Origin of the sequence: Flavobacterium sp. UMI-01 (assembly GCF_019656315.1) — a bacterium.
In the GTDB taxonomy this organism is placed as follows: domain Bacteria; phylum Bacteroidota; class Bacteroidia; order Flavobacteriales; family Flavobacteriaceae; genus Flavobacterium.
In genome coordinates, this window is sequence record NZ_BPLU01000007.1 from 70,984 (window position 1) to 128,654 (window position 57,671).

Consider the following 57,671-nt stretch of genomic DNA (forward strand, 5'->3'; position numbering starts at 1 on the left):
TACCAAAGCAGAAATTATGGATTTAAGAGATGGTTTTTTCACCCTCAATGACCCTTTTCCAATTCCAAAAATCGCTAAATCAACCGTTTGAAACTATTTTTTTTAATTAAGATTAAAAATAATGGCTTAATAAATTATTCAATCAAAAATATTTTTTAGATTTGCCTAAATTTTAAATTAAACAAAAACTAAAATATAATTGTGAAAAATCTAATTCTAGTCCTTTCTCTATTCATTGGTAGTTTATCTATGGGACAAACTATCTTAAAAGGAACCATTAGTACTGATGGGAATCCATTACCAATGGCAAATGTTGTTCTTAAAAAAATGAATAAAGCGACAATAACTGATGAAAATGGAAAATTCGAGTTTAAAAATTTACCTCTAGGAAATTATGATTTGCATGTTTCCTATACGGGCTTACAATCGGAAAGAGCTAGTATTTCATTATCCGATACAACTATAGTGGTTGTCGATTTTAATTTAAAAGCCAATCATTCACTTGATGAAGTGGTTGTTACAGGCACATTAAAACCCGTAACCCGACTAGAAAGTGCCGTTCCTGTAGAAGTGTATAAACCTAGTTTTTTCAAAAAGAACCCAACAGCCAATGTCTTTGATGCCTTACAAAACGTCAACGGCGTTCGCCCACAACTCAACTGCAACATCTGCAACACTGGCGACATCCATATTAACGGCCTTGAAGGACCTTATACCTTGGTCTTGATTGACGGAATGCCAATTGTAAGTGGCTTATCTACTGTTTATGGATTGTCTGGGATTCCGAATTCATTATTAGAGCGAATCGAAATTGTTAAAGGACCTGCTTCATCGCTATATGGTAGTGAAGCGGTAGGCGGACTGATTAATATTATTACTAAAAAACCCTATAGTGCACCAGTATTTTCAGCCGATTCCTTTGTAACAGATTGGGGAGAATTCAATTTAGATTTGGGTTTTAAAGCAAATGTAGGTAAAACAGCCTCTGTTTTAACGGGTGTCAATTATTTCAATTACAGCAACCCCATTGACAACAACCATGACAATTTCACCGATGTAACCCTACAAGACCGTGTGTCGGTTTTTCAAAAGTGGAATTTTGAGCGAAAAAGCAAGAAACTCTTTTCACTTGCGGGCCGTTATTTTTACGAAGACCGTTGGGGCGGTGAATTGCAATGGGAGAAAAAATACCGAGGCGGTGATGAAGTCTATGGTGAAAGTATCTATACCAAACGATGGGAATTATTAGGCGCTTATGAGTTGCCAACCGTTGAAAAAATGTTATTAAGTTTTTCTTATACTGACCACGATCAAAATTCAGTTTACGGAAACACACCTTACCTAGCACAACAACGCATTGGTTTTGGGCAATTGACTTGGGATAAAAAACTAGGCACCCATGATTTGCTTTTTGGAACAGCCCTTCGTTACCAATATTACAATGACAACACACCTGCCACGATAATTGAAGACATCAATTGGATTCCTAGTCTATTTGTTCAAGACGAAATTACCTTTAGCGACAAACACAAAATCCTTTTAGGAGCCCGATACGATTACAACAAGAACCACGGCAACATTTTTACCCCTAGATTTGCTTACAAATGGAAAGTAAACGACAAGAATATCATTCGTTTTAACACCGGAACGGGTTTCCGAATTGTGAACCTCTTCACCGAAGAACACGCAGCGTTGACTGGCTCAAGAGATGTGATTGTTTTAGAAACCCTAAAACCTGAACGCTCCTATAATGCCAATTTGAATTACTTAAAAAAATTTCACACCAAAAATGGTGCATTCATCGGTATAGAAACAACCGCTTGGTACACCTACTTTACCAATTCTATTTTACCTGATTATGATACGAATCCTAACCAAATCATTTACAAAAATCTAGACGGATATGCCGTAACAACGGGCATTAGTACTAATGTGGATATGATATTTGGAAATGGATTAAAATTGATTGTAGGTGCCACTTTAATGGAAGTTTCTAAAAAAGAAAACAACATAAAAACACAACAGATTCTGACGGAAAAATTCTCAGGAACTTGGGCGATTTCCTACCGTGTGAATCCCTTATTTTTGGATATTGATTACACAGGAAATGTTTATGGACCGATGCGTTTACCATTATTAGGAGATTTAGACCCAAGAAAAGACTATTCGCCTACGTGGAGTATTCAGAACATTCAATTTACCTTTAACAAGTTCAAAAATATAGAAATTTATACAGGGATAAAAAACCTACTGAACTGGACACCTAACAAAGGAAATCCGTTTATTATTGCCCGTGCCAGCGATCCTTTCGACAAAAATGTGCAATATGACACCGAGGGGAATGTACAAGCCTCTGCTGACAATCCTTACGCATTAACCTTTGATCCAAGTTATGTTTACGGGCCTAACCAAGGAATCAGAAGCTTTTTTGGAGTGCGATATACCCTTAAATAATTCTTAAACTAATAAAATCTTTTTGGGCAATTTTCCAAGATATTGCCCAATTAAAAACTCGATTCCAAAAGTTCTTCATTTGTTTTTTCAACCGTCCAAAATCGACCTGAATAGTTAGATTCATTAGTAAGATAAGGCATGTTATTAAAATCACCACCCTGATAAATATCTACAAATTTTGATTCTCTACCTACTACCGTACTAATTTTGAACTGTCCTTTTAACCGTATATTTTCCTCTACTATCCAATCTCTATTTGAAAATTTATCTTTAGGTTGTACAATTAACAACCCTTTGAATATGCCTTCCTCAATAACATCCAGCCACATTTCGATTCCCAAAACCATTGTGCTCAATTTAAAATGAGCTGCTGAACTCCCTTTTACGATACGCCATTGATGTCCATTAAAATCATCTTTTAAAACTAAATGAGGCATAAAACTAAAGCGACCACGATTAAAAACATCCAAGACCATTTTATGGTTTTTATCTAAGGTATAGAGCTGGTAATTGTGTACATCTGCTGTCATGGTATTTACTATTTAGAATTAAATCAAAAAAAAAATAACAATCAAAATTCGGCATTAGAAGGCCATCAACTCCAAAAAATGTCACAAAAGCCATGTTATTTGACACAAGAAACCCAATTCCATGTAAAAGAGTAATTTTACAAAATAGCTACCTATTAAACTATAACAAAACTTTATATGACAAGTCTTAGAGTTATTTTTAAACTTCGTAACTTTGCATAATCAAAACAATTAATACTTTAAAATAAATTAATATGTATCCAGAAGAAATGGTAAAACCAATGCAAGCTGAATTAACAGCAGCAGGTTTTCAAGATTTACATAGCGCATCCGAGGTAAACGATGCGATCAAAGCCGAAGGAACGACTCTAGTAGTTGTAAACTCTGTATGTGGTTGTGCTGCAAGAAATGCACGTCCAGGTGCCAAAATGAGTTTGGAAGGTGCAAAAAAGCCTGACCATTTAATCACCGTATTTGCTGGAGTTGACAAAGAAGCTGTTGATGCTGCTCGTCAGCACATGTTCCCATTCCCTCCATCATCGCCTTCAATGGCTTTGTTCAAAAATGGTGAATTAGTACACATGCTTGAGCGCCATCATATAGAAGGTCGTCCGGCTGAAATGATTGCAGAGAATTTACAAGACGCTTATAATGAGTTTTGTTAATTAACAAAACAACCTAAGGATTAAATTACTTATTATTACAACCGCAGTTTCATGATTTTTTTTAATCTTGAAGCTGCGGTTATTTTTTTGTTCCAAATAAGTTTCAAAGGAAAACTTGGTCGTCTTGCGTTAAAATTTTACATTTGCAAACGAATTCTTCCAATTAGAATTCAAAGCTAACCTCAAGCAGGTAAAGCCAATACAAAATATTTTCTCACTTAAACGTTTATAGCATGCAACTGTACAACACCTTAAGCGCAGAAGAAAGAGCCGAATTGATTGATCAAGCAGGCAAACAACGCCTTACGTTGTCTTTCTATGCGTATGCCAAAATCGAAGATCCAAAAAAATTTCGCGACGACTTATTTCTAGCTTGGGACCAACTGGAAGCCTTGGGTCGAATTTATGTAGCTCATGAAGGAATAAATGCTCAAATGAGTGTTCCTGCCGAAAACTTTGAAGCTTTTAGAGCTTCTTTAGAACCTTATGATTTCATGAGAGGCATTCGCTTAAATGTCGCAGTAGAACATGACGACCACTCCTTTTTAAAATTGACTATAAAAGTTCGTCATAAAATTGTTGCTGACGGTCTTAATGACGAAACTTTTGATGTAACCAACAAAGGAATTCACTTAAAAGCTAAAGAATTCAATGAAATTTTAGAAGACCCCGACACCATTGTAGTCGATTTTAGAAATCATTATGAGAGTGAAGTAGGTCATTTTAAAAATGCCATAACACCTGATGTAGAAACATTTAGAGAAAGTTTACCAATAATCAATGAACAATTAAAAGACTTTAAAGAGACCAAAAAATTGGTAATGTATTGCACCGGTGGTATTCGTTGTGAAAAAGCCTCGGCCTATTACAAACATCAAGGGTTTAAAAACGTTTACCAATTAGAAGGTGGTATCATCAATTATGCTAAACAAATTAAAGAAGAAGGTTTAGAAAGTAAGTTCATTGGTAAAAACTTTGTATTTGACAATCGTCTAGGCGAGAGAATTACGGACGACATTATTGCACAGTGCCATCAATGTGGCAAACCTTGTGATAACCATACGAACTGTGCCAATGACGGCTGCCATCTTTTATTTATCCAATGTGATGAATGCAAAGCCGCTATGGACAATTGTTGTTCCACTGAGTGTCTTGAAATTACGCAATTACCCCTAGTAGAACAAGTTAAACTACGAACTGGAAAACAAGTAGGTAACAAAGTTTTTCGTAAAGGAAAATCCGAAAGTCTAAAATTCAAACATTCTGGAGCGCTCCCAAATTCTGCCTTAGCAACTGCACTAAAAACGGATATTCGACAAAAAATTAAAACTAAAAAAACCTTAGTGGGCAAAGCAGAACATTATTATGTAAAAGCACAAGTAGGTCTTTTTAGTATTGAGAATAAAGAAATCAACATTGGTGACAAAATCCTTATCTCAGGACCCACCACTGGAAATAAAGAATTGGTTTTAGAAAAAATGTTTGTCAATGGCACAGAAGGAAATCAAGCCAAAACAGGAGACAAAATCACTTTTGAAATTCCGTTTAGAGTTCGTTTGTCTGATAAGTTATACAAGATTTTAAAACACTAAATTTAATCATTCAATTAATTAAACTTCTAGTACAAACCATTTGTACTAGAAGTTTTTTGTTTTACATGAAATTGTCTAGTTAATATCTAGTCTTGTTTTATTGTCCAATGTATTTCCTAGCTTATTTTTACAGATAAAACATAAACAACCAACTTGATAAGTTTACAAATTGCATTATGAAAACTATTAATCAAAAACCACTCAGAGTACTCCTCTTTTTATCCGTTACCTTTAATTTTTACGCTCAAGTAAATGTAAAATTAGATTTAAATGTGAAACATAGTGTTGGAGGTATATCTACTTTTGAACGTTGGAAATTTATTACTACACACGCTAATCAATCTGAAGGAGAATGGAATGGAGATAATGTTCTACCCGATTTAAAAAATGATTTTTTAAATGGTAGGGATGTCTATTTAGGAAGAGATACTGGTGGCATCACTTATAATTTAAATCAAGTAAAAGAAGACCCAACAAGACCCGGTTTTGCAGACCCCGCGGATATTAATTCCAAAGGAACAGCTTCAAAAAATAGCTTTGCCGCAAACACCGGTCTTCATCCATATGAGAGTAGAAAAAACTGGATTATTTGCGCACAATTGCATCCTTTTTGGACAGGAGCGGAACAAAAAGCAACAGGGAAAGGTTGGAAATTAGCCAATGCAACTGCTACAGGTGAATATATGGGGCGTTATATTACTGCTTTTCATGGTGGAAATGGACAAAAACTACCCTCTTTTGTCGAAGTAATCAATGAGCCTGATTACGATCTTTTAGGAGGATTGAAAGAATACACAAAATCCATTAATGAAATTGCTGTTTTTCATAATGATGTGGCCGCAGCTATTAGAGCTCAAATTCCGAATATACGAATTGGAGGTTATACTAATGCTTTTCCTGAATTTGAAGTAGGGAATTTTCAAAGATGGATAAACCGTGACAAAATGTTTATGGATGTTGCGGGAGCCAATATGGATTTTTGGTCCATTCATCTTTATGATTTTCCTTCTATTAATGGTGGAAAAAAACAATTGCGTTCCGGTAGCAATATCGAGGCAACTTTTGATATGATGGATCAATACAGCATGATGAAATTTAATAAAACAAAACCTTATGTGATTTCAGAATATGGTGCACAAACCCATGATTATAACAACAGTCAATGGAGTTCTTATAGAGATTGGTTAATTCTTAAAGGCATGAATTCACAATTAATGTCTTTTCTGGAAAGACCAAATACAATTGATATTGCAATTCCTTTTGTGATCACAAAGGCCGAATGGGGATTTAACGCTACAACGGGTGTTCCATATTCACACCGTTTAATGCGAAAAACAAATGAACCTGCGAGTTATACTGGACAATGGACTTATACTGATTTGGTTAAATTTTATGATTTATGGAAAAATGTAAAAGGAACTAGAGTTTATATTAAGCCAGATAATTTAGATGTTTTGACCAATGCCTACATCGATGGAAATAAAGGGTATGTGATTTTGAATAATTTAAACTTCCAACCCACAACTATAAATTTGAATCTCTTTGAATCTAATAATATTACCATCACTAGTATTAATAAGAAGCATTTGACAGTAATTAATAACAATGCTACATTGGAAGAAAGCTTGGTTTCGCTTCCGCTAACTTCAGTAACATTAGGAGCAGAATCTACTATTGTTTTAGAATATACTTTTGCAAATGCAATTGCGATTAACGAAACCGCTGATGAAACAAAATATTTTGCTACTACTTATTTACAGCCTATTGTAGCGAATCAACCTATAATTTTTCAGGTTAATAATATTCAAAAAAACACTTATGGTGATGCGGTTTTAAGAATTGGTTTAGGGAGAGACCATGGACAATCATTAAGTCCTATCGTAAAAGTTAATAACACTAGTATTACAGTTCCTACAAATTTTCGAGGTTACAATCAAGCGCAAAGAGAACGTTTCTTTGGAGTGTTAGAAATTCCTGTTCCTTATAGCTTGTTAACGACTAATAATCAAATTTCGGTTCAATTACCTGATTCTGGTGGACACATCAGTTCTGTAGCTTTACAAGTGTATAATTTTAGTAAAAACATTTTATCCGTAGCATCGAATACGTTCCAAGATGATAAAAAAATTACAGTATATCCAAATCCTGTGAATGAGGAAATTTTGATACAATCTTCATCAGAAAACATTCTCAATGCAACAGCAATGATTTATAGTATTTCTGGACAATTAGTCCATGAATCAACGGTAGATAGTTATGGTAAAATAAATGTCAGCAAACTTTCAAAAGGAATTTACACCCTTCGACTCTTGAAAGGGAATAAAAAAATAGATACGGTAAAATTTTCAAAAAAATAAATAGGCATAAAAATGAGAAGCAACCATATAAGTGCGTTTCTAGCATTACTTATTTTAATAGCGTGTAGCAGTAATGACAATGCTGGCGAAACACCCATACCTCCTATTTTAACCGATTCTCCAAAAGAAGTGCCTCTGGCATATTTACCAAGTGCTGGAACTGGAAAAACTTGGAAATTGCAACCCAATCTTTCCAGTGAATTTAACTATCCAGAAGGTAAAGTTGCAATAGAATTCAAAAATAATTGGCATGATCAATTTTTCAATGGTTGGACTGGACCAGGAAAAACACGTTATACATCGGAACAATCTACCATTACAAATGGGCAATTAATTTATAAAGCCAAAGTGGTTGGCAATACTATTCAAACAGGGTGTATATCTACTAAAGCTAAGGGTGTGTATCCACTTTATATGGAAGTACGAGTAAAGATTAGTGAATCCGTTTTAGCTTCAGCTGTATGGATGCTAAGTGACGATTCAACCGAAGAGATTGATAATCTTGAGGCTTTTGGAGACAAAACAAACAACTATTTCTCAAAAAGGCTACACCTGAGTCATCATGTATTTATTCGTAATCCCTTCCAAGACTACCAACCCGAAGGAGAAGCTACTTGGTACACTGATACAAAAACATTCTGGGCAGACGACTTCCATGATTATGGAGTGTTATGGGAAGACCCATGGACATTATCTTATTATATTGATAAAAAACTAGTGCGTAAAACTCCAAAAGCAGAAATAGATCCTAAAAATTATACTAACGGCAACGGTTTAACCAAACCAATGCATATGATTATAAGTGCTGCAGCTCAACCATGGAGAGAGTCAAATAGTGGTATTAATTTCCTAACAGATCCCTCTGTACTTAGCGATTTACGTTCTACTATGCGTATCGATTGGATTAGAGTTTATAAGCCTGAATAATAGCTCATTTACAGTAAAAATAATATTACGAAGATAGAATCTAAAGATTATTGAAAAAGATAACACTTTTGATGATTTCATCTAGTTTCTATCTAGTCCTAAAAACTTAATTATCAGAACGTTTTAGATATTTTTGATTCAATTATTAACAGAAAAACAAAAAAATTATGAAAAAAATTACTTTATTATTTTTACTTGTAAGTGCAATAACTTTTGCACAAGACGTAGCTCCAACATTTAGCTGGACAAACAAAGATTCGTATAAACTGGGAGTAGAAACAAACCTTACCTTTACACCAGGTCAAACTTACACAATAACTCAGACTTATTCGCTTGGAAGTACTGCAGGGAATCCAAACACTCGTTTTTTTGTATTAATGGCGTTGCAAAGTACTCCAAATGTAGTTACGGATCCATTAGCACCTGTTACTTGGACTAATGTGGCTACGGGTGATGGTTCTGGTACAATTTATCCAGCTGCTGGAACGCTAAACGCAGGAACTTACACGCATACTTTTACTTACAAAATACCTTCTGGAGCAGCTTTGAGTTCGGCTTCACCAGGTTTAACTTATAGAATGTTGTTTTATTTAGCATACTATAAAGGAGGCGATACCTCTATGCCTGTCTACGGCGGAACTAATGCCAGTGATTCTCAAATCGTAAAATTAAGAAGCGCCGCAGAAATAAGTACACTCGGAACGGCAGATTTCAGCAAACTAAAACTAACATCATTCTATCCAAACCCTGTAAAAGATGTAATCACCATTGGAAGTGATGTAGAAACTAAAACATATAAAGTATTAAGCTTGACTGGAGCCGTTTTAAAAGAGGTGCCTGCAACAGGAACATTAAATGTTTCAGATTTGGCTTCTGGAACTTATATTCTAGTAACTGATATTGGTACCGCCAAAATAATCAAAGAATAACCCTTTTCAGTTTTAAATTATATCTTATCATGAGGCTATCCAAAAAGTATGGATAGCTTTTTTTTTGTTGTAAAGAAACCTAATATCATATATGGAATTAAAACTAATGTTAGCTACTTCAATAGTAATGTAATTTACTTTAAATTAAGAATTAACTATCTCTGCCGTAGTTTTTAAGAATGAATAAAAAAATATTCCTTGTTTAAGTATTAAGACAAACAATCAATTCTAGTATAGTAATACTTAGTCTAACTCACAATCAAACATTAAAACATACTTTATTATAACAGACATTGTTAATAATGTCTACTACCATCAGGTTTTGTAATTGTTATAACTCAAACATTTTACAATTGTTAAAAAAGTAAAAACTCCTAATTCATCCTTTGATATTTAAGTCTTTGACAAACATTTAACTACATCTGATACTAAAAAAAATTCTGATAAAAAATTTTCAGACAAGATTAATTATAGACAAATAAACTTCTTAACTAGAAAAAAAATATTAAAAATTAAATTTTCAATTAATTTTGTTTATATTTGAAACTAGTTTCTTATCTGAACAAATTTTAGTAAACAAAAATCATGAAATCTATTTATTAATTAACAACAAACAAAAAAATTATGAAAAAAGTTATTTTAATGCTTACAGTCTTATTTGCAACAGCAGTAGCAACAGCACAAACGTCAACTTTAAAGATTGTAAAAATCAACAACATGATTCCAGGTGAATTTAAAAAAACACACCCAGTACTTAAACAAGGTGAAACATTAATGCTGACAGTTAGTTTTTCTAACATCCTTAAAGATCGAAAAGACACCCGTGTAAGAGCAAGAATTTTAAATGATTTTGCATTAATTGATGGTTCGACAGAGGCATTTAAACAAGTTAGCACATCTTCAGAAACCCAAACTATTGATATTCCATTAGTAGTTCCAAATGTTAGCGAAGAGATTAAGACAGCACGAATTCAAGTATTAGGACTTGGTATTAAACCAGATGGAAGTCAAGATAATATTTACGGATATACTCCGCCTTTTGAAATAAAATAAAACTATAAACACCTTATTAGTATAGAATAATAAGGTGTTTTTTTAAATCAATAAACTTTAATAACTAAAATATCATGAAAAAAATTACGCTTTTATTACTAGTATTATTCGGTTTTACAGCAATTGTAAATGCGCAAACGCAATCCTCAATAGTTGTTACCAAAATTAATGGTCAAACTGCGGCCGACTTTAAAGCAGCTCATCCTAATCTTATTGAAGGGGAAGTTATCACTTTGACCGTTGAATACAAAAACATTTTGGCCAATCCAGCAGAAACAGCAACCTATCCTAATCCAAGGTTAAGAGCAAGAGTTTTGAATGATTACGCTACAATAGCAGGAGCTGTTGAAGGAACGGTGAACGTAACTACAAGCACAAACGTACAAACTATTGACATAAGTTTTACAATTCCAGATGTAGCTAATAATATCCCTACAGCAAGACTTCAAGCACTTGCCTATGGAGTAAAAACGGATCTGACTAATGGGAATGTTTTTGGATATGCATCACAAACATTCACGCTAAACAACCTGACCACATTATCTACTGAAAACTTTAATAAAAATGAATTAAAGTCTTCTTTTTACAATCCATCTTTTGATACTATCATAATTGGTGATCATGTTGAAGGAAAATATTCCATATATGACTTGTCTGGCAAAATCGTTCTTAACGGAACGATAAGTTCAGAAATAAATGTAAGTTCATTAGCGTCAGGTTTATATATTTTATCGACAAACAAAGGTGTATTAAAATTCGGAAAATAAAGAAATAAAAAAAACATTAATAAATAGATTTAATGAGGGGCTGACATTATTTGTGCAGCCCCTTTTTTTAGCTAAAAATTAAGACGAATCCCTCATTTTTAGAATTGCAACTTACACTTAAAAAATACTATCTTTACCGATTCAACGTTTTAAGAACTTAAGTTGTGTCAATCACAACACTACATATAAAATTATGGCATGTACAAGTTGTTCAACTTCTGATGGTGGTGCACCTAAGGGTTGTAAAAATAATGGGACTTGCGGCACCGATAGCTGCAACAAATTAACGGTCTTTGATTGGCTTTCCAATATGAGTTTACCTACTGGTGAAGCTCCTTTTGACTGTGTTGAAGTTCGTTTTAAAAATGGAAGAAAAGAATTTTTTAGAAATACCGAAAAATTAACATTAAGCATAGGAGATATTGTAGCCACTGTGGCTTCTCCTGGGCATGACATTGGAATTGTAACCTTAACAGGGGAATTAGTTCGTATCCAAATGAAGAAAAAGGGTGTCAATCCTAACAGCAATGATATCCCAAAAATTTACCGAAAAGCATCTCAAAAAGACATTGATATTTGGTCCGCTGCGCGTGATAGAGAAGAGCCCATGAAAGTGCGTGCACGTGAATTAGCGATTCAGCACAAACTGGAAATGAAAATTTCTGACATTGAATTTCAAGGCGATGGCTCCAAAGCAACTTTTTACTACACTGCCAATGATCGTGTAGATTTTAGACTTTTAATCAAAGATTTTGCAAAGGAATTCAGTACCAGAGTCGAAATGAAGCAAGTAGGTTTCCGTCAGGAAGCAGCCCGTTTGGGAGGAATCGGTTCGTGCGGTAGAGAACTTTGTTGTTCAACTTGGCTTACTGACTTTAGAAGTGTAAATACCTCAGCAGCTCGTTACCAACAATTATCTTTAAATCCACAAAAACTAGCTGGTCAATGTGGAAAATTAAAATGTTGTTTGAATTACGAATTAGACACCTACATGGATGCATTAAAAGGTTTTCCTGATTTTGACACCAAGTTAGTAACCGAAAAAGGAGAAGCTGTCTGTCAAAAACAAGATATTTTTAAAGGGTTGATGTGGTTTGCCTATACAAATAATTTTGCCAATTGGCATGTTTTGAAAATTGATAAGGTTCAAGAAATTATTGCCGAAAACAAACAAAAAAAGAAAGTATCAGCTCTAGAAGATTATGCACTTGAAATCGTTCAGGAAAGAGAAAAAGATTTCAATAACGCTATGGGACAAGAGAGTTTAACGCGTTTTGACCAACCAAAGAAAAAGAAAAAACCAAACAGAAAACCAAAAGTTTCTGCTGAAAAAGCGAATCCTGAAAAACAAGCAAAACCAACTAGCGAGAACAAAACAAACAATCCCAAACCAGCAGGCAACAAAGGAAGAAGCAACAATAAGAGAAACTCAAATCAAAAAAACGGTCCTAAAGGCGAAAACAATCCGAATCCACAACCTAGAAAACCTATAATTATTACCAAAAATGAGAATAAAAAGTAGTTTTTTCATTCTTCTTATGGCGGTTCTTTTTTGTTCTTGTGACGAAAGAAGAGTGTTTGATCAATACCAGTCTATAGGGAGTGCATGGCACAAAGACAGCATTATATCGTTCCATTTGCCCGTATTGGATTCTACAAAAAAATATGATGTTTTTATTAATCTAAGAGCCAATAACAACTACCCTTACAACAATCTTTTTTTGATTGTTACGTTAGAAAAACCTAATGGTTATACAAAAGTGGACACCTTAGAATATGAAATGGCAGCTCCTGATGGCACTTTACTTGGAGAAGGATTTACAGATCTTAAAGAGAGTAAATTATTTTATAAAGAAGATGTTCGATTTAGAGGAAAATATACCGTAAACATCAAACAAGCGGTAAGAGAATCAGGAAAAGTCCCTGGAGTTACAGAACTACAAGGCATCACAGATATTGGAATACGAATAGAAAAAAAAGAATAGATAGTAACGTTTATGGCTACAAACAAAAACAATCCAAGCAATTCCGATTTTAAAAAGTACACCCAAGCTTTTTGGAAATTTTTCTTTTATGGACTAGGCGGTATCGCCGTTTTTTTCCTGCTAGCTTCTTGGGGAATTTTTGGCGCAATGCCTTCTTTTGAAGATTTAGAAAATCCCGATTCCAATTTGGCCACTGAAATCATCTCCTCAGATGGTGTTGTAATTGGAAAATATTTTCAAACCAATAGGTCCCAATTAAAATATTCCGACTTACCCAAAAACTTAGTGAACGCACTTGTTGCCACTGAGGACGAGCGTTTTTATGAGCATTCAGGAATTGATGCTAGAGGAACGCTGAGAGCCATTTTTAGCTTGGGAACTAGTGGAGGTGCAAGTACATTGACACAACAATTAGCCAAACAATTATTTCATGGGGAAGGTTCTAAGTTTCTCCCTTTTAGAATTGTTCAAAAAGTCAAAGAGTGGATTATTGCCATTCGCCTAGAAAGACAATACACTAAGAACGAAATTCTAGCAATGTATTGTAACGTTTATGATTTTGGAAACTTTGCGGTAGGTGTGAGCTCAGCAGCTCAAACTTATTTTTCAAAAACACCTAAACAATTAACCATTGATGAATCAGCAATGCTGGTAGGAATGTTTAAAAACTCTAGCCTTTATAACCCTAAAAAAAACATTCAAGGTGTAAAGAACAGAAGAAATGTGGTTCTAGCACAAATGGCTAAAAAACACATGATTTCGGAAGCACAAAAACTTAAATTACAAGCCTTACCCATCAAGCTTAATTTCAAATTAGAAAGTCATCGTGAAGGATCGGCTACTTATTTCAGAGAATACCTTCGTGAATACATGAAAAAATGGGTCGAAGAGAATAAAAAACCAGACGGAACAGATTATGACATTTATAAAGATGGTTTAAAAATATACACAACCATCGATTCTCGCATGCAATTACATGCCGAAGAAGCCGTTGAAAAACACATGGCTAATTTGCAAGAAGAATTTTTTATTCAATCAAAAGGGAATAAAAATGCTCCTTTTGTCAACATAACTCAAGCCGAAACGAATCGCATCTTAAAACAAGCGATGAAGGCTTCCAACCGATGGTATGTACTAAAATCATTAGAAAAAAGCGACGAAGAAATCGAAGCTTCTTTTCATGAAAAAACCAAGATGAAAGTTTTTACCTGGAAAGGAGAAAAAGACACCATCATGACTCCGTTAGATTCCATCCGTTATTACAAACACTTTTTACAAGCTGGATTAATGGCTATGGACCCGCAAACAGGAAATATCAAAGCTTGGGTAGGTGGTATAAATTACAAGTATTTCCAATACGACCACGTAGGACAAGGTGCAAGACAAGTAGGTTCTACTTTCAAACCTTTCGTTTATGCTACTGCCATCGAACAATTAAACATGTCTCCTTGTGATTCTATCATCGATGCTCCCTTTACTATTCCTGTAGGCCGTCATCATGTAACCGAAACTTGGACTCCACGAAATTCTGACAACAAGTACCGCGGTATGGTTACCCTAAAAAAAGCACTAGCAAGCTCCATCAATACCGTTTCGGCAAAATTAATGGATAAAGTAGGGCCAGAAGCCGTAGTGGAATTGACCCATAAATTGGGTGTAAAAACAAAAATTCCTTTGCAACCCTCAATTGCATTAGGTGCCGTTGATATCACCGTTCAAGAAATGGTGGCAGCCTATAGCACCTTTGCCAATCAAGGAGTGTACAACAAACCTCAATTTTTAAATCGTATTGAAGATAAAAGTGGTGTGGTAATTTACGAACCCATCCCTGAATCACATGATGTACTAAACAAAGACATCGCCTTTGCAGTCATCAAATTATTAGAAGGTGTAACTGAAGGAGGTTCCGGTTCGAGATTAAGAACAGAGTACGGTGGAAGTGGCGACAATCGATGGACGGGGTATCCTTATAAATTTACAAATCCTATCGCTGGTAAAACAGGAACTACGCAAAACCAATCTGATGGTTGGTTTATGGGTATGGTACCTAATCTAGTAACAGGTGTGTGGGTAGGATGCGAAGACCGTTCCGCTCGTTTTAAAAGCATCACTTACGGACAAGGAGCTACTGCTGCCCTACCTGTTTGGGGTTATTTCATGAAATTGTGTTATGAAGACCCTGAGTTGAAAGTTTCCAAAGAACCATTTGAACGTCCACGAAACTTATCTATAAAAGTAGATTGTTATACCGCTCCAAAAGTAAAAGACTCTACAGCAACTCAACAAAATACAGAAGAATTTTCATTTTAAAAACTTACTTCTTAGCCTCCTTTTTCGGGAGGCTTTTTTTATGCAAATAACAACCTCTTTTTGAGTCCCATTTTTATTTCAGCATACCATATTGAATTTGAAAATAAAACCTTATTTTTAGGTATAAAATCAAACCCATTATAAGTATGATTTCCAAGAAAGTAAATACAGTACAAGAAGCTATTTCAGGGATGCATGACGGCATGACACTTTTATTAGGCGGTTTTGGACTCTGTGGTATTCCCGAAAACACTATTGCTGCATTAGCCAAAGGCGGTTACAAAGAATTAACTTGTGTCTCTAATAATGCCGGAGTGGATGATTTTGGGCTTGGATTGCTTTTGCAAAAAAAGCAAATCAAAAAAATGATTTCGTCCTATGTAGGCGAAAATCATGAGTTTGAACGCCAGATGCTGTCGGGCGAACTTGAAGTCGAACTCATTCCGCAAGGTACATTGGCAGAGCGTTGCCGTGCGGCTCAGGTAGGAATTCCCGCTTTCTACACACCCGCAGGTTATGGAACCGAAGTAGCACAAGGCAAGGAAACCCGAGAATTTAACGGCAAAATGTATGTCTTAGAACAGGCTTTTGAAGCTGATTTTGCCATTGTAAAAGCTTGGAAAGGCGACACAGCAGGCAACCTCATCTTTAAAGGAACCGCACGAAATTTCAATCCTGTGATGGCGGGTGCAGCCAAGGTTACCATCGCCGAAGTCGAAGAACTGGTAGAAGCAGGCACACTTGACCCAAATCAAATTCACATCCCAGGCATCTTTGTACAGCGAATTTTTCAAGGAGAAAAGTACGAGAAACGAATTGAACAACTTACAGTGAGGATGAGAGAATAGTGTTCAGTTGGCAGTTTTTAGTATTCAGTAAGTGGGAAAAACTTATATTAAAAAGATTGTTTTTAGTGTTTTAGTTTCAAACAACTTAAATGCTCTTATATTTCTTATATGGTTAAAAAAGTGTTCAGTTGGCAGTTTTTAGTATTCAGTAAGTGGGAAAAACTTATATTTTAATAGATTGTTTTAAGTGTTTTAGATTCAAACAACTTAAATGATTTTATATTTCTTATAGGATTAAAAAAGTGTTCAGTTGGCAGTTTTTAGTTTTCAGTAAGTGGGAAAAACTTATATTTAAATAAATTGTTTTTAGTGTTTTAGATTCAAACAACTTAAATGCTCTTATATTTCTTATATGGTTAAAAAAGTGTTCAGTTGGCAGTTTTTAGTATTCAGTAAGTGAGAAAAACTTATATTTAAATAAATTGTTTTTAGTGTTTTAGATTCAAACAACTTAAATGCTCTTATATTTCTTATATGGTTAAAAAAGTGTTCAGTTGGCAGTTTTTAGTATTCAGTTAGTAAACTTATATGAGCTTAAAATATTACTTAAAAAACATAGTCAACCTAAATAGAAAAACTTAGATGCCTTATATGGTTTAAAAAAATTATAATATGTTAGACAAAATCGGAATCGCAAAACGTATCGCGCAAGAACTCCAAGACGGTTATTTTGTGAACCTAGGTATCGGAATTCCGACGCTTGTGGCAAACTATATTCCTGAAGGAATTAACATTGAAATACAAAGCGAAAACGGGGTTCTAGGCATGGGGCCTTTCCCTTTTGAAGGAGAAGAAGATGCGGATATCATCAATGCAGGGAAGCAAACGATTACCACATTGGCAGGAGCCAGTTTTTTTGACTCGGCCATGAGTTTTGGAATGATACGTGGAAAACACGTTGATTTAACCGTTTTAGGCGCGATGGAAGTGGCAGAAAACGGCGATATAGCCAACTGGAAAATCCCAGGTAAAATGGTTAAAGGAATGGGGGGTGCGATGGATTTGGTCTCTTCTGCCGAAAATATTATTGTAGCCATGATGCATGTCAACAAAGCAGGTGAATCTAAAATCCTCAAAAAATGCAGCTTGCCGTTAACGGGTGTAGGTTGTGTCAAAAAAATAGTTACAGAACTCGCCGTTCTTGAAGTAACCCCAAAAGGTTTTAAACTCTTAGAACGTGCGCCAGGGGTTTCTATTGAACACATCATTGCCTCAACTGAAGCGAAACTGATTCTTGAAGGTGAAATTCCAGAGATGGTGATTGATTAAGTCAAGCTTTGTTTTTTTAGCCACAGATTTAACGGATTAAAAGGATTTACACGGAAGCATTTATTTTTTATCAATACTAAGAAATGAGAATAATTGAATGGAATTGCCAAGGTGCGTTCAGGAAAAAGAACAAAAAAATTCTAGAATTAAATCCAGACATTCTAATAGTTACAGAGTGTGAAAGTGAAGCAAAACTTGAATTTGGAAAATTAACAAAAACACCAAATGACTTTTTTTGGTATGGCTATGGGCACAAAGGTATTGGAGTGTTTTCATATTGTGATTACAAATTTGAACTACTTAAAGAATTTAATCCGAAATTCCGTTATATAGTTCCTTTTAAAGTTTATGACAATGAAAGTTCCTTTCTATTATTTGCAGTTTGGGCAAAAGACAATATTGAAAATCCAGAAACAGGTTATATTACGCAAGTTTGGTTAGCATTACAATATTATGCTCGATTATTAAATCTAAATTCAATATTTATTGGAGACTTCAACAGTAATCAAATTTGGGATAATAAACATAATGTGAATTACAATCATACCGCAGTGGTGGATTTTTTTAAGGAAAATGACATTTATAGCCTATATCACGAACAAAATAATGTTGCACATGGTCAAGAAAAAGATTACTCTTTCCACATGCATAGAAAAATTGTAAAACCATATCATATTGACTATTGCTTTGCTTCAAAAGAAATTTTAAAAACTGGTTTTAATATTCATCTTTGTGAACCAAACGAATGGTTAGAATATAGTGACCATGTTCCGATGATTGTTCAAATCAATAAACCTAAAAGAATTATAAAAATACATAATTCGCTTTCTGAAAATTTAACATATAGGATTAACAAACTAAATTCATTAACTGTTGAAAAATTTGAATCGGTTATAAACCAACTGAAAACAAAAGGTTCTATTTATGACTTAACAGGGATATTAGAAGAAAAAATACAAATTTTTGAAACAATGGAGTATCTTGAAAAAATAGACAAAAGCATAACTGAATTGATAAAAACTGGTTATTTTTTAATCCCCCATAACGCCTAGTCCTGATAGCAGTGAAAAGCCTTTGCGAATTGAAAACCAATTTTTCTTGCACTGGCAGAGCGACCAGAGGAAGCTCCTGCCAGTGCTTAGAAAAAAGGTTTGAAATTGCAAAGCTTGTAACGGATAGCAGGGAATAACTCCAAAAAAATAAACCGCAAATTCACAAATTAAAAATCTGCGAATCTGCGGTTAAAAATTATAAACTTAGTATCTCAGTGTCTTAGCACCTCAATATCTTCAATTACAAATTCTCAAAGAAATCATTTCCTTTATCATCGGTGATAATAAACGCTGGAAAATCTTTGATGGTGATTTTACGAACGGCTTCCATTCCTAATTCTTCAAAATCCACGACTTCTACCGAAAGGATGTTTTCTTTCGCTAAAATAGCGGCAGGCCCTCCGATAGAGCCTAAATAGAATCCACCGTAAGTTTTACATGCGTTCATTACCTCTTTGGTACGGTTTCCTTTGGCAAGCATCACCATACTTCCGCCATTTTTTTGGAACTCTTCTACATAGACGTCCATACGTCCCGCAGTAGTTGGTCCAAAACTTCCTGATGGCATTCCGTCTGGTGTTTTAGCAGGTCCTGCATAATATACTGGGTGATTCTTGAAATAGTCTGGCATCGGTTTTCCGGCATCCAACAATTCTTTGATCTTAGCGTGTGCAATATCACGAGCTACAATCAAAGTCCCGTTTAATTTTAAACGTGTTTTGATAGGGTACTTAGTCAACTCCGCTAAAATAGCAGCCATAGGTTGGTTCAAATCAATCTCAACGGCTTCTTCTAAATGTGGTGGAGTTTCAGGCAATAATCGTTTTGGATTTACTTCTAATTGTTCCACAAAAATCCCCTCTTTGGTGATTTTTCCTTTGATATTTCTATCAGCAGAACAGGAAACACCTAGTCCTACTGGACACGAAGCGGCGTGACGTGGCAAACGAATCACACGTACATCATGCGTAAAATATTTTCCTCCAAATTGTGCTCCAATAGCACTTTCTTGGCAAATTTGTTGCACTCTTTTTTCCCACTCTAAGTCACGGAAAGCTTGACCAGCCATGTTTCCTGTAGTAGGTAAATTGTCATAATAACCCGCAGATGCTTTTTTAACAGCTGCTAAATTAGCTTCGGCCGAAGTTCCTCCAATAACTAAAGCTAAGTGATAGGGCGGACAAGCGGATGTTCCTAAATCCATGATTTTGGCACGAATGAAAGCATCCATCGATTTTTCATTCAATAAGGATTTGGTTTGTTGGTACAAATAAGTTTTGTTAGCCGAACCTCCTCCTTTTGCTAAAAACAAAAACTCGTATGAATTTCCTTTTTTGGCATAAATATCAATTTGTGCTGGAAGATTGGAACCCGAGTTCTTTTCCTCAAACATGCTGATTGGCACGATTTGAGAATAACGCAAATTGCGCTCTTGGTAGGTGTTAAAAATCCCTTTAGACAACCATTCGGCATCATCTACACCAGTGTAAACATCCTCTCCTTTTTTGGCCATCACAATAGCCGTTCCCGTGTCTTGACAAGAAGGCAACTCCCCATCAATAGCCACTACAGCATTCTGCAATAGATTGTAAGCCACAAATCGGTCGTTATCAGTAGCTTCTGGGTCATCCAAAATGGCTCTTAGTTTTTCCAAATGCGAAGTACGCAACATAAAAGAAACGTCTTTCATGGCTTCCTGTGCCAATAACTCTAGCCCTTTAGGATCTACAGTCAATATTTCTCTGTTGCCTAGTTGCTCTACTTTCACATAATCCGAACTGATTTTGCGGTATTGTGTATCGTCTTTTAAAATGGGATACGGGTCTTGATATATAAAATCCATGATTTGCTGTTTTTTATTGAGCGGTAAAGATAAGCATTGCATATAAAAATCAGAGGGGATTTATTTCAAGGAATCCTTAAAAATTGTTAAATGATAAGAAAAGAAAAAGAGATTATCTAAAAAGTACACTATCCTATCATTTCGCCCCATGGGAGCAAACCCATGCGACAAATAATGAAACTAAATTGCCTATTTTCTATGAATAGCGTTTTGCTTTCGTAGCACATGGCAAATCAAGCATTGATTTTTTACTTTTTAAACAATCTCTTTATTTTCGCTTTCACTAGAAAAAACTATCCTAGCAAGCTTGTCAATAGAAACAAAACCAATAATCCTATGGCAATGTATTTGGTGTATTTACTCATCTTTTTATACTATTTATTTATTATTCTTATTTACGAAAAGGAAATGGGACTAAAAAAACCAACTAGCCACAAAAATCGCTGTAATGACACATATTAAATCAACCCATAGCATGATTGGCAACGCATAACGAGTGTTTTTAATATTAACAGAGCCAAAATAAACCGCAATTACATAGAAGGTACTCTCGGCACTACACTGGAAAATACTACTTAACCTTCCGGTCATCGAGTCGGCGCCAAAGGTGTTCATCGAATCAATCAAAAACCCTCTTGAACCTGCAGAGCTAAAAGGACGTAATAAGGCTACGGGTAAGGCATCAGTTATTTCTTTGCTAACTCCCAAATTTGAAAAAACAAAAGCAATCCCATTGCTAATAATTTCGAATAAACCACTATTTCTAAATAAAGAAATGGCTACTAACATTCCCAAAACATAAGGAAAAATCACAACTCCTGTTTTTACTCCATTATTTGCCCCTACTACAAAGGTTTCGTAAACGGTTGTATTGGCATCGGCAAATTTCTTTTCTTTTACCATTGATAAAATCAGAGTATAGGCAATAATGGCAATTAATATCAATGCAGAAAGGTTAGAAGTGAAATAGCTTTTTCCTATTAAATCCAAATGATTCACATACAACAACAACCCAATAATCCCTCCAATCAAAGTGATTAAACCTACTGCTAAGGAGGCGCTCTTGAAGTTGATTTTTTGTTTCAGCCCCACAATAATAAAAGCGGCAATGGTACCGATAAAAGAAGTAATGATACAAGGCAACATCACATCGGCGGGATTGGCGGCATTGGCAGCGGCGCGGTATCCAATAATAGACGTCGCTATCAATGTCAGTCCCGAAGCATGCAAGCACATAAACATAATTTGCGCGTCACTGGCTTGGTCTTTATCGGGATTAATTTCTTGTAAACTTTGCATGGCTTTTAAACCAAAAGGAGTGGCAGCCGAATCTAACCCTAAAAAATTAGCGGCAAAGTTCATCGTCATATAAGAAATTGATGGGTGGTTTTTAGGAATACTTGGAAATACTTTTACGAATACTGGACTCAATACGACAGCCAGTTTTTCTGTAGCTCCTGAGATGATTAAAAGCTCCATCAACCCACAGAAAAAGGCTAAATAAGCAATCAATGGTAAGACTAAATCGACTAAAGTGTATTTACAAGTGGGTAATAATCCATCTGCTTTTTGAACTCCGCTAAAGATTTTTACGGTTTTGTTGGAATATACATAAGTCGTATCTGGATTAGACAAATCACGATTGACAATCATGGTTTTGTCTGTTTTTAATTCGATGCTATCGCGTACAAAAACCGGAATTTGGTCTAAATATTTTTCAGATACTAAAATTGGGTCACCTTTTTGTCCATTCAAAACAAAATCAATGGTGTAATTGTTTCCTGTAAACAAAGCAAAAACAACAAATACAATGGACGAAATGAAAATCGCCAACCAAAATCTACTTAATACCATAATTTATAATTTTTGTAAATGTAATTATTTAACCCTAAAAAGTCCGCAAAAATTAAACACAGATTCCACAGATTATCACAAATTAAATCTGTGAGAATCTGTGGAATCTGTGTTGCTTAATTAAACATGAATAATCTCCTCCTCGATTAGCAATTCCTCTTGCCGTAATCTCAGAAATATTTGTGCCACGGCAATGGTGTCTTTTTCGCAATAGGTTACAATGCGATCGATGTCTTTTTCAACATAAAAAACATGCCCTACCTGACTGCCGTCGATGTCGCCCTTAGGAGACGGAATTCCGAGTACTTTACACATTAATTTTAAAGATGTATAATGTTTGTAATCGCCAAACTTCCATAACTCCAAGGTATCGAGATGCGGAATTTCCCAAGGTTTTTTGCCAAATAAATTCAGCTTACTTGGAATAGGAATCTGATTGATAATCATGCGCCGAGCCAAGAACGGAATATCAAATTCTTTGGCATTATGCCCACAAATTAAATGTTGCGAACCATTGAAATGATTGTTCAACAGGTTATTAAAATCTTTTAGCAACTTGGCTTCTTCGCCAAAAAAAGAAGTAACCCTAAAATTGCGGATATCGCCTTTTATCACAAAAAAGCCTACCGAAATACAAACAATTTTTCCGAATTCAGCCCAAATTCCCGCACGGTCGTAAAATTCTTCTGCAGAGAAATCGTCTTTGCGTTGGTACTGTGTTTTTTGTTCGTACAAAGCTTGCATTTCCTCGTCGAGCGTATTAAAATTTGCTGTTTCCGGCACTGTTTCAATATCGAGGAACAAGATGTTATTTAAATTTAGCTTTTCAATCATGATGTTTATTTTTTAGCTAATTGGAGCATTTTATAGGTTTCATCTAAATAAATAAAAAAGTCATCACTGTGCGGAGAACCTTTGGTACTTTTAATATCATGATGTCCTAAGCGCACAATAATTAATTTGTCCTCAGGAACTACAATTACATATTGTCCTAAATGACCTCGCATATAAAACACTTTTTTGTTCTGAAAATCACTCAGCCACCAGCCATAACCGTATTGAGGCGAATCGTTAAATCTAGGCGTTATGGATTTTGCTACAAAAGTACTGTCGAGAATTTGTGTTCCGTTCCATTTTCCGTTTTGTAAATACAATTTGCCAAAACGCGCAAAATCCCTAGCATTACTAGCAATACAACAATAGGCTTTGACCATGCCGTTTTCGGAATCGGTTTGCCAAAGTGCGTCGTTTTCCATTCCTAATGGTTTCCAGAAAGATTCCGTAACATAATCAGCCAAACTTTTTTCTGTCGCTTTTTCAATGCACATGGCAAGCAGTTGTGTATTGCCACTAAGATATTTATAGGTTTTTCCAGAAGCTTCAATTCCCTTTAATCCCAAAATAAGTTGGTTAATATTTTCATCAAAATAAGCTCGGGTTGTAATTGAAAAAGGACTGTAATAAGATTCATCCCAGTTCAATCCTGAAGCCATTGAAGCCAAATCCCCAACCGTCATTTGAGCCGTTTTTCCTTTGTTGAATTCAGGGAAAAAATCAGTTACTTTTTGGTCTAAGCTATTAATTTTTCGGTCTTTTATCGCCTTTCCTAAACAAGCCGTCACAATACTTTTGGCCATCGAGAAAGAATTAGACTTAGAATCCTTAGTATAATTGTCATAATAGCTTTCGTGCCAAATACTGTCATTTTTAATGATTAGAAAAGCAACTGTGCCTATTTCGTGATGAAGTTTTTCGAGTCGTTGCGTAGCTTTTACTTGGTTACCGTTTTGCGCAAAGTTCCAAGGTTGTCCCTTAGCGCTGTTGAGGATTTTTCGATTATCAAAATAATTATAATCTTCTAAAAAAGCAGTCGAATGTCCGTTGAGATAAGTGATTCTTACCGCTTTAATTAAATAATCTAGTTTCAAAACATAAAGTGACAGCAGTAGTATTGCAATGAATCCCACAAACACAAGAAAGATTTTTTTAAGTTTATTCATGAAAAACGGTTAAAGGTTTTGTACGAATTTAAAGAAAATATATTTTGTATGATGATTAAAATAAACTTTGTTGCGTGGTTGGATTTTCGTGTTCCAATAACCATTTTTTTCGCCACAAACCACCAGCATACCCCGTGAGCGAACCGTCTGTCCCAATGACTCTATGGCAAGGCACTACAATCCATAAAGGATTTTTACCGTTGGCAGAAGCTACAGCCCGTATGGCTTTGACATCTCCTAATTTTTTGGATAAATCCAAATAACTGATAGTCTGCCCGTAAGGAATTTCGATTAAAGCTTGCCAAACTTTTTGTTGAAAATCAGTTCCCTGTGGATTGCGTTTAAAATTGAAATGGGTTCGATTCCCTTCAAAATACTCTTTAATTTGGGTTACTGCTTCTTGTAAAATCACAGGAATTTCGCCACTTTCTACACCTTCGTCTGCGATGGAAATTTTGCTTACGCCATTTTCATCGCCCATAATTGTTGCAATTCCTAAAGGTGTTGTAAAAGAAGTGATTTCCATAGCTTTTTTATTAAAAGGCAAATTACAGAAAGTTTTGGTTTAATGAGGCTAAGAAATGATAATCGTTTGCCAGGAATTCACCAATGAACTTGTGTTTTGTAAAAATAAGCAGAAATATGAATTTGAGATCGTAAGGTTACGATTGGTATTTTGGTTTCTTATTAAAGTTATTGATCGAATGAATAAGGAACCTCTTTTTCTAAAAAGGCAATGGCTTTTTGAGTAATTTCAGATGGATGTTCTTTTGGTGATGCCAATAAAATATCGGTAAAGAGTTGCATTGATTTTAATTCGAAACTTCCTAATTCAGGAAACAAATAATTTCTCAAAACAGATGTTGGCACAATGGAAACTCCTAATCCATTCTTGACTAATTGTATAATGGAAGAAACATTGTTAGTTTCATGAACCACTTTTGGCGAAAAGCCATAAAAGGCACATATTTGAAGTAAATTCTCGTAGTACTGAGGGGCATAATCTTTGTTAAAAAACACAAAAGTACTTTCGCTCAAACTAGGAATATCTGTTTCTGTTGCTAGGTGATAATGGTTTGTATTGTACACCAAGGAAAAACTGTCTTTGAACCACAATTGCGAACTAATTTTAGGAGAATGTAATGGCGCTCTGATAATGCCCAAATCAATTTTTCCAGCTTCTAAGGCTGCAATTTGTTTGATTGTAGGTACTTCATACAATCTAAAATTCACATAGGGATATTCTGTAGATAAGAATTCAATTAAATTAGAAATAGCACCTGAGAAAGTCGAGCTCACATAAGCGATTCTGAATTCCCCGCTTTGATTGTTACTTATTTTTTGGGTTGTGGTATTGATGCGTTCGAGATTTTGAATCAATTCCTGAATCTCATTTTGATAATATTTTCCAGCATCGGTGAGTGCTACACGCTTGTTATTTCGAACAAAAAGCGTTGCTCCCAATTCGGTTTCTAATTCTTTAATCTGACGACTCAAAGGCGGTTGTGAAATACATAATTTATCAGCAGCTCGCACAAAACTTAGTTCCTCAGCTAATTTGAGAAAATATTTCAAATGACGCAATTCCATAAATACCTATTAAGTATTAATAATTGACAAAATAAGCATTTTTGAGTCATATATAAAAATTTTAGGTTTGTAAAACAAAAAATAGAAATCATGAAAAAATCAACTGTAACCGAAATCCAACAACGCTTTGACAATGAAGTAGAACGATTCTCCAACTTAGACACAGGCCAAGTAGCAACCATGGATGCTGTTGTAAGTTTAGAATTGATAACCGCAACTGCTAAAATGGTAACACCTAAAGCAAAAAACATTTTGGATTTAGGTTGTGGAGCTGGAAATTATACTTTAAAAATGCTTTCAAAAGTGCCTGATTTGAATTGCACTTTGATTGATTTGAGCCAAAAGATGTTGGACAAAGCCCAACAACGTGTAGCGTGTGTAACTAAAGGAACCGTTGAGACTATCCAAGGTGACATTCGCGAAATAACGTTGCCCAATAATCAATATGATATTATTTTAGCAGGAGCCGTTTTGCATCATTTACGAGAGGAAACTGAATGGGAAATGGTATTTCAAAAATTATATGATAGCTTAACAGTGGGTGGTTGTTTCTTTATTTCGGATTTAATAACACAAGACCATCAAGGCGTCAATCAATTGATTTGGGAAAATTATAGTGACTACTTAAGGCAACAAGGCGGTAAGGAGTACCAACAAAAAGTATTTGCTTATATCGAAAAAGAAGATACTCCAAGGTCTATGACTTATCAATTAGACTTAATGAAAAAAGTGGGGTTTGCAAGTGTTGAAATTTTACATAAAAACGCTTGTTTTGGGGCTTTTGGTGGTATTAAGTAAAATAAGCAACTAACGAAATTATATTTAAGTACCCAAGTGCATTTTTTCTTCTTATAAAACATCCCTAATTAATTGGGAAAAAGGAAAAAATTCAATTCCTTTTTCCCAATTGTAGTTACTTAACAAAAAAAAAGCTAACTTTATGAGATAACTCATTAATTCACAGCATCATCCCGTACTTTTCAAAGCAGAATTGGAAACTACTTAGCAAAAAAGTAACTTATGGAAACTTCATTAATAATAATTTTATTTGGTGTATTTATTTTTTGGGGACACTATCTCAATGGGGTTTTCGAAAAAAAAGGCATTCCTGATGTACTGGGATTAATGTTGATAGGTATCCTTATTGGGCCAATACTTCAGCTTGTTGACCCCAACAGTTTTGGTCAATTTGGTTCTTTGTTCAGCAATTTTGTTTTGATTTTTATTTTGTTTGAAAGTGGTACAGATTTGCGGATTTCAGAAATAAAAGAATGTTTTAGGGAATCTGCCAGCATTACTTTTTTTGGATTTTTAAGCACCTGTATTGCCTTGTGTTTGTTATGTGTATACGTATTTCATTTGCCCTTAATGACCAGTATATTCATTGGCGCTACAATGGGAGGCACCTCATCAGCAGTAGTTGTAGGGCTGATTAAAAAAATAGCTGTTCATCCAAAAACTGCTACAACTTTGATAATTGAATCCGCAGAATCCGATGTTTTTACGCTAGCCATCCCGTTAAGTATTATAGGTTTTATGACTACTGGAATCATTGAACCCAATATGATTGCGTCTCAACTTATCGCTTCGTTACTCTTAGCTCTTTTAATTGGTGTTTTTGGCGCGTTTCTTTGGTCTTTTATTCTGAATAAGATACCTAAGTTCAAAAGCACTAAATTTTCCACACCTGCCTTCTTATTTATTTTATATGGAATTACCGAATATTTGAATTTTAGTGGTGCTCTTACAGCACTTTCGTTTGGTATTTCCATTGGAAATCTTCGTTATTTGGAACCAAAAATCATCGCTGATTATGTTCCCAATCAACGCATTGTTTTACCACAGAGTGAAAAAAATTTTTTTAGCGAAATTGTTTTTTTTCTACGTACTTTTTTCTTTGTTTTTATTGGCTTGAGTATTAAAATTCAAAATATTGATTTGATATTTTGGGGAGCAACTTTTACATTGGTATTGTTTTTTGTTCGCTTATTTGTGGTCAAATTTACGGTAGCCAAAGAAACGCCTTTACTAGACAAATCCGTTATGACAACCATGATTCCTAAAGGATTAGGCTCCGCGGTGATTGCTACCTTACCTCTTCAAAAAGGATTGCCCGATGGTGAAATCATTCAATCCCTTTGTTTTTCTATTATTTTATTTAGCACTTTATTTTGCGTTCTGTTTTTCTTTTTAATCAAAACCAAAATTAGCCTTCCGTTTTACACCTATTTCTTTAAAATTGGACAATAAAAAACCCGATTACAACTGCAATCGGGTCATTTATTTATGATTAAATGAATTACAAATCAAATCCTAATTTCACTCCTAACTTATTAGCGATAATTTTAGTAATACGTTGTTTTAATTCTGGAATTTTAATACCCTCAATAACTGCATTAGAAAAGGCATACATCAATAAAGCTTTGGCCTCTTTTTTAGGAATACCACGTTGTTGCATATAGAACAAAGCCGTTTCGTCTAATTGTCCTACGGTACAACCGTGCGAACATTTTACATCATCAGCAAAGATTTCTAACTGTGGCTTGGCATTAATAGTTGCTTTGTCACTCAACAAGATGTTATTGCTTTTTTGGAAGGCATTGGTTTTTTGTGCTTCTTTCTCAACAAATACTTTTCCGTTGAAAACTCCAGTAGAACGATCAGAGAAAATTCCTTTATAATCTTGAAAACTCTCGCAATTAGGTTGCGCATGGTTGACAAGTGTATAATGATCTACGTGTTGTTTCTCACCAATGATTGTAATTCCGTTCAAGGTACTTGTTAAATTTTCTCCGAAATGGTAAAAATTCAAATTGTTACGAGTTAAGTTTCCACCAAAAGAAAACGTATGTACATAAACATGACTTTCTTTTTGTTGTGAAACATAAGTGTTATCAATTAGATTAGCTTCGCTAGCATCGTTTTGAATTTTGTAATAATCCACAATGGCACGTTTTTGTGCAAAAATCTCTGTAACAGCATTGGTCAACACGGGATTTTCGGTCAAACTTTGATGACGCTCAATAATTTGAACATGAGAATTTTCACCCACAACAATCAAATTTCGAGGTTGTACCATCAAAGCCGCTTCATTTCCTGTAGAGAAATACATGATTTCGATAGGCTTATCAGCTACTTTACTTTTTGGAATATTGATATACGCACCTTCATTTGCAAAAGCGGTATTCAAGGAAGTTAAACTTTCCTCTTTACTGGCAATTTTATTAAAATAAGAATCAATTACCATTTTGTATTTAGGTTTGTTTAATGCCGAAGACATCAAGCAAACATCGATTCCGTCATGAGTTGTTGAAGACAAATTGGAACTAAACACTCCGTCAATAAACACTACTTTGTAAGTATCTATTTCGTGCAAAAAGTATTTTTTTACTTCTTTAAATTCGATTGCGGCTTCACTTTTTGGGAATACCGTAAAGTCATTTTTTAAGATGGCGTTTAACGAAGTGTATTTCCAAGACTCTTCTTTTTTAGTTGGGAATCCTTTATTTTCAAAGTTTTTTATAGCCGAAGTTCTCACGTCATGCAATTCTGAATGCACATCGACACGCTCTTCAAATGCCATAAAAGACGATATTAATTTTTCTTTTAAATCCATTTTATATAGTTTGTTTAAAGTTTAAGGTTTAAAAGTTTAAAGTTATCTTGTGGTAACTTTAAACTTTAAACTTTAAACAAAAATTATGCTTCTTGCTCTTGTTTAATCCAGTCGTAACCTCTTTCTTCAAGTTCGTGAGCCAATGTCGCGTCACCTGATTTTACAATTTTACCATTCATTAAAACATGTACGTAATCTGGTACGATGTAATCTAACAATCTTTGGTAGTGTGTAATTACAACTACTGCATTTTTATCGCTTTTCAACTTATTTACACCATTTGCCACAACACGTAGTGCATCAATATCTAATCCTGAATCTGTTTCATCAAGAATAGCTACTTTAGGTTCCAACATTGCCATTTGGAAAATCTCATTACGTTTTTTCTCTCCTCCTGAAAAACCTTCATTTAAAGAACGAGAAAGGAATTTGCGGTCAATTTCTAGTAATTCTGATTTCTCACGAATTAATTTCAACATGTCACTTGCTGGCATTTCTTCTTCTCCCTTGGCTTTACGAGATTCATTAATAGCAGCTCTCATAAAATTAGTTACTGAAACTCCCGGGATTTCTACTGGGTATTGAAAAGAAAGGAAAACTCCTTTATGTGCTCTTTCCTCAGGTGCTAAATCAGCTAAGTCTTCCCCGTCTAAAAAAACATCTCCTTCAGTTACTTCATAATTTTCATTTCCGGCAATTACAGCAGACAATGTACTTTTACCAGCACCATTAGGTCCCATAATTGCATGGATTTCTCCTGCTTTAACCTCAAGGTTAATTCCTTTTAATATTTCTTTGTCACCTATTGAGGCGTGTAGATTTTTTATGCTTAACATTTGTTTTATTTTTTAAACCATTAAGGTATTAAGATTCATCAAGTTTTATTTTGGAAAAGGAATTAACCCACACTTCCTTCAAGCGAAATTTCTAGTAATTTTTGAGCTTCAACAGCAAATTCCATTGGTAACTTATTCAATACATCTTTACTGAAACCGTTTACGATTAAAGCGATAGCTTTCTCTGTTGGAATTCCACGTTGGTTACAATAGAAAACTTGGTCTTCACCAATTTTACTTGTTGTTGCTTCGTGTTCTATTTTGGCTGTTGGGTTTTTACTTTCGATATATGGAAAAGTATGCGCTCCACAATTGTTCCCCATTAATAATGAGTCGCATTGAGAGAAGTTACGAGCATTTTCGGCTCTTGGACTAATTTGTACTAATCCTCTATAACTGTTTTGTGATTTTCCTGCTGAGATACCTTTAGAAATGATGGTCGATTTGGTGTTTTTACCCAAGTGAATCATCTTAGTTCCAGTATCGGCTTGTTGGTAATTGTTAGTAACCGCAATTGAATAAAATTCACCAATCGAGTTATCTCCTTTTAACACACAAGACGGATATTTCCATGTAACCGCTGAACCTGTTTCTACTTGAGTCCAAGAAATTTTAGCGTTAGTTTCACACAAACCTCTTTTGGTTACAAAATTATAAACCCCACCTTTTCCTTCTTTGTTTCCAGGAAACCAGTTTTGAACGGTTGAATATTTAATTTCGGCATCGTCAAGTGCAATTAATTCGACTACTGCAGCGTGCAATTGGTTTTCATCACGAGAAGGAGCTGTACAACCTTCAAGGTAAGAGACATAACTTCCTTCATCTGCAATTACTAAGGTTCTTTCGAACTGTCCTGTTCCTGCTTGGTTGATACGGAAATAAGTTGAAAGTTCCATAGGGCATTTTACGCCTTTTGGAATGTAACAAAAAGACCCATCTGAAAAAACAGCTGAGTTCAAAGCAGCATAAAAATTATCTCTTTGAGGAACTACTGTTCCAAGGTATTTACGAACTAATTCTGGATGTTCTTTGATGGCTTCAGAGATACTCATGAATATTATCCCTTTTTCTCCTAATGTTTTTTGGAAAGTAGTAGCTACTGAAACAGAATCCACTACAATATCCATCGCCACATTATTCATCATTTTTTGCTCATCTACAGAAATTCCTAACTTTTTATACATTTCCAAAAGTTCAGGATCTACATCATCCAACGTTTTGTTAGGATCTACTTTCTTAGGAGCTGAATAATACGAAATCGCCTGGAAATCAGGTTTTGCATAACGTACATTTGCCCACTCTGGCTCAGTCATTTCTTGCCAAGCTCTAAAGGCTTCGATGCGCCAGTCAGTCATCCATTCTGGCTCTCCTTTTTTATGAGAAATAGCACGAACAATTTCTTCATTTAACCCCACAGGAAACGTCTCCGAATCCAATTCTGTATAAAAACCGTATTCGTACTCTTTATTTTCTAATTCGACTTTTAAGTCGTCTTCTGTATATTTGCTCATATTGTCCCCCTAGCCCCCGAAGGGAAACTCCTATTAGGGGTAAATAGGATTTTAATTAATTATGTTTTTAGTAATGGTATTTTTCCTTATTATAATTGTAAGGAATTATAGCGAAAATGACTCTCCACATCCACAGGTTCTAGTTGCATTTGGATTATTAAACACAAATCCTTTACCGTTCAAACCTCCTGAAAATTCCAAAATCGTTCCTGCTAAATACAAGAAAGATTTTTTCTCAACAGCAATAGTAATCTCGTTATCAACAAAAATCTTATCGTCTTCACCTTTATTTTTGTCAAATTTTAAATCATACGACAAGCCCGAACAGCCTCCGCTTTTCACCCCTACTCTTACATAGTCTGTTGCAGCGTCAAAGCCATCTTCTTTCATCAAGTCGATGATTTTCTTTTTAGCAGAATCAGAAACCTTTATCATGTGCTTATTTTTTAAGAACCAATTAGCAGTATTTCGCCACCAAATTGATATTGTCTAAACTAACTGCAAAGATAGTACATAAAAACGGTAAAGTACAATAGATAACATTTTTATAACTAATCTGTCTATAGAAATTATTTATTCTGTTTTATTTAGTAAATAAAATAGCATATTTTTATACGAAATTTTTTAATCAAAAACGGAAACTATTTATGGAAAACTATCTAGACAAAAAGCAAAACTACCAGCTTGATTTCAATGGAAAAGGATGTGACTTCTTTGGAATCGTAATTGTAAATTGGTTATTAACCATTATCACTTTGGGAATTTATTATCCTTGGGCAAAAGCCAAACAACTTCGATTTATTTATAGCGCAACTTCACTAAATGGAGATTCATTTTCATTTCATGGTACTGGAAAAGAGATGTTTAAAGGTTTTATTAAAGCGATTGCAATTTTTGGAACGCTGTACGGTTTACTGTTTTTGTTTATAAAACTACAAATGCCTTTTGTGGGAGCAATTCTTTTTTACTTGGGATTTTTAGCTATTCTCCCTATTGCTATTCACGGTTCGTATCGCTATAGAATGTCTCGTACTTCATGGAGAGGAATTCGTTTTGGCTATAGAGGAGACCGAACAGAGTTTGTTAAATTGTTTTTAAAATGGCTAGGATTAACCATTATCACATTAGGCATTTACGGCTCTTGGATGGCCATCAATATGCGTAGTTATTTATTAGGAAATGTACGTTTTGGGGATGCTGAATTTGACTATGACGGTGATGGAAGTGATTATTTTATGTTGAATCTTAAAGGCTATATTTTAAGCATTTTTACCTTGGGAATATACCTATTTTGGTGGCAAAAAGAGTTATTCGAATATTATGTGAATAACTTAAGTGTGACTAAAGAAAATGAGAAAATAGAATTCACCTCAACCGCAACTGGGGGTAATTTTTTTAGTTTAGCAATGGTAAATATTTTGATTTTGATTTTCACTTTAGGATTGGGCTATGCTTGGGTAGCCATGCGTACAATGAAATTTATATTTGAACATGTGGAACTCGAAGGAGACCTTGACTTAAACGCATTAGCACAAACAGAAGAAAATTACAAAGATGCTACTGGTGAAGATTTAAGCGATTTCTTAAACTTAGATGCCGTAATGTAAGTACTATGAAAAACAAAACAACCGCTGTTTTTTACGACGGAAATTCTTCGACACCTCACACTATTGAGGTGTCGATTGATATTTATAGAGAGACCATTATACTAGAATTAGCCCATGATGAAAGACAAATTTGGAAAATATCTAACATTGATTTTGACAAAAGAAACACTGGTTTGCATCTTGAGCACGGCACTGAAGTAATACAGCACCTTAAAATTGAAGATGCTGATTTTATAGAAACCATTCAAAATTTCAGAAAAGAAAAAGGTCATATCGGTTGGTACCAAAGGCTACTCGATTTAGGAATCAAAACACACCTTAGTATTGCGATTGGCATTTTGGTCATTATTGGACTTTGTTACATCTATGTTATTCCTTGGGTTGGCGAAAAAGCAGCAACTTTAATTCCTGAAGAATACGACAATCAATTAGGAAGTTCCGCATGGTTAGAAAACGATTATTTTGTAACGATTGATTCTTCTAAAACCAAAACATTAAATGCATTTGCTCAGGAATTAAATCTAAAAAACACTAAAAAATTAAAATTTACAGTTGTTCAATCAGATGAAATCAATGCTTTTGCAATGCCTGATGGAAACATCGTTGTATTTACAGGTATTATTAACGAAATGAAAAATTATGACGAACTCGTAGGCTTGCTGGGTCACGAAGCATCACATGTAAACAACCGCCATTCGATGAAAATGTTATGTAGAAGTTTGTCTGGATATTTATTTGTCTCCCTTATCTTAGGTGATGTCAATGGAGTAATGGCAATTATAGGCGACAATGTCAATAACCTACAATCGCTTTCCTTTTCACGAGAATTTGAACATCAAGCTGATACTGATGGTTACCAAATTTTAAAAACAAACAAAGTAAACCCTAAAGGCATGTCAAATCTTTTTCAGCGATTGCAAAAAAATAATTCTATTAACATTCCTGAATTTTTGAGTTCGCATCCTGTAACGGAAAACCGTATCGCTTCAATTGAAAAACACATAAAAAATGAAAAATACCCGTATGAGAACAATCCTCAATTAAAGAGTTTGTTTATAGAGTTGAAAAAGTAGAAATAGAAATACATATTTATTATTCTCAGATAGTTTGTCAGTCCATAGCAGTCTCACACAAATGACTTACAATAGTTTTTTTACTAGATTACGCATTGGAACACGGATGAAACGGATTAATACAGATTTTTTTAATAGTTTTAATAACATGAAATCTGCGGAAATCTGATTAAGCTACTTGACAACAGACAGGTCAGCGTTTAAAAAATTAATAAAATCCTAATGCGGATTTTGGGTTTAACTAATCCTTAAAATTATTTAACACAATGAAACTATACCCCATAGAAACTGGAAATTTTAAGCTCGATGGTGGCGCTATGTTTGGAGTCGTTCCCAAAACCATTTGGAACAAAACCAATCCCGCTGATGCTAACAACCAAATTGATATGGCCGCAAGATGCTTGCTCATTGAAGACGAAAACCGGTTGATTTTGATTGACACTGGAATGGGCAATAAACAATCCGAAAAGTTTTTTGGATATTATTCACTTTGGGGTTCTCATTCCATAGACACTTCGTTAGCCAAATACGGTTTTCATCGCGATGACATCACCGATGTTTTCTTAACACATTTGCATTTTGATCATTGTGGTGGATGTGTCAATTGGAACAAGGCCAAAACAGGTTATGAACCTGCTTTCAAAAATGCCAAATTTTGGACCAATGAAAACCATTGGCAATGGGCAACGGAGCCTAATCCTAGAGAGAAAGCCTCTTTTCTTTCCGAAAATATTTTACCTATGCAAGAAAGTGGACAATTGCATTTTATTCCAAAACCAAAATCGGATTTTGAAATTTCAAAAGAGCTAGGATTTGGGATTTTATACGTTGATGGTCATACTGAAAAACAAATGATTCCCCATATTCAATACCAAGATAAAACCATTGTTTTTTGTGCTGATTTACTGCCTACAGCAGGACATATCCCTATCCCGTATGTAATGGGTTATGATACGCGTCCGTTATTGACCATGCCTGAAAAAACACAATTTCTAAGTGCCGCCGCCGACAATAACTACTATTTGTTCTTGGAACACGATGCACATAACCAAATCATCACCGTTCAACATACCGAAAAAGGGGTTCGTTTAAACCAAGTATTTTCATGTGATGAAATCCTAAGATAGTGTTAACCCAGCCTTTCATTTAAAAAAAAGCTGTATTTTCGAAAACAATTTTAATTTTAATTCCAATGCTATGAATAGCTTAAAACCTCTTTTCATTTCTGCTTTTTCTGTTGTCATCCTTGCGGGTTGTGGTACTCAAAAACAAGCATTTAATTTCAGCAAATTTACGCCCATAACTGCACCTGTTAATGTCACCAAAAAATCGACTTTAAAAGACTCAGAGTTAAAACGATGGAGCCACCTTGACATTCAAAAAGACACCGTTCCTGGCATGAGTGTGGATAGAACCTATAACGAATTATTAAAAAACAAAGTAGGCACCAAAGTCATTGTAGGCGTTATTGATTCCGGAGTTGATATCGAACATGAAGATTTGAAAACAGTTATTTGGAACAACTCAAAAGAGATCGCGGGTAACGGAATTGATGATGACAAAAATGGATACACGGATGATGTACATGGATGGAATTTTCTTGGGGATATCATCAAAGAACACCTAGAATATGAAAGAATTGTAAACAATAAATCCCTAGTGGACGAAAAAACTTATCAAGAAGCCAAAGCGGAAAATGACAAAACAATTGCGGAGGCTACAATGAATAAATCAAGATACGATGAAATGCTAAGCGCATTAATTTCGGCTAACGAAACTGTGGCAAAAGCATTAAATAAAGACGTTTATACCTTAGAAGAGGTTAAAACTATAGAAACCAAAGACGAAAGTCTATCTAAAGCAAAAAATACTATTCAAAAGATGTTCTCATTTGGAATGTCAATTCCTAATTTGAAATCAGCATTGGAAAGTGAAATTGAAAAAGCCAATGAAACCCTCGAAGGTGTTACAAACTTTCAAAACTACCGTAAGGTTTTGGGCGATAATCCTAATGACATTACAGATACCAAATACGGTAATGCAAATGTAATGGGACCTGACAAAAAAGAAACCTTGCACGGCACACACGTGGCAGGAATCATAGGTCAAATACGCAGCAACAAATTAGGCGGAGACGGAATTGCTAATAATGTTGCCATCATGGCCATTCGTGCCGTTCCTGATGGAGATGAGTACGACAAAGACATAGCCTTGGCTATTCGTTATGCCGTGGACAATGGCGCCAAAGTAATCAACTGTAGTTTTGGAAAAGGATATTCTCCTCAAAAACATTGGGTATTTGACGCTATAAAATATGCCGCACAAAAAGACGTTTTGATTGTTCATGCTGCTGGAAATTCTTCAAAAAACATCGATTTCTTTGACAACTTCCCTAATGATTCTGAGGATAAAAAAACTGAAATAGCAGATAATGTACTTACTGTAGGTGCTTTGAACTTTGAATATGGAAAAAATATAGTCGCTAAATTTTCAAATATTGGAAAATCAAATGTGGACATCTTTGCTCCAGGTGTTCAAATCTATGCCAGTATCCCTGAAAACAATTATAAATATTTACAAGGAACCTCAATGGCTTCTCCTAATGCCGCAGGTGTAGCAGCATTAATTCGTTCCTATTTTCCTAAATTGACTGCTTCACAAGTTAAACAAATCATTATGAATTCAGGAGTAGCAATTGACACTAACGTTATTGTGGGTGGGAACCCTAAAGACATTCGCCCATTTTCGGATTTATCAAAAACTGGAAAAATGGTAAATGCCTACAATGCCTTTTTGATGGCAAACAAAATGGCGAAATAGTACCCGAAAATATTCACTAAAAGGGTGTCTGAAAAGGGCAAAAGTTATTCTTTTACATAGTATAAATAGCATTATCAATCATGAGATTTATACCATTGTTCAATGAGGATGACAAATAACTTTTTAGACATCCTTTTTTATTTTTTTTAAAACTATGACAAGAAAAATACACTTTTTGATGATGACACTTTTGTGTTGGACCCATTTTTTGGCACAAAATCATTCCTATTGGCAACAAAAAGCCCACTATAAAATGACCGTTTATATGGATGTCGAAAAATTTCGATACCAAGGAAGTCAAGAATTAATTTATACAAACAACTCACCTGATACACTCAAAAAAGTGTATTATCATCTGTACAACAATGCCTTTCAACCTGGTAGTGAAATGGATGCCCGACTGCAAACCATTAAAGACCCTGACGCTCGAATGATTCGAAAAGTCAAAGAAAATGGTACTGAGAGGAAGGAAAGTCGAATTCAAAAATTAACTCCAGATGAAATAGGATACCTCAACATTTCCAATTTCAAACAAGACGGAATGCAAACCACCACTAAAACTACTGGAACAATTTTGGAGGTTTTTTTGGAAAAGCCAATTCTTCCTCACACTTCCACCTCGTTTACTTTAAATTTTGAAGGTCAAGTACCTGTACAAATACGTCGTTCAGGTCGTAATAATGCCGAAGGTGTCGCTTTATCCATGTCGCAATGGTATCCTAAAATAGCCGAATTCGATTTTGAAGGCTGGCATGCCGATCCTTATATTGCGCGTGAATTTCACGGTGTTTGGAGTGATTTTGATGTAAAAATTACTCTTGACAAAAATTACACCATAGGAGGAACAGGCTATTTGCAAAATCCTAACGATATAGGTCATGGGTATCAAGAGGCTGGAACTAGTGTTTCATATCCTAAAAAAACCAAAACACTTACTTGGCATTTTATAGCTCCCATGGTGCATGATTTTACTTGGGCTGCTGACCCTAATTTTGCTCATGATGTAGTGAAAGGACCTAATGATGTTGATTTGCATTTTATTTACAAAAATGAATCCGAAACTGCTGAAAAATGGAAAAAATTACAGCCCATGATGGTCAAAGTAATGGAATTGTACAATCAAAAAATAGGACCTTACCCTTATAAACAATACTCATTCATTCAAGGGGGTGATGGCGGAATGGAATACGCTATGTGCACTTTAATTTTAGGAAATGGTACATTAGAAGGGATTTTTGGAACTGCAACACACGAATTAGGACATGCTTGGTTCCAACACCTATTGGCTTCCAATGAATCCAAACATCCCTGGATGGATGAAGGATTTACCACTTATATTGAAGACTGGGTTCTGAATGAATTAACCCAAAAAAAACAATCCAATCCATTTGAAGGGAATTACAAAGCTTATTACTTTTTGGTTAACTCAGGCAAAGAGCAACCGCTAACTACCCATAGTGACCGTTACGACGAAAACAGGTCATATAGCATTGCTTCCTATGTCAAAGGAAGTATATTCTTGTCCCAACTAGGTTATTTGATAGGAGAAAAAAATCTAGACCAGACACTCAAAAGATTTTATAATGAATTTAAATTCAAACATCCTACTCCCAATGACATCAAAAGAACCGCTGAAAGAGTATCTGGTGCCGAACTAGATTGGTATTTGACCGACTGGACACAAACCACTAACACCATTGATTATGGTATCAAAGCAGTTCTTGAAAACGAAAATACTACAACCGTACAACTTGAGCGCATTGGAAGGACCCCTATGCCAATTGATATTTTAATCGAATACACCGATGGCTCAAAAGAGAGTTACTATATTCCGTTGCGCATGATGTACTTTGAGAAAGAAAACCCAACTCCCGAAATCAAAAGGACGGTCTTAAAAGACTGGTCTTGGGCTGAATCTAAATATGTTTTTTCAATTCCAAAAACGAAAGCTGCGATTAAAAGAATCACTATCGACCCTAGTGGCTTAATGGCTGATGTGAAGCAGGAAAATAATATTTACAAGAACTAAAAAAAGCCCCATCAGAAATCATTCTAATGGGGCTTTTGCTGTTATTAGCACTAAATTTGAATTCTTATGACAATCTAAATTTATTCTTTGATGATTTTTGCAATCCCAGCATCTGTTACTAATAAATAAATACCGTTAGCTAAAGTTGATACATCAATACTTCCAGTAGCTTCCGTTTCTAATACAGTTGCTCCTGCAAGATTTACAATTTTATATTTTTTAGTCACCACATCTGAAGCAATGTTCAAGATAGAAGAAACTGGATTAGGACTTACATTTGCTGCAATTGAAGTTTTATTGAAATCCTTAACAGACAAAGTTCCCGCTTTTCCAATTTGTCCAAAATTAGTACCATCACTTTCAGCATAGCTCCATAATCTGTAAATATGAGAACCACCATCGTTAAGAACATTTGAGTTTATTGTCCAATTGGCAGGGTTATTGATTTTCGCTCTTAAGGAACTTGCAGTACCTACTAATTCCCCATTATAAACACCGTTTTGCATAGAAGAACTAAAAGGAAAAGTAATAGTAAAACCTTCTAAGGCTGTAGGTTTTGCGCAAAAAGAATTCGCTGTATTTGCTTTTATTTCTCCCCAATCAATTCCTGTTTTTATTCCAGTAATCCATGCTGTTGAGGCTCCATCAGTAGGTTCAGCAAAAGCACCTGAATGTTGATAAAAAAGAACCGAATCTCCATTAAATGAATTATTAGATAATAGATTAAAACCTGTTGTTGCACCTGATACAGCTGACTGCCTCGTTACAGTACCAACATTTGATGAAACATTATTGGTAACTCTCGTTACAGACTCACCTGTACCTAAAGTTAGAATGGTTCCAAAAGGAATGGCGTTTGTAGCAGTCCATGTATAGACATCATCAACTCCATAAGATCCACTAAAACCCGTTTGAGCAGATAGCCATGAACGGTTTGAAATATTAATAACAGTTCCAGCTTCAATGTCTTTCAATAAAATAAAGGCAATAGCACCTTGATTTGTATTAACCGCTTTATAGCCTACAATTGCAATATCTCCCGCTGTTAAGGTTGTTTGTGCCATTAATGGTGTACTAGAAAACCCCATAAGTGCTAGCAATAAACCTATTTTTTTAAGTAATTGTTTTTTCATTTCTTTAGAATTAAAATTAATAATGGTAAAGGTATTTGGAATCCAAATTCATAAATTACTCAATACTAACCATAACCAAATCAAAATTACCTTCTTTTTAAAACCTTAAACTACAACCTCTTATACCCTACACCTCCATCAGCGGATTCTTTCTAATTATATTTCAACACCCTCCTTTTGATTCTTAAAAAAATAAATTAGTTTTGGAAAAAAAAGAATGAAATCATTTGATGTAGCTATCGTTGGGAGTGGACCCGCAGGCGCTTCGGCAGCGTTTGAATTGTCAAAATCTGGTATTTCGACAGTCATTATAGAAAAAGAAAACTTACCCAGATACAAAACCTGTGGTGGCGGATTTGTTTTTCGAGGACGAAAAAACATGCCTTTTGATATAGCCTCAGTGGTTGAAAAAGAATTTCATTCCATCGACACTTATTTTTCTAAAAAACAACCACACCTCACTACTACAAGAGACCAACCCATCATTACAATGGTGATGCGTGATGCTTTTGACAATTTAATAGTCGAAAAAGCCAAAGAAAATGGAGTCACTTTATTGCAAAACCACAAAGTTGAAAACATCACTTTTGGCAACACGCAAATTTTACACACCTCCGATGGGGACATTGAAGCTAAATTTATTATTGCAGCTGATGGTGCATTGAGTCCGATTGCCAAAATTGCGGGCTGGAACGAAACAAGAACTATCATCCCTGCTTTAGAATACGAAATTGAAGTTCCAAAAGCCGATTTTGAACGATTATCACAAAACGTGCGTTTTGATATCGATGCTATTCCGTATGGGTATGGCTGGTGTTTCCCTAAAAAAAATCACCTTTCGGTTGGCGTTGGCGTTTTTACAAAGACCACTAAAAAAATCAACCTCAAAGAGCATTATGCTGCCTATTTACAAACATTAGGCATAACCGAAATTCTAAGTGAGGCAGCTCATGGTTTTGTGATTCCTGTAACTGCAAGAACGGATGTTTTTGTACAAAAAAATGTATTCTTGACTGGTGATGCTGCTGGATTGGCTGATCCACTGGTAGCTGAAGGAATTTCAAATGCTATTTTAAGCGGAGTTCATGCCGCACAAGCCATAATTGAAAGCAACCTTGACTCGGAAAAAGCAGCCGCATTATACACAGCAAAATTAGAGGAAACTATTTTACCTGAAATACGCATTGGAGCCAAATTGGCTCATCTTTTTTACCACCAATCAACCTTTAGAAATATTATCCTTAAGAAATACGGTCAATTTGTTGCCGAAGCCATGACAGATCTTTTTATGGGTGAACGCACCTACCCTACGGATTACAAAGCCAGCATTCGTCGAAAAATAAAAGAAGTTATTTTTTAATTCATCAACTATCAGTGGCGGTCTGAAAAGCAAAACCCTCCGATTACTTCTCATAGTCGTTTGGATTTTTCTTTACAGACCGCATTTTTATGAATTTCGTCCCTATTTCAAAGGATTGTTTTCAATTGATGGGTTATTCCCAAAATTCTCCTAGCGATTCTAACACATTTAAATCACTAAAGGTTCTGCTTTTTAACCTAATATAAAACAGTTTTTCATCTGAATACTAAGTGTAGAATTCCTAAAACAACAATTTAGTTTGTAACTTTGCGCTTCTTTTTAAACCGAAATATGAAAAACATCTTATCTTGTTTACTCTATATCCTAGTTTTTTGTTTTTCTTGCCAAGATAACAACCAAAAAAGATTGGCCGAAAACAAAAAAGAAATGGCTCGAAAAGAACTCCTATTTTCAACTATTGAAAAAGGATGGGTTTTTTACGATACTCCTATCAATGAAACCGCTGAAACCAGTATAAAAACTTGGACTGAACTGCGTATGTTTTTAGAAGAATTAGCCAAAAAACCGAAGAAAACTCTCGGGGCTTTCCAACAAAAAGCTTCTGTTTTGTCCAAAACGGTGATGAATTTGAATAACAACATTCCTCTTGAATTTGACAAACCCCAAATTAAAAGTCGAATAGCCGTGGTAATCACCAAGGTGCGCATGATGGATTTATACATTCATTTAGATAAAATTCCCGCCGAAAAAGTGGTGCAATTAATCAGTGAAATCAACCGAGAATTAGCTACGCTTCAAAGAGAAATGGATAAAACGGTTGAAAAAAACAAAATCCCTCTCGAAGAAGGTGAAACCGAATTAAAACAAATGCTAGACAGCACCAGAGCCATTCCTACTACTGGTCCAAACAATGTAATTACAATTGAGTAAATCTAACTTATATAAATCCTATGAGCATTTGCCCAAAATGGTGCAAATCGCACAACTTTTACAAGAAAAAAAAGGACTAAAACTGCAACTGAAAGGGTTGCTAGGTTCTTCTATTTCTTTTACTATCCAATCGCTGTTCAAGAAAACCTCTTTACCATTTTTAATAGTATTGGATAATAAAGAAGAGGCTGCTTATTTCTTGAATGATTTAGAACAAATGGTAGGCGAACCTGATGTATTGTTTTATCCTGCCTCTTACCGCCGTCCGTATCAACCAGATGAAATTGATAATGCCAATGTTTTATTGCGTGCCGAGGTGCTTAACCGCATCAACTCTCGTCAAAAACCTGCTATTATTGTCAGTTATCCTGAAGCTTTATCTGAAAAAGTGGTCACTCGTAAGGATTTGGACAAAAACACCTTAAAAGTAAGTGTAGGCGACAAAATCTCAATTGACTTTATCAATGAAGTACTATTTGAATACGAATTCAAACGAGTAGATTTTATCACTGAACCCGGAGAATTTTCTGTTCGTGGTGGAATTGTGGATGTGTTTTCTTTTTCCAATGACAATCCTTACCGAATCGAATTTTTTGGAAACGAAGTAGATAGCATTCGAACCTTTGACGTAGCGACACAACTTTCGATAGAAAAACAAACTAAGATTACTATTATTCCCAATGTAGAGAATAGAGTATTTCAGGAAAATAGGGCTTCTTTTCTAGATTATATTTCAGATAACACGGTTTTAATTTTACAAAACACCGAAGGTTTATTGGTACAACTCGACAAGCAATTTGCCAAAGCCGAAGAAGCATTTAAAAAATTATCCAAAGAAATCAAACGAGCAACTCCAGAAGACTTGTTCTTGAATCAGAAGGAATTTATCAAACGGGCATTGGATTTTTCGATTGTCGAATTGGCTACCAAACCTATTTTTAAAGTCACTGAAAAATTTGAATTCCACATACAACCGCAACCTTCGTTTAACAAACAATTTGACTTGTTACTGAATAATTTAAGTGAGAATCATTTCAATGGCATCACCAATTATTTGTTTTGTTCCAATGACAATCAGGCCAAACGTTTTCATGATATTTTTGAAACTGTTCTAGACGAAAATTTCAAAAAAAACAACAATAGCGACAAGACGGTTCTTGACCACCAATTGCAAACATTAAAATTGGGTTCAAAAACCTTAGACGAAACCAATTCAGAGAACATCCGCAAGCAATACAACACGGTAGTTTTACCTTTGTACCAAGGCTTTATTGATACCGAAAATCAAATTGCCTGTTATACCGATCATCAAATTTTTGAGCGTTACCACAAGTTCAACCTTAAAAACGGGTATTCAAAAAAACAAACCATTACCTTAAAAGAACTCACTGCCTTGACCGTGGGGGATTATGTTACCCATATTGATCACGGAATTGGGAAATTTGGCGGTTTACAAAAAATACAAGTAGAAGGCAAAACACAAGAAGCCATCAAGCTCGTGTATGCTGACAATGACATTGTGTATGTGAGCATCCATTCGCTACATAAAATTTCTAAATACAACGGCAAAGACGGTGCTCCTCCAAAAATTTACAAACTGGGCTCGAATGCTTGGAAAGTTTTAAAACAAAAAACCAAAGCCAGAGTCAAACACATTGCGTTCAATTTGATTCAATTGTATGCCAAAAGACGTTTGGACAAAGGATTTGCCTTTGCACCAGATAGTTATTTGCAAAACGAATTAGAGAGTTCGTTTATTTACGAAGACACTCCTGATCAATACAAATCGACACAAGAAGTCAAAGCTGATATGGAAAGTGACCGACCTATGGATCGATTGGTTTGTGGGGATGTTGGTTTTGGAAAAACTGAGGTGGCCATTCGTGCTGCTTTCAAAGCAGTGGACAATAGCAAACAAGTAGCTGTACTGGTTCCCACAACCATTTTGGCATACCAACATTACCGCACCTTTAGCGAACGATTAAAGGATATGCCTGTCAATATTGGCTACCTGAACCGTTTTAGAACTGCTAAACAAAAAACAGAAACCCTCAAACAACTCGCCGAAGGGAAACTGGATATCATCATTGGAACACATCAATTAGTCAATAAAAATGTTGTTTTTAAAGACTTAGGTTTGTTGATTGTGGATGAAGAACAAAAGTTTGGAGTGAACGTCAAAGACAAACTAAAAACCATCGCTGCTAATGTGGACACGCTTACCTTGACCGCAACTCCAATCCCGAGAACATTACAATTCTCCTTGATGGCGGCAAGAGATTTATCTGTAATAACTACGCCTCCACCCAACCGTTATCCTATTGAAACCAATGTGGTAGGCTTTAACGAAGAAATTATCCGTGATGCTATTTCGTATGAAATTCAGCGTAACGGTCAGGTATATTTTATCAACAACCGCATCGAAAACATCAAAGAAATTGCGGGTATGATTCAACGATTGGTTCCCAATGCCAAAGTAGGAATCGGTCACGGACAAATGGACGGTAAAAAACTAGAAGAACTCATGTTGGCCTTTATGAACGGTGAATTTGATGTACTTGTTGCTACTACCATTATCGAAAGCGGACTGGATGTACCTAATGCCAATACAATTTTCATCAACAATGCTAATAACTTTGGACTTTCGGACTTGCATCAAATGCGGGGTCGTGTGGGACGAAGCAACAAAAAAGCCTTTTGCTATTTTATATGCCCACCTTACTCAGCCATGACCGATGATGCCCGTAAGCGTATTCAGGCTTTGGAACAATTTAACGAACTCGGAAGCGGTTTTAATATTGCCATGAAAGATTTGGAAATTCGTGGTGCAGGTGATTTATTGGGAGGAGAACAAAGTGGTTTCATTAACGAAATTGGATTTGATACGTACCAAAAAATTATGAACGAGGCCATTGAAGAGTTGAAAGAAAACGAATTCAAAGACCTATATCCCGAAGAAAACGACATCGAAACCAAAGAATACGTCAAAGACCTTCAAATAGACACCGATTTTGAGCTTCTTTTCCCTGATGAGTATATCAACAACATCACAGAGCGTTTAAGCCTTTATAACGAACTAAACAGCGTTAAAACGGAAGCAGAACTCCAAGAGTATGAAACCAAACTTATTGACCGTTTTGGTCCCTTGCCTAAACAAGCAGTAGCCTTATTGAACAGCATCCGAATTAAATGGATTGCTACCCAAGTAGGAATTGAAAAACTGGTGATGAAACAAGGTAAAATGGTGGGTTATTTTGTTTCTGACCAACAATCCGATTTTTACCAATCCAATCGCTTTATGGCTGTAATGCAGTTTGTTCAGCAACAATCCGCCTTATGTCGCATGAAAGAAAAACAAACCAAAAACGGATTGCGCTTGTTGCTCACCTTTGAAAATGTGAAATCCATTAAAAAAGCATTGGAGTTAATGGAATTATTTAAAAGATAAACCCGTTGGGTGAAATTAATCTAAAGTTATTTAAACCAACTTGTTAGTCTGAGCTGAGCCTGCCCTGAGCTTGTCAAAGGGTCGAAGACTTCATATAGGATACATTTCGACAAGCTCAAAGTGACAATAGGTATAAAATTAACCATTAAATTAATTTCACCCAACGAGTTAAAAGATAAATAGTTTCACCCCAATTTACTGCGTAATTTGGGATTAAGACTAAATTTTATTGATAAAAATGATTAACCTTTGACTCTTACCCTTTATACTCAAAAATCAATTACATATTAGCCAACCATCCTTGTGGATTAGTATACGTTGTATTTTGTAACAACAAGAATTTAATTACCGTTTTACCTGTTTCACTACTAGTTCTTACGCGACCTAAATTTTGTTTGATACTTACTTTATCTCCTTTACTCACTGAAACCGTGCTTAGATTTTGATAAACGGTAAAATAGTCTCCATGCTGAATCATCACCGCTTTATTTACAGGAGACAATATCATAACACTGGCCACTTCTCCACCAAAAACCGCTCGGGCATTTGCACCTTCTTCGGTGGTAATTTCGACTCCACTATTATGAACGACAAGCGTGTTGTAAATGGGATGTGCCTGATTACCATAGCCCAGAGAAACAAAACCTTTTTCAACTGGCCAAGGTAGTTTTCCTCTATTAGCTCTAAAATTATCGGCGACTATCTTAGCTTCAGGCGTCAACTCAATTCTAGAAGAAGAAACCTCTGTTCTTGTAACGGGTTCTTTTTCTTCTACAACAGGGGCCGTAGTGGTTTTCTTAGATGATTTAGTTGATTTAGAAGCGTTTTCAGCAGCAGCGGCTTTAGCTTCGGCTAGTGCTCTTGCTTTCTCAGCAGCAGCCTTTCTGTTGGCCTCAGCAATGGCTTCACGAACTAAACGATCAATTTGACGATCAATATTTTTAGATTCGCTTTGTTTTTTACGAATATCTGAAACAATTCTATTTTTATCTTTTTTAATTTCTTTTACCAGTTTCTCTTGCTCTATTCTTTCTTTTTCAAGCAATTGACGCTCTTTTTGATTTTCCTCTAACAACTTTTGTTTGGCTATTTTTTGCTCATTCAATTTTTTGTTAACCGCAACCAATTCTAAGGATTTTCCTTTGATTTCTTCTCCTTGTGCTTTTCTAAAATTGGTATATTGTTTTAAATATTGAACACGTTTAAACGCTTGTAAAAAATTCTCGGAAGACAAAATAAACATGGCTCGACTTTGCTCAGAACGGCTCTTGTAAGACTGAACGATTTTCTTAGCATAGTCTTCTTTAAGCGCTAAAAGTTCTTTATTCAGCTGATTGATTTTCAATTGATTCAAATAAATATCATCAGCCAAAAGCTTGGTTTGTTTGGTCGTGGTACTGATTAGGTTTTCTTTCAACCTAATTTTATTTTTTTGAATCAAATAAACATTCATTGCAGACTTTTCCTTGGATTGAACAGATTTTAACATCTTTTCATTATCCTTAATTTCTCTCTGAATTTGAGCCTTACGCTGCTCTAACTTTTCTTGTTGAGAAGATTGACTCCACAGAAGGGAAGTCATGCAAATGAAAACTAGGCTTAGAAAAAACTTTGGCATCTTAAAAATAGATTTTGGTGCAAATTTAATTAATTATAATTCTTTTATACCCATTTGGAACACTATATGGAAAAGAAAGTGACTGATTAAAATTAATATCTTCGTATTCTAAATTAATGTCTGTTTTTCCTTTTTCTTGAATAGCCTCAATATGAACTTGTTTTGGTAACATATTTTTATCAAAAGCTGTAAAATTTCCGTACTTAATTTCAATTTTTCTTCCTTTATCCGTTTGGATAACTTGTTGTTTACGAACCTTAAAATTAGCCGCATCAATATAAAACGTTTTGTGGGTCGTATTATTGGCTTTATCCACCAATTGATAAGCTAATGCATCGAGTGTTTGAAGGTATTTGCCTTTTCTAAGGTCATCCAGAGACTCCCCTAATAACATATTTTGTATTTTATTGTAATCCAAATCAGTCCCTAACCACTGACTTAAACCGCTAAAATCTCCTTCAAAATAGGTTCCTTTTACTTTTTCATAATAGCTGACCTTATCAGGTGTTATAGACGCTTTGGCCATGGTTATTCCAAGAAACCGAAGGCTTACCAAAATTTGTTCATCTTTTTTGATACGAATTTCAGCGGCTAAATTTTGAGTTTGACTACCATTATCAAAACGCACATTTGATTTGATATAAATCGTAGAAAAATCTGTTTTTACATCATAGTGTTTTCCAATGATTTCATTCGTTTTTAATTCTTCTGAAGGAGCAGTTGCGTTGTTTTGAATTAATGCTTGTTTGGATTTACAAGACCCAAGAAACAAAGCACTCGCCATGACTAAAAACACAATTCCTTTTTTTACTATCACTGTTGTTTGCATTATTTTGTTTTTAATAATTGATTGGCTTTGGAAAAATGAAACTCTTTTTTAGCAACATCACCAAGCCCGTTAAAGGCCTCTCCGAGCTGAATATTAAAATTGATTTCTAAAGCCCGGTCATCTACTACAAAATCCATACCCATTTCAAGCACCTCCTTGGCATTTTTAAATTTTTGAAGCTGGTTGTACCCCAAGCCTGAAAAATAGTAAAATTGAGGCTGATTAGGATAAAAATCGATTAAGTTTGACGCTTTTTTAACTACTGCTTCATATTGTTTGGCCTCAGCATACACTTGAAGCAATAACACATTGGTTTCAAGCTCTAAGGTTTCCGTTTTGGAATTGGCTAATTCGTAGTATTTAATTGCTTTGTTCCATTCTTTTTTGGAATGATAAAATTTGCCCAACTCCTTTGCTACATTTACTTCGGTATCTTGGTCAAAATAACCCACCGCTGTTTCTAAGGCATTTGCATATTGTGGATTGGAATTGACAAAAATTAAAAATTCATTCAGCACACGGTGCTTGATTTTGGAATCAATTTTGGCACTAGCCAATACCATGTTCATCGCTTTAACGGCTTTGTCGCCTTCGTTATTTTCTAAATGAAATTTAAACAAACTCACCTGAGCCCACTCTGATGAAGGAATTTCCTTTTCAAGTTGTTGGGCGGTAGCAATGACTTTCTCAATATCATTATTCTTAGAATATAAATAAATTAGAGAAATATAATTAGCCTCTTCCTTAGGATATTTTTGAATTTGTTCAATTAGGTTTTGAATTTCTGCATTTTGGTATTTGCCTTGTGACAAAATTTGAATTTTGTATGACTCTCTACGGTCTGATTTGCCTACCGTTTCATTTAATTCGTTTATCAACGCCAATGCTTTATCAAACTGTGCAGTATTCATGTACAAGGAAGTTAAATCTTCTTTGAATTTAGAGTCAAACACAATTAACTTCTCAATGGTAGCAATGGCACCTACATAATCTTTGGTTGCATAATTTACATCGTAAATACCAATCCAAAACCACTTGTTTGTGGGATCGATTTGGGTGGCTTTTTCAAAAGAACTTAGAGCATTTCTATAATTTTTTAGAGACAAATAATTTTTACCTAACTCAAAATAAACTGTGGCATTTTGTGGTTCAATTTTTAGGCATTTCTCCAAAGACACAATGGCTTTGTCGTAATTTTCGATTCCTTTTTGTTTTAAAGCCTCAAAAAAATAATCTTGAAATAAGTCCTGTTGAGTCGGTTTATAATCCATTTCCGTTTGAGCCACGGCAAAGGGTGTATTGCCCAGCAAAACGATAAATAAAAGCATTAAAACCCATTGACGTACCATTCTCAAAATGAATTACAACTTTAAAAAACAAAGTTCAAAAAGAAAATGAATAAAACAATTTGTCAATTACTATTTTCTCTCTGAACTTGTTACTATTTATTTTTGATATTATTCTAAAACTGAATAATCCCCAATACTTATACTGGTAAATTTACCGTCAAAACTCACATGGTTTCCTATCATGGCGTTATCCAAATTGGCATTTTTAATATGAGCATGTGTTTGAATCAAACTGTTTTTGATCGTACTGTCCTTCACATGCGAGCCTTTTCCTAAAGACACATTAGGTCCCACTGTCGCATTGGTTAAAACCACATTCTCACCAATAAAGCAAGGTGGAATGATAGTTGCGTTTTCTAATTGAGCGCTAGGAGCTACAAGATTCTCACCATCCGATTGTAAAAACCCTAACATTCGGGCATTTGTTTCAACAGTTACATTTTTGTTGCCACAATCCATCCATTCGTCCACACTTCCTGTTTTGAATACTTTACCATTGGCCATCATCGCTTTGATACCATCGTTAATTTGATATTCGCCACCATTTTGAATATTGTTATCTAATACTCCTTGCAATTCTTTTTTCAACTCCCCTACTTCCTTGAAATAATAAATCCCAATTACAGCTAAATCACTCACAAAATCTTTCGGTTTTTCTACCAATTCCACTATTTCGTTATTTGGATTCAGTTTCACCACACCATACGCCTCAGGCTCATCAACTTGTTTTACCCAAATCACCGCATCAGCTGCTGGATCTAATTCAAAATCGGCTCTAATCAACGTATCTGCATACGCAATTACGGCAGGTCCTGACAAAGATTCTTTGGCACACATAATCGCATGACCTGTTCCGAGAGGCAAATCCTGACGATAAATTGAAGCTCTAGCGCCTAATCCAGTTGCTAATTCCTCTAAACTTTTGACAACATCCTCGCCAAAAAATGCAGGGTCACCTAAAACAAATGCAATCTCTTCGATAGGTTGTTTTAAAATCTTAGCAATATCTTCCACTAATCGATGAACGATCGGTTTTCCTGCAACTGGAATCAATGGCTTAGGAACTGTTAAACTATGTGGGCGAAGACGAGAACCACGTCCTGCCATAGGAACTATTATTTTCATTTTTGATTATTTATTTAACCGCAAAGTTTGCAAAGTCTTTCTACTTCCGAAACATTAGGACTAGATGATAGGCAAAGTTCACAAAGGTTTATTAATTAGTTTAATATATACGTTGACTATTTCGAACTGTTTACTCAATGGCTGGAAACTGAATACTATTTAACACCTGTACTCCCAAAACCGCCTGCACCTCTAGTCGTTTCAGATAATTCTGCTACTTCTAACCATTCTGCACGTTCGTGTTTGGCAATAATGAGTTGCGCGATACGTTCTCCATTTTGAATTTCAAATGGCACATTCGAAAGGTTTACTAAAATAACACCTATTTCACCTCGATAATCGGCATCAATGGTTCCAGGGCTATTAAGCACCGTAATTCCGTTTTTAAAGGCCAATCCACTCCTTGGGCGTACTTGTGCCTCAAAACCTATCGGTAATTCGATAAAAAGACCTGTTTTAACAACAGTTCGCTCTAAAGGCTGTAATGTTATCGATTCGCTTAAATTAGCTCTTAAATCCATTCCTGCTGAAGCGATAGTCTCATAACTAGGCAAAGCATGTTGGGATTTATTTATAATATTTATTTTCATCTTTCCATTTTTAAAATAGTAACTCGATTAAGGCCGTATGCAACCTTATATTATTTTTTACGATTTAATATACTGGTTAACATTTCTTTTTCATTGCGATATAAAAAATAAAGAAACAAAGATAATAACGCTATACCAACAAAATAATTTTCTCTAAAATAATAAAAAGATAGAATTGAAAATCCAATCGATAACCCTAAATAACCTCCAATCTTTTTCAAATCATACGGGATAGGATAATATTTGTTCCCTAAAAAATAAGAGATTGCCATCATACTTCCATAAGCTGCTAAGGTTGCAATGGCTGAACCATAATAACTCATAGATGGAATCAATAAATAATTCAACACCAATGTAATGATAGCACCTGCAATTGAAATGTAAGCGCCAATATACGTTTTATCAATTAATTTGTACCAAACCGATAAATTAGTGTAAATCCCCAAACAGAAATTGGCCAAAATAATCAAAGGCACTACCTTCATCGCAACCCAGTAGGAAGAATCCCGAATCATTAAGAATTTAAATAAATCAGCGAAAACAATAACGGTCAACATGATAAACGAACCAAAGATGACAAAATACTTGGTTACCATCGCATAAGTATGTGTAGCATTTTTATCAGAGGCATGACTAAAGAAGAATGGCTCAATTCCTAATGTATAAGCGGTACGATACAAAACCATAAACAATCCTAATTTGTAACAAGCGGAATAGACCCCTACTTCGGCTTTTCCAATACTTTTGGGTAGTAACTGTTCTAAAAGGATTTTATCAAATTGTTCATTGATAGCAAAAGCAATTCCGGCTACCAAAATGGGCAACCCATAGCGCATCATTTTTTTCCAAAGGTTAAAATCAAACTTCCATTTCAAAAAAACATAATCAGGAGATAAAACAACAAAGGTCAATAAGCTGGCAATAATATTGGCTAAAAAGATGTAACCTACTTCAAAATTATCAATAAACAACGAACTCACAAACCCCTCCGGATTTTCTTTGACCAAAATGGGAAAATAAAGTAAAAAAAGAACACTCAAAACGAGATTAACCAACACATTCCCTATCTTAATCAAGGCATAAACCATTGGTTTTTGTAAAGCTCTTAATTTAGAAAATGGAATAATTACCAAAGCATCTAATGCCAAAATCCAAATGGCATACGTAATGTATTGTGAATCGATACCCGACCAATCTGCCAAGGTGGTTCTAAATAAAAGCGCAAGAAATAAAAAACAAATCGTAGTCCAGAAAATAGAAATCATCGAGGTTTCAACTACTGCTTGTTTATCTTCTTCATTGCTATAAAACCTAAAGAAAGCTGTTTCCATTCCGTAGGCCAAAATGACATTGAAAAAAATAATCCAAGCAAAAGTGATGGATAAATTACCATAATCGTCTTTGGGTAATAAATTAGTATAAAGCGGTACCAATAAAAAGCTGAACATCCTTGGCAATACAGTTGCCAATCCGTAAATCGCTGTTTGTTTAAAAAGTTTTTTATATAATCCCAAAATGGCTTTACTATTAATTTGAAACAAAAATAACCAATTCTTGGTTTATTCCTGCAAGCAAAACAGAATCCTTATAAACTTTCTAATGAATACCTAAAATTATGGCATTGACTTGTATTTATACAATTGGGAACCTATACTGTGGTCTTTACTTTCTACTGCTAATTTCTTAAGAACTGGGGAAACAAAAAGATGTGCAATACCCCAGAAGTTTTTGGGTCCAGACAATTTAAAAATATGGTATTCGATGTCGTTTAAAGAAAATCGATTGTAGCCTATTTTAATTCTTTTTACAGAAAAAATACCACTGTCGTTGTCCAATTCTTTTTTGAGTAATAATAAATAGGCATTATAGATGTTTGTCCAAAACATTATTTTTAGCGTATCATTTGCCAAATAAGAATTGAGTTTGTTAAGTCTGATATAGAAAAGCTCCTGCCGGAGTGCTTTCGTATCATGTCCCTGCTTTATAAGTTGCAGAAGTTGTTCTGAAAGTTCAATAGGATAATTGGTCATGGTATTTTTTGGAAATAATTCAGAACGAAATTATAAAAAATAACACAAAAGATATTAAAAATCAGGTTATTAAAATAAAAAATTGCCCCAAAAACCAACATCTGTTTGTTAAAACTTACAAGAATAAAAAAGCCACGTAAAAACGTGGCTTTTAAAACAAAAAATATTTTTTAAACTTTATCCATTCAAAGCTTCAGCTCCACCAACAATCTCAAGGATTTCATTAGTAATCGCAGCTTGACGTGCTTTGTTATATGTCAATTTCAATTGATTTCTCAATGCTGTTGCATTATCTGTTGCTTTGTGCATTGCAGTCATACGAGCACCGTGCTCAGACGCAAATGAATCGCGAATTCCTTTGTATAATTGTGTTTTCAATGATTTAGGAATCAAAGTCAATACAATTTCTTCTTTAGAAGGCTCAAAAATATAATCCGAAGGCGCAACATTCAAATCTGTTTTTACAGGCGCTAAAGGTAAGAATTGCTCTGTTTGTACTAGCTGAGTAGCAGCATTTTTAAATTGATTGTAAATCAACTCAATTTTATCATACTCACCAGATAAGAACTTTTGTGTCAAAGTATCAGCGATAGCGGCAACATTATCAAAAGTCAAACGGTCAAAAACACTACTTTGATTTTCAATAACTGTATTAGACTTAGTTAACACATCATTTCCTTTTTTACCAATAGCAAAAAAATCAACTTGTTTCCCTGCATAGAAGTCAACACGGTTTTTAGCTTCTTTAATTACATTCGTATTGAATGCTCCACATAAACCTCTATTAGAAGTAATCACAACAACCAATACTTTCTTTACTTCACGTTGTGTAGTAAATTCTTCTCCAGCACCACCATCAAGAGTTGCTGAAAGATTTTGTAATAATTCCGTTAGCTTTTCGGCATAAGGGCGCATAGCTGTAATTGCATCTTGTGCTTTTTTTAGCTTAGCAGCAGAAACCATTTTCATCGCAGATGTAATTTGCATCGTAGATGAAACGGAAGTAATTCTATTACGGATTTCCTTTAAATTAGCCATTTTATTCCCCTCCCCAACCCTCCCCAAAGGGGAGGGAGACTAATCGAGGGCATCTGTCTTATATTAATATTATACTTTAGCAAACTCCTTTTCCTCCTCCCCTTTGGGGAGGCTAGGTGGAGAATTAGTTATATTTAGCTGAAACTTCTTTCGCTACAGTTTCGATTACATCGGTAATCTCATCTGTTAATTTTCCTGCTTTTAAAGCATCCAAAGTTGCTCTGTGTTTGTTGTTCAAGAAAGACAAGAAATCTTTTTCGAATTCTTTCACTTTATTTACAGGAACATTTTTCAATAAGTTTTTAGAACCTGCATAGATAATAGCTACTTGGTCTTCTACTGTATAAGGATCGTTCAAACCTTGTTTCAAGATTTCAACGTTTCTTTTCCCTTTTTCAATTACATTCAAAGTAACCGCATCAAGGTCAGAACCAAACTTAGCAAACGCTTCCAATTCACGGAATTGTGCTTGATCTAGTTTTAAAGTACCAGATACTTTTTTCATTGATTTAATTTGAGCGTTACCACCCACACGAGATACAGAAATACCTACATTAATCGCTGGACGAACTCCTGAGTTAAACAAATCTCCATCCAAGAAAATTTGACCATCTGTAATCGAGATTACGTTTGTAGGGATATAAGCAGAAACGTCACCAGCTTGAGTTTCGATAATTGGTAAAGCTGTTAATGAACCACCACCTTTAACGATTCCTTTGATAGATTCTGGTAAGTCATTCATGTTTTTAGCAATTCCGTCATCAGCAATTACTTTACAAGCACGCTCTAATAAACGAGAGTGTAAGTAGAAAACGTCACCAGGGTAAGCCTCACGACCTGGAGGTCTTCTTAACAAAAGAGACACCTCACGGTAAGCTACCGCTTGTTTAGATAAATCATCATAAACAATTAATGCTGGACGACCTGAATCTCTAAAGTACTCCCCAATTGCAGCACCTGCGAAAGGAGCGTACACTTGCATTGGAGCTGGATCAGAAGCATTAGCAGCAACGATTACAGTATAAGCCATTGCCCCTTTTTCTTCTAACATTTTAGCAATACCTGCTACTGTAGAAGCTTTTTGTCCAATCGCTACATAGATACAGAAAACTGGTTTCCCTGCATCATAAAATTCTTTTTGATTTAAGATGGTATCGATACAAACTGTTGATTTACCAGTTTGACGGTCACCAATAACAAGCTCACGTTGTCCACGACCTACAGGAATCATCGCATCAACTGCTTTTACACCTGTTTGTAATGGCTCAGTTACTGGCTGACGAAATACAACACCAGGAGCTTTTCTTTCTAATGGCATTTCGTATAAGTCTCCACCGATAGGGCCTTTTCCATCAATTGGAAAACCTAAAGTGTTTACTACACGTCCTACCATTTGCTCTCCAACTTTAAGAGAAGCGATACGTTGTGTTCTTTTTGCCGTTGAACCTTCTTTAATACCAGTTGATGGTCCTAAAAGTACCACCCCTACGTTATCTTCTTCAAGATTCAATACAATAGCCTCAAGACCATTTTCAAATTCTACCAACTCTCCATATTGAACATTAGAAAGCCCGTAAATACGAGCAATACCATCTCCAACTTGAAGTACGGTTCCTACTTCCTCTAGCGTAGCGCCAGATTCAAAACCTTCTACTTGCTTTCTTAATATTGCTGAAATTTCAGCAGGTTTGATTTCCGCCATCTTAATTTATAATTTAGACACTTAAATGTGCAATAAAACTAGTTACTTAACTCTCTACTTAATACTTGTAATCTGTTGGCTACCGAAGCATTGTATTGCTGGTCACCTATTCTTAAAATAAAACCTCCAATAATCGAAGGATCTACATGACTTTCAATAGTAATCTTTTTATCAGAAAGTGATGCTACTTTAGCCAAAACTTTAGCTTCAAGTGCTGCATCCATTGGAACTGCTGTAGTTACTTTGGCTACTTCAATCCCCATGCTTTCGTCAAATAATTTACTGTATTCTTGAGCAATAGCACCAAGAATTTCAAATCTTTTGTTTTCAAATAACAAATGGAACAAACCTTTGGTCACACCGTTACTTTCTGCAAAAACTTCTAAAAGGGTTGCTTCTTTTACCTCAACAGTAACAGTTGGACTCTGAATAAAAGCATTCAATTCCAAATTACCATTAACAGTTGTAGCTATCGTTTGCATATCCTTATTCACAACATCGGCAATACCTATTGAGTTTGCTAAGTCTAAAATTGCTTTTGCATAACGAATTGCTGCTCTTGTACCTGCCATAATGATTTAGTTTATCTTTACCTCACCTAACATTTTCTCTACTAATTTAGTTTGAGCTTCTTTGTTAGATAATTCGTCTTTCAATAATTTCTCAGCGATATTCAATGATAAAGTTGAAACTTGTAATTTCAATTCTGCCATAGCTGCATTTTTTTCACTCTCGATAGCTGCTTTAGCTTGCTCAATCATTTTTTGACCTTGCACTTGTGCTTCCGTTTTAGCATCGGCTACCATTTTTTCTTTCATTTCACGAGCATCTTTAAGCATATTATCACGCTCTAATCTCGCTTCTTGTAAGATACGTTGGTTGTCTGCTTGTAAATTTTGCATTTCATTTCTAGCATTTTCAGCTGAAAGCAAGGCGTCTTTTATTCCTTCTTCTCTATCAGTGATAGATTGCATGATAGGTTTCCAAGCAAATTTTACTAGTAATACAATTAATATTAATAAGATAATTGCTTGCCAAAAG

At 35.1% G+C, this 57,671-nt stretch carries 48 protein-coding genes (2 of these 48 only partly in view); 25 read left to right on the forward strand and 23 right to left on the reverse strand.

Going from position 1 to position 57,671, the window contains the following annotated elements; all coding sequences use genetic code 11:
• Both K5R64_RS03595 and K5R64_RS03600 read left to right on the forward strand, forming a co-directional pair.
• Positions 1-91 carry the 3' portion of a GTP-binding protein gene (locus K5R64_RS03595; protein ID WP_220760978.1) on the forward strand. It extends 1,127 nt beyond the left edge of the window, so the window shows 91 of its 1,218 coding nt (coding positions 1,128-1,218); the start codon falls outside the window, past its left edge; it ends in the stop codon at positions 89-91.
• A 110-nt stretch (positions 92-201) separates the two neighbouring features.
• Positions 202-2,454 carry a TonB-dependent receptor domain-containing protein gene (locus tag K5R64_RS03600; protein ID WP_374758127.1) on the forward strand — a complete coding sequence of 751 codons (2,253 nt, stop codon included), beginning with the start codon at positions 202-204 and terminating at the stop codon, positions 2,452-2,454.
• 50 nt (positions 2,455-2,504) lie between these two features.
• Here the strand turns inward: K5R64_RS03600 and K5R64_RS03605 are convergent, their stop codons facing one another.
• The gene (locus K5R64_RS03605; RefSeq protein ID WP_220760980.1) at positions 2,505-2,984 is read right to left on the reverse strand and encodes a hypothetical protein; all 480 of its coding nucleotides are present in this window, start codon (positions 2,982-2,984) and stop codon (positions 2,505-2,507) included.
• 254 nt (positions 2,985-3,238) lie between these two features.
• Here K5R64_RS03605 and K5R64_RS03610 point away from each other — a divergent pair, with 254 nt between their 5' ends.
• From K5R64_RS03610 to K5R64_RS03670, 13 genes are all read left to right on the forward strand, one after another.
• On the forward strand, positions 3,239-3,649 hold the full coding sequence (locus tag K5R64_RS03610; protein WP_220760982.1) for a BrxA/BrxB family bacilliredoxin: 411 nt from the start codon (positions 3,239-3,241) through the stop codon (positions 3,647-3,649).
• Positions 3,650-3,882: 233 nt separating this feature from the next.
• Positions 3,883-5,241 (forward strand): rhodanese-related sulfurtransferase, encoded by a 1,359-nt coding sequence (locus K5R64_RS03615; protein WP_220760984.1) that lies wholly within the window; start codon positions 3,883-3,885, stop codon positions 5,239-5,241.
• Between the two features lie 176 nt (positions 5,242-5,417).
• Complete coding sequence (locus K5R64_RS03620) at positions 5,418-7,598, forward strand: T9SS type A sorting domain-containing protein (protein WP_220760986.1); 2,181 nt, start codon at positions 5,418-5,420, stop codon at positions 7,596-7,598.
• Between the two features lie 12 nt (positions 7,599-7,610).
• On the forward strand, positions 7,611-8,525 hold the full coding sequence (locus K5R64_RS03625) for a family 16 glycosylhydrolase (protein WP_220760989.1): 915 nt from the start codon (positions 7,611-7,613) through the stop codon (positions 8,523-8,525).
• 167 nt (positions 8,526-8,692) lie between these two features.
• The gene (locus K5R64_RS03630) at positions 8,693-9,454 is read left to right on the forward strand and encodes a T9SS type A sorting domain-containing protein (protein ID WP_220760991.1); all 762 of its coding nucleotides are present in this window, start codon (positions 8,693-8,695) and stop codon (positions 9,452-9,454) included.
• Between the two features lie 624 nt (positions 9,455-10,078).
• The gene (locus K5R64_RS03635) at positions 10,079-10,507 is read left to right on the forward strand and encodes a hypothetical protein (protein WP_220760993.1); all 429 of its coding nucleotides are present in this window, start codon (positions 10,079-10,081) and stop codon (positions 10,505-10,507) included.
• A gap of 74 nt (positions 10,508-10,581) precedes the next feature.
• On the forward strand, positions 10,582-11,274 hold the full coding sequence (locus K5R64_RS03640; RefSeq protein WP_220760995.1) for a T9SS type A sorting domain-containing protein: 693 nt from the start codon (positions 10,582-10,584) through the stop codon (positions 11,272-11,274).
• A 193-nt stretch (positions 11,275-11,467) separates the two neighbouring features.
• Positions 11,468-12,796 carry a regulatory iron-sulfur-containing complex subunit RicT gene (locus tag K5R64_RS03645; RefSeq protein WP_220760997.1) on the forward strand — a complete coding sequence of 443 codons (1,329 nt, stop codon included), beginning with the start codon at positions 11,468-11,470 and terminating at the stop codon, positions 12,794-12,796.
• Positions 12,780-13,259, forward strand: coding sequence for a gliding motility lipoprotein GldH (locus K5R64_RS03650; RefSeq protein WP_220761000.1), 480 nt, complete (start codon positions 12,780-12,782; stop codon positions 13,257-13,259). The genes K5R64_RS03645 and K5R64_RS03650 overlap by 17 nt, the downstream gene beginning before the upstream one ends.
• A gap of 12 nt (positions 13,260-13,271) precedes the next feature.
• The gene (locus tag K5R64_RS03655; RefSeq protein WP_220761002.1) at positions 13,272-15,569 is read left to right on the forward strand and encodes a penicillin-binding protein 1A; all 2,298 of its coding nucleotides are present in this window, start codon (positions 13,272-13,274) and stop codon (positions 15,567-15,569) included.
• A gap of 146 nt (positions 15,570-15,715) precedes the next feature.
• Positions 15,716-16,417 carry a CoA transferase subunit A gene (locus tag K5R64_RS03660; RefSeq protein ID WP_220761004.1) on the forward strand — a complete coding sequence of 234 codons (702 nt, stop codon included), beginning with the start codon at positions 15,716-15,718 and terminating at the stop codon, positions 16,415-16,417.
• Positions 16,418-17,029: 612 nt separating this feature from the next.
• On the forward strand, positions 17,030-17,686 hold the full coding sequence (locus K5R64_RS03665) for a CoA transferase subunit B (protein ID WP_220761006.1): 657 nt from the start codon (positions 17,030-17,032) through the stop codon (positions 17,684-17,686).
• Between the two features lie 83 nt (positions 17,687-17,769).
• Complete coding sequence (locus K5R64_RS03670; protein WP_220761008.1) at positions 17,770-18,738, forward strand: endonuclease/exonuclease/phosphatase family protein; 969 nt, start codon at positions 17,770-17,772, stop codon at positions 18,736-18,738.
• Between the two features lie 241 nt (positions 18,739-18,979).
• On the opposite strand, the gene K5R64_RS03675 is transcribed toward K5R64_RS03670, so the two are convergent.
• The 6 genes from K5R64_RS03675 to K5R64_RS03700 form a co-directional block, all read right to left on the reverse strand.
• On the reverse strand, positions 18,980-20,581 hold the full coding sequence (locus tag K5R64_RS03675; protein WP_220761010.1) for a fumarate hydratase: 1,602 nt from the start codon (positions 20,579-20,581) through the stop codon (positions 18,980-18,982).
• 414 nt (positions 20,582-20,995) lie between these two features.
• Positions 20,996-22,435 (reverse strand): nucleoside recognition domain-containing protein, encoded by a 1,440-nt coding sequence (locus K5R64_RS03680; protein ID WP_220761012.1) that lies wholly within the window; start codon positions 22,433-22,435, stop codon positions 20,996-20,998.
• A 120-nt stretch (positions 22,436-22,555) separates the two neighbouring features.
• A complete protein-coding gene (locus tag K5R64_RS03685) occupies positions 22,556-23,269 on the reverse strand; it encodes a 3'-5' exonuclease (RefSeq protein ID WP_220761013.1) in 714 nt (237 codons plus the stop codon).
• Positions 23,270-23,274: 5 nt separating this feature from the next.
• Positions 23,275-24,435, reverse strand: a complete 1,161-nt coding sequence (locus K5R64_RS03690) for a serine hydrolase (RefSeq protein ID WP_220761015.1) — start codon at positions 24,433-24,435, stop codon at positions 23,275-23,277.
• Between the two features lie 55 nt (positions 24,436-24,490).
• Complete coding sequence (locus K5R64_RS03695; RefSeq protein WP_220761017.1) at positions 24,491-24,961, reverse strand: methylated-DNA--[protein]-cysteine S-methyltransferase; 471 nt, start codon at positions 24,959-24,961, stop codon at positions 24,491-24,493.
• Positions 24,962-25,128: 167 nt separating this feature from the next.
• On the reverse strand, positions 25,129-26,025 hold the full coding sequence (locus tag K5R64_RS03700) for a LysR family transcriptional regulator (RefSeq protein WP_220761019.1): 897 nt from the start codon (positions 26,023-26,025) through the stop codon (positions 25,129-25,131).
• Positions 26,026-26,115: 90 nt separating this feature from the next.
• On the opposite strand from K5R64_RS03700, the gene K5R64_RS03705 reads away from it, so the two are divergent.
• Complete coding sequence (locus tag K5R64_RS03705; RefSeq protein WP_220761021.1) at positions 26,116-26,823, forward strand: class I SAM-dependent methyltransferase; 708 nt, start codon at positions 26,116-26,118, stop codon at positions 26,821-26,823.
• Positions 26,824-27,045: 222 nt separating this feature from the next.
• The gene (locus tag K5R64_RS03710; protein WP_220761023.1) at positions 27,046-28,275 is read left to right on the forward strand and encodes a cation:proton antiporter; all 1,230 of its coding nucleotides are present in this window, start codon (positions 27,046-27,048) and stop codon (positions 28,273-28,275) included.
• A 49-nt stretch (positions 28,276-28,324) separates the two neighbouring features.
• Here K5R64_RS03710 and sufD read toward each other — a convergent pair whose 3' ends face one another.
• The 4 genes from sufD to K5R64_RS03730 form a co-directional block, all read right to left on the reverse strand.
• Positions 28,325-29,641 (reverse strand): Fe-S cluster assembly protein SufD, encoded by a 1,317-nt coding sequence (gene sufD, locus K5R64_RS03715; RefSeq protein WP_220761026.1) that lies wholly within the window; start codon positions 29,639-29,641, stop codon positions 28,325-28,327.
• Positions 29,642-29,724: 83 nt separating this feature from the next.
• Positions 29,725-30,477: a Fe-S cluster assembly ATPase SufC gene (gene sufC / locus K5R64_RS03720; RefSeq protein ID WP_220761028.1), complete on the reverse strand. Its 753-nt coding sequence runs from the start codon at positions 30,475-30,477 to the stop codon at positions 29,725-29,727.
• A 62-nt stretch (positions 30,478-30,539) separates the two neighbouring features.
• On the reverse strand, positions 30,540-31,988 hold the full coding sequence (sufB, locus tag K5R64_RS03725; RefSeq protein ID WP_220761030.1) for a Fe-S cluster assembly protein SufB: 1,449 nt from the start codon (positions 31,986-31,988) through the stop codon (positions 30,540-30,542).
• 105 nt (positions 31,989-32,093) lie between these two features.
• Positions 32,094-32,423, reverse strand: coding sequence for an iron-sulfur cluster assembly accessory protein (locus tag K5R64_RS03730; RefSeq protein WP_220761032.1), 330 nt, complete (start codon positions 32,421-32,423; stop codon positions 32,094-32,096).
• Between the two features lie 212 nt (positions 32,424-32,635).
• Here K5R64_RS03730 and K5R64_RS03735 point away from each other — a divergent pair, with 212 nt between their 5' ends.
• The 5 genes from K5R64_RS03735 to K5R64_RS03755 all read left to right on the forward strand — a co-directional run bounded on the left by K5R64_RS03735 (position 32,636) and on the right by K5R64_RS03755 (position 39,517).
• Positions 32,636-33,595 carry a YjgN family protein gene (locus K5R64_RS03735; RefSeq protein WP_220761034.1) on the forward strand — a complete coding sequence of 320 codons (960 nt, stop codon included), beginning with the start codon at positions 32,636-32,638 and terminating at the stop codon, positions 33,593-33,595.
• A gap of 5 nt (positions 33,596-33,600) precedes the next feature.
• Positions 33,601-34,668, forward strand: a complete 1,068-nt coding sequence (locus tag K5R64_RS03740) for a M48 family metallopeptidase (protein ID WP_220761036.1) — start codon at positions 33,601-33,603, stop codon at positions 34,666-34,668.
• Between the two features lie 266 nt (positions 34,669-34,934).
• A complete protein-coding gene (locus K5R64_RS03745; RefSeq protein WP_220761039.1) occupies positions 34,935-35,795 on the forward strand; it encodes an MBL fold metallo-hydrolase in 861 nt (286 codons plus the stop codon).
• Between the two features lie 70 nt (positions 35,796-35,865).
• Positions 35,866-37,488 (forward strand): S8 family peptidase, encoded by a 1,623-nt coding sequence (locus K5R64_RS03750; protein ID WP_220761041.1) that lies wholly within the window; start codon positions 35,866-35,868, stop codon positions 37,486-37,488.
• A 154-nt stretch (positions 37,489-37,642) separates the two neighbouring features.
• A complete protein-coding gene (locus K5R64_RS03755; RefSeq protein ID WP_220761043.1) occupies positions 37,643-39,517 on the forward strand; it encodes a M1 family metallopeptidase in 1,875 nt (624 codons plus the stop codon).
• A gap of 80 nt (positions 39,518-39,597) precedes the next feature.
• On the opposite strand, the gene K5R64_RS03760 is transcribed toward K5R64_RS03755, so the two are convergent.
• Positions 39,598-40,650, reverse strand: coding sequence for a T9SS type A sorting domain-containing protein (locus K5R64_RS03760; protein ID WP_220761045.1), 1,053 nt, complete (start codon positions 40,648-40,650; stop codon positions 39,598-39,600).
• 217 nt (positions 40,651-40,867) lie between these two features.
• Here K5R64_RS03760 and K5R64_RS03765 point away from each other — a divergent pair, with 217 nt between their 5' ends.
• The 3 genes from K5R64_RS03765 (at position 40,868) to mfd (ending at position 46,349) form a co-directional block, all read left to right on the forward strand.
• Positions 40,868-42,010, forward strand: coding sequence for a geranylgeranyl reductase family protein (locus K5R64_RS03765; RefSeq protein ID WP_220761047.1), 1,143 nt, complete (start codon positions 40,868-40,870; stop codon positions 42,008-42,010).
• Between the two features lie 291 nt (positions 42,011-42,301).
• Positions 42,302-42,901: a hypothetical protein gene (locus tag K5R64_RS03770; RefSeq protein ID WP_220761049.1), complete on the forward strand. Its 600-nt coding sequence runs from the start codon at positions 42,302-42,304 to the stop codon at positions 42,899-42,901.
• A gap of 37 nt (positions 42,902-42,938) precedes the next feature.
• Positions 42,939-46,349: a transcription-repair coupling factor gene (gene mfd, locus K5R64_RS03775; protein ID WP_220761265.1), complete on the forward strand. Its 3,411-nt coding sequence runs from the start codon at positions 42,939-42,941 to the stop codon at positions 46,347-46,349.
• A gap of 280 nt (positions 46,350-46,629) precedes the next feature.
• Here mfd and K5R64_RS03780 read toward each other — a convergent pair whose 3' ends face one another.
• From K5R64_RS03780 to K5R64_RS03830, 11 genes are all read right to left on the reverse strand, one after another.
• A complete protein-coding gene (locus tag K5R64_RS03780; protein ID WP_255580292.1) occupies positions 46,630-47,931 on the reverse strand; it encodes a murein hydrolase activator EnvC in 1,302 nt (433 codons plus the stop codon).
• A gap of 61 nt (positions 47,932-47,992) precedes the next feature.
• Positions 47,993-48,796 carry a DUF4292 domain-containing protein gene (locus K5R64_RS03785; protein WP_220761053.1) on the reverse strand — a complete coding sequence of 268 codons (804 nt, stop codon included), beginning with the start codon at positions 48,794-48,796 and terminating at the stop codon, positions 47,993-47,995.
• Positions 48,796-50,145 (reverse strand): lipopolysaccharide assembly protein LapB, encoded by a 1,350-nt coding sequence (locus K5R64_RS03790; RefSeq protein WP_220761055.1) that lies wholly within the window; start codon positions 50,143-50,145, stop codon positions 48,796-48,798. The genes K5R64_RS03785 and K5R64_RS03790 overlap by 1 nt, the downstream gene beginning before the upstream one ends.
• A gap of 108 nt (positions 50,146-50,253) precedes the next feature.
• Positions 50,254-51,270: a sugar phosphate nucleotidyltransferase gene (locus tag K5R64_RS03795; RefSeq protein WP_220761057.1), complete on the reverse strand. Its 1,017-nt coding sequence runs from the start codon at positions 51,268-51,270 to the stop codon at positions 50,254-50,256.
• Positions 51,271-51,425: 155 nt separating this feature from the next.
• Positions 51,426-51,860, reverse strand: a complete 435-nt coding sequence (gene dut, locus K5R64_RS03800; RefSeq protein ID WP_220761059.1) for a dUTP diphosphatase — start codon at positions 51,858-51,860, stop codon at positions 51,426-51,428.
• 50 nt (positions 51,861-51,910) lie between these two features.
• Positions 51,911-53,374 carry a lipopolysaccharide biosynthesis protein gene (locus K5R64_RS03805; protein WP_220761267.1) on the reverse strand — a complete coding sequence of 488 codons (1,464 nt, stop codon included), beginning with the start codon at positions 53,372-53,374 and terminating at the stop codon, positions 51,911-51,913.
• A 99-nt stretch (positions 53,375-53,473) separates the two neighbouring features.
• Complete coding sequence (locus tag K5R64_RS03810; protein WP_220761061.1) at positions 53,474-53,890, reverse strand: DUF547 domain-containing protein; 417 nt, start codon at positions 53,888-53,890, stop codon at positions 53,474-53,476.
• Between the two features lie 177 nt (positions 53,891-54,067).
• Entirely contained in the window at positions 54,068-54,928 is an 861-nt protein-coding gene (gene atpG / locus K5R64_RS03815) for an ATP synthase F1 subunit gamma (protein WP_220761063.1), read from the reverse strand.
• A 124-nt stretch (positions 54,929-55,052) separates the two neighbouring features.
• Positions 55,053-56,630 carry a F0F1 ATP synthase subunit alpha gene (gene atpA, locus K5R64_RS03820; RefSeq protein WP_220761065.1) on the reverse strand — a complete coding sequence of 526 codons (1,578 nt, stop codon included), beginning with the start codon at positions 56,628-56,630 and terminating at the stop codon, positions 55,053-55,055.
• A 38-nt stretch (positions 56,631-56,668) separates the two neighbouring features.
• Positions 56,669-57,202: an ATP synthase F1 subunit delta gene (gene atpH, locus K5R64_RS03825; protein ID WP_220761067.1), complete on the reverse strand. Its 534-nt coding sequence runs from the start codon at positions 57,200-57,202 to the stop codon at positions 56,669-56,671.
• A gap of 6 nt (positions 57,203-57,208) precedes the next feature.
• Positions 57,209-57,671, reverse strand: partial view of a F0F1 ATP synthase subunit B gene (locus K5R64_RS03830; RefSeq protein WP_220761069.1) — the 3' portion only. 38 nt of this gene lie beyond the right edge of the window; the window shows 463 of its 501 coding nt (coding positions 39-501); its start codon lies beyond the right edge, outside the window — the gene reads right to left on this strand; its stop codon occupies positions 57,209-57,211.

Bases quoted from the DNA above. Each gene is read 5' to 3' on its own strand.
- K5R64_RS03670 (WP_220761008.1), top strand. From the start codon at position 17,770: ATGAGAATAATTGAATGGAATTGCCAAGGTGCGTTCAGGAAAAAGAAC.
- mfd (WP_220761265.1), top strand. From the start codon at position 42,939: ATGGTGCAAATCGCACAACTTTTACAAGAAAAAAAAGGACTAAAACTG.
- K5R64_RS03760 (WP_220761045.1), bottom strand. From the start codon at position 40,650: ATGAAAAAACAATTACTTAAAAAAATAGGTTTATTGCTAGCACTTATG.
- K5R64_RS03640 (WP_220760995.1), top strand. From the start codon at position 10,582: ATGAAAAAAATTACGCTTTTATTACTAGTATTATTCGGTTTTACAGCA.
- K5R64_RS03635 (WP_220760993.1), top strand. From the start codon at position 10,079: ATGAAAAAAGTTATTTTAATGCTTACAGTCTTATTTGCAACAGCAGTA.
- sufC (WP_220761028.1), bottom strand. From the start codon at position 30,477: ATGTTAAGCATAAAAAATCTACACGCCTCAATAGGTGACAAAGAAATA.
- K5R64_RS03695 (WP_220761017.1), bottom strand. From the start codon at position 24,961: ATGGAAATCACTTCTTTTACAACACCTTTAGGAATTGCAACAATTATG.
- atpG (WP_220761063.1), bottom strand. From the start codon at position 54,928: ATGGCTAATTTAAAGGAAATCCGTAATAGAATTACTTCCGTTTCATCT.
- K5R64_RS03610 (WP_220760982.1), top strand. From the start codon at position 3,239: ATGTATCCAGAAGAAATGGTAAAACCAATGCAAGCTGAATTAACAGCA.
- K5R64_RS03620 (WP_220760986.1), top strand. From the start codon at position 5,418: ATGAAAACTATTAATCAAAAACCACTCAGAGTACTCCTCTTTTTATCC.
- K5R64_RS03645 (WP_220760997.1), top strand. From the start codon at position 11,468: ATGGCATGTACAAGTTGTTCAACTTCTGATGGTGGTGCACCTAAGGGT.
- K5R64_RS03740 (WP_220761036.1), top strand. From the start codon at position 33,601: ATGAAAAACAAAACAACCGCTGTTTTTTACGACGGAAATTCTTCGACA.
- K5R64_RS03675 (WP_220761010.1), bottom strand. From the start codon at position 20,581: ATGGATTTTATATATCAAGACCCGTATCCCATTTTAAAAGACGATACA.
- K5R64_RS03710 (WP_220761023.1), top strand. From the start codon at position 27,046: ATGGAAACTTCATTAATAATAATTTTATTTGGTGTATTTATTTTTTGG.
- K5R64_RS03705 (WP_220761021.1), top strand. From the start codon at position 26,116: ATGAAAAAATCAACTGTAACCGAAATCCAACAACGCTTTGACAATGAA.
- K5R64_RS03745 (WP_220761039.1), top strand. From the start codon at position 34,935: ATGAAACTATACCCCATAGAAACTGGAAATTTTAAGCTCGATGGTGGC.
- sufD (WP_220761026.1), bottom strand. From the start codon at position 29,641: ATGGATTTAAAAGAAAAATTAATATCGTCTTTTATGGCATTTGAAGAG.
- K5R64_RS03795 (WP_220761057.1), bottom strand. From the start codon at position 51,270: ATGAAAATAATAGTTCCTATGGCAGGACGTGGTTCTCGTCTTCGCCCA.
- K5R64_RS03785 (WP_220761053.1), bottom strand. From the start codon at position 48,796: ATGCAAACAACAGTGATAGTAAAAAAAGGAATTGTGTTTTTAGTCATG.
- K5R64_RS03750 (WP_220761041.1), top strand. From the start codon at position 35,866: ATGAATAGCTTAAAACCTCTTTTCATTTCTGCTTTTTCTGTTGTCATC.
- K5R64_RS03780 (WP_255580292.1), bottom strand. From the start codon at position 47,931: ATGACTTCCCTTCTGTGGAGTCAATCTTCTCAACAAGAAAAGTTAGAG.
- K5R64_RS03650 (WP_220761000.1), top strand. From the start codon at position 12,780: ATGAGAATAAAAAGTAGTTTTTTCATTCTTCTTATGGCGGTTCTTTTT.
- K5R64_RS03755 (WP_220761043.1), top strand. From the start codon at position 37,643: ATGACAAGAAAAATACACTTTTTGATGATGACACTTTTGTGTTGGACC.
- K5R64_RS03605 (WP_220760980.1), bottom strand. From the start codon at position 2,984: ATGACAGCAGATGTACACAATTACCAGCTCTATACCTTAGATAAAAAC.
- K5R64_RS03770 (WP_220761049.1), top strand. From the start codon at position 42,302: ATGAAAAACATCTTATCTTGTTTACTCTATATCCTAGTTTTTTGTTTT.
- K5R64_RS03790 (WP_220761055.1), bottom strand. From the start codon at position 50,145: ATGGTACGTCAATGGGTTTTAATGCTTTTATTTATCGTTTTGCTGGGC.
- atpH (WP_220761067.1), bottom strand. From the start codon at position 57,202: ATGGCAGGTACAAGAGCAGCAATTCGTTATGCAAAAGCAATTTTAGAC.
- K5R64_RS03655 (WP_220761002.1), top strand. From the start codon at position 13,272: ATGGCTACAAACAAAAACAATCCAAGCAATTCCGATTTTAAAAAGTAC.
- K5R64_RS03700 (WP_220761019.1), bottom strand. From the start codon at position 26,025: ATGGAATTGCGTCATTTGAAATATTTTCTCAAATTAGCTGAGGAACTA.
- atpA (WP_220761065.1), bottom strand. From the start codon at position 56,630: ATGGCGGAAATCAAACCTGCTGAAATTTCAGCAATATTAAGAAAGCAA.
- K5R64_RS03615 (WP_220760984.1), top strand. From the start codon at position 3,883: ATGCAACTGTACAACACCTTAAGCGCAGAAGAAAGAGCCGAATTGATT.
- K5R64_RS03730 (WP_220761032.1), bottom strand. From the start codon at position 32,423: ATGATAAAGGTTTCTGATTCTGCTAAAAAGAAAATCATCGACTTGATG.
- K5R64_RS03680 (WP_220761012.1), bottom strand. From the start codon at position 22,435: ATGGTATTAAGTAGATTTTGGTTGGCGATTTTCATTTCGTCCATTGTA.
- K5R64_RS03765 (WP_220761047.1), top strand. From the start codon at position 40,868: ATGAAATCATTTGATGTAGCTATCGTTGGGAGTGGACCCGCAGGCGCT.
- K5R64_RS03735 (WP_220761034.1), top strand. From the start codon at position 32,636: ATGGAAAACTATCTAGACAAAAAGCAAAACTACCAGCTTGATTTCAAT.
- K5R64_RS03685 (WP_220761013.1), bottom strand. From the start codon at position 23,269: ATGATTGAAAAGCTAAATTTAAATAACATCTTGTTCCTCGATATTGAA.
- K5R64_RS03810 (WP_220761061.1), bottom strand. From the start codon at position 53,890: ATGACCAATTATCCTATTGAACTTTCAGAACAACTTCTGCAACTTATA.
- K5R64_RS03665 (WP_220761006.1), top strand. From the start codon at position 17,030: ATGTTAGACAAAATCGGAATCGCAAAACGTATCGCGCAAGAACTCCAA.
- K5R64_RS03660 (WP_220761004.1), top strand. From the start codon at position 15,716: ATGATTTCCAAGAAAGTAAATACAGTACAAGAAGCTATTTCAGGGATG.
- K5R64_RS03630 (WP_220760991.1), top strand. From the start codon at position 8,693: ATGAAAAAAATTACTTTATTATTTTTACTTGTAAGTGCAATAACTTTT.
- dut (WP_220761059.1), bottom strand. From the start codon at position 51,860: ATGAAAATAAATATTATAAATAAATCCCAACATGCTTTGCCTAGTTAT.
- K5R64_RS03625 (WP_220760989.1), top strand. From the start codon at position 7,611: ATGAGAAGCAACCATATAAGTGCGTTTCTAGCATTACTTATTTTAATA.
- K5R64_RS03690 (WP_220761015.1), bottom strand. From the start codon at position 24,435: ATGAATAAACTTAAAAAAATCTTTCTTGTGTTTGTGGGATTCATTGCA.
- sufB (WP_220761030.1), bottom strand. From the start codon at position 31,988: ATGAGCAAATATACAGAAGACGACTTAAAAGTCGAATTAGAAAATAAA.